The 55190-nt window shown below is 67.3% G+C and carries 58 protein-coding genes, 1 tRNA gene and 2 pseudogenes (1 of these 61 running past the window's edge); 9 read left to right on the top strand and 52 right to left on the bottom strand.

Annotated elements, in window-relative coordinates; genetic code table 11:
- Together LDO11_RS03470 and LDO11_RS03465 are read right to left on the bottom strand one after the other, a co-directional pair.
- Positions 1-495, bottom strand: the 5' portion of a protein-coding gene (locus LDO11_RS03470) for a hypothetical protein (protein ID WP_232140364.1). It extends 6 nt beyond the left edge of the window; only the first 495 of its 501 coding nucleotides appear in the window; its start codon is at positions 493-495; its stop codon lies off the left edge, out of view.
- Between the two features lie 221 nt (positions 496-716).
- A complete protein-coding gene (locus LDO11_RS03465) occupies positions 717-1874 on the bottom strand; it encodes an OmpA family protein (RefSeq protein ID WP_232140363.1) in 1158 nt (385 codons plus the stop codon).
- Positions 1875-2221: 347 nt separating this feature from the next.
- Here LDO11_RS03465 and LDO11_RS03460 point away from each other — a divergent pair.
- The 4 genes and pseudogenes from LDO11_RS03460 (at position 2222) to LDO11_RS03445 (ending at position 7111) form a co-directional block, all read left to right on the top strand.
- A pseudogene (locus tag LDO11_RS03460) lies at positions 2222-3135 on the top strand (PhzF family phenazine biosynthesis protein).
- Complete coding sequence (locus LDO11_RS03455; RefSeq protein ID WP_232140361.1) at positions 3132-4148, top strand: zinc-binding alcohol dehydrogenase family protein; 1017 nt, start codon at positions 3132-3134, stop codon at positions 4146-4148. The pseudogene LDO11_RS03460 and the gene LDO11_RS03455 overlap by 4 nt, the downstream one beginning before the upstream one ends.
- 82 nt (positions 4149-4230) lie before the next feature.
- The gene (locus LDO11_RS03450) at positions 4231-6276 is read left to right on the top strand and encodes an NADPH-dependent 2,4-dienoyl-CoA reductase (RefSeq protein ID WP_232140360.1); all 2046 of its coding nucleotides are present in this window, start codon (positions 4231-4233) and stop codon (positions 6274-6276) included.
- A 340-nt stretch (positions 6277-6616) separates the two neighbouring features.
- Positions 6617-7111 carry a cell wall hydrolase gene (locus LDO11_RS03445; RefSeq protein ID WP_232140359.1) on the top strand — a complete coding sequence of 165 codons (495 nt, stop codon included), beginning with the start codon at positions 6617-6619 and terminating at the stop codon, positions 7109-7111.
- A gap of 121 nt (positions 7112-7232) precedes the next feature.
- Here the strand turns inward: LDO11_RS03445 and prpC are convergent, their stop codons facing one another.
- Positions 7233-8387, bottom strand: a complete 1155-nt coding sequence (gene prpC, locus LDO11_RS03440) for a bifunctional 2-methylcitrate synthase/citrate synthase (RefSeq protein ID WP_232140358.1) — start codon at positions 8385-8387, stop codon at positions 7233-7235.
- 112 nt (positions 8388-8499) lie between these two features.
- The gene (gene prpB / locus LDO11_RS03435; RefSeq protein ID WP_129136500.1) at positions 8500-9402 is read right to left on the bottom strand and encodes a methylisocitrate lyase; all 903 of its coding nucleotides are present in this window, start codon (positions 9400-9402) and stop codon (positions 8500-8502) included.
- Between prpB and LDO11_RS15675 the strand changes: the two genes are divergently transcribed.
- Both LDO11_RS15675 and LDO11_RS03430 read left to right on the top strand, forming a co-directional pair.
- Positions 9401-9535, top strand: coding sequence for a hypothetical protein (locus LDO11_RS15675; RefSeq protein ID WP_255683215.1), 135 nt, complete (start codon positions 9401-9403; stop codon positions 9533-9535). The two genes, prpB and LDO11_RS15675, sit on opposite strands and share 2 nt — an antisense overlap.
- Positions 9525-10793 carry a citrate synthase family protein gene (locus LDO11_RS03430; RefSeq protein WP_232140357.1) on the top strand — a complete coding sequence of 423 codons (1269 nt, stop codon included), beginning with the start codon at positions 9525-9527 and terminating at the stop codon, positions 10791-10793. The genes LDO11_RS15675 and LDO11_RS03430 overlap by 11 nt, the downstream gene beginning before the upstream one ends.
- A 9-nt stretch (positions 10794-10802) precedes the next feature.
- On the opposite strand, the gene prpE is transcribed toward LDO11_RS03430, so the two are convergent.
- From prpE to LDO11_RS03410, 4 genes are all read right to left on the bottom strand, one after another.
- Entirely contained in the window at positions 10803-12689 is a 1887-nt protein-coding gene (gene prpE, locus LDO11_RS03425; protein ID WP_232140356.1) for a propionate--CoA ligase, read from the bottom strand.
- Between the two features lie 427 nt (positions 12690-13116).
- On the bottom strand, positions 13117-14103 hold the full coding sequence (locus LDO11_RS03420) for a malate dehydrogenase (protein WP_232140355.1): 987 nt from the start codon (positions 14101-14103) through the stop codon (positions 13117-13119).
- 40 nt (positions 14104-14143) lie between these two features.
- Positions 14144-14500, bottom strand: a complete 357-nt coding sequence (locus tag LDO11_RS03415) for a glutaredoxin family protein (RefSeq protein ID WP_129136504.1) — start codon at positions 14498-14500, stop codon at positions 14144-14146.
- Between the two features lie 189 nt (positions 14501-14689).
- Entirely contained in the window at positions 14690-15184 is a 495-nt protein-coding gene (locus LDO11_RS03410; protein WP_232140354.1) for a peptidylprolyl isomerase, read from the bottom strand.
- A 172-nt stretch (positions 15185-15356) separates the two neighbouring features.
- Between LDO11_RS03410 and typA the strand changes: the two genes are divergently transcribed.
- From typA to LDO11_RS03395, 3 genes are read left to right on the top strand one after another with little or no spacing between them, the layout of a single operon-like run.
- Complete coding sequence (typA, locus tag LDO11_RS03405) at positions 15357-17204, top strand: translational GTPase TypA (RefSeq protein ID WP_129136506.1); 1848 nt, start codon at positions 15357-15359, stop codon at positions 17202-17204.
- Positions 17205-17218: 14 nt separating this feature from the next.
- Positions 17219-17794, top strand: coding sequence for a 2'-5' RNA ligase family protein (locus tag LDO11_RS03400; protein WP_232140353.1), 576 nt, complete (start codon positions 17219-17221; stop codon positions 17792-17794).
- Positions 17791-18297: a DUF2127 domain-containing protein gene (locus LDO11_RS03395; RefSeq protein WP_232140352.1), complete on the top strand. Its 507-nt coding sequence runs from the start codon at positions 17791-17793 to the stop codon at positions 18295-18297. The genes LDO11_RS03400 and LDO11_RS03395 overlap by 4 nt, the downstream gene beginning before the upstream one ends.
- Here the strand turns inward: LDO11_RS03395 and LDO11_RS03390 are convergent.
- From LDO11_RS03390 to tuf (LDO11_RS03175), 44 genes and pseudogenes are all read right to left on the bottom strand, one after another.
- Positions 18294-19223: pseudogene (locus tag LDO11_RS03390) on the bottom strand (mechanosensitive ion channel family protein); the annotation flags it as partial. The gene LDO11_RS03395 and the pseudogene LDO11_RS03390 sit on opposite strands and share 4 nt — an antisense overlap.
- Positions 19224-19282: 59 nt before the next feature.
- Positions 19283-20677 (bottom strand): class II 3-deoxy-7-phosphoheptulonate synthase, encoded by a 1395-nt coding sequence (locus tag LDO11_RS03385; protein ID WP_164972187.1) that lies wholly within the window; start codon positions 20675-20677, stop codon positions 19283-19285.
- Between the two features lie 49 nt (positions 20678-20726).
- Positions 20727-21242, bottom strand: coding sequence for a disulfide bond formation protein B (locus LDO11_RS03380; protein WP_232140351.1), 516 nt, complete (start codon positions 21240-21242; stop codon positions 20727-20729).
- A gap of 123 nt (positions 21243-21365) precedes the next feature.
- Positions 21366-21752, bottom strand: coding sequence for a 50S ribosomal protein L17 (rplQ, locus tag LDO11_RS03375; RefSeq protein WP_100322030.1), 387 nt, complete (start codon positions 21750-21752; stop codon positions 21366-21368).
- 265 nt (positions 21753-22017) lie between these two features.
- Complete coding sequence (locus LDO11_RS03370; RefSeq protein ID WP_232140350.1) at positions 22018-23016, bottom strand: DNA-directed RNA polymerase subunit alpha; 999 nt, start codon at positions 23014-23016, stop codon at positions 22018-22020.
- A gap of 158 nt (positions 23017-23174) precedes the next feature.
- Positions 23175-23804 carry a 30S ribosomal protein S4 gene (gene rpsD / locus LDO11_RS03365; RefSeq protein WP_129136513.1) on the bottom strand — a complete coding sequence of 210 codons (630 nt, stop codon included), beginning with the start codon at positions 23802-23804 and terminating at the stop codon, positions 23175-23177.
- Between the two features lie 15 nt (positions 23805-23819).
- The gene (gene rpsK, locus LDO11_RS03360; protein ID WP_024891209.1) at positions 23820-24212 is read right to left on the bottom strand and encodes a 30S ribosomal protein S11; all 393 of its coding nucleotides are present in this window, start codon (positions 24210-24212) and stop codon (positions 23820-23822) included.
- 9 nt (positions 24213-24221) lie between these two features.
- On the bottom strand, positions 24222-24578 hold the full coding sequence (gene rpsM / locus LDO11_RS03355) for a 30S ribosomal protein S13 (RefSeq protein ID WP_100322026.1): 357 nt from the start codon (positions 24576-24578) through the stop codon (positions 24222-24224).
- A 324-nt stretch (positions 24579-24902) separates the two neighbouring features.
- Positions 24903-26267: a preprotein translocase subunit SecY gene (gene secY / locus LDO11_RS03350; RefSeq protein ID WP_435574591.1), complete on the bottom strand. Its 1365-nt coding sequence runs from the start codon at positions 26265-26267 to the stop codon at positions 24903-24905.
- 120 nt (positions 26268-26387) lie between these two features.
- Positions 26388-26831, bottom strand: coding sequence for a 50S ribosomal protein L15 (rplO, locus tag LDO11_RS03345; protein WP_255683213.1), 444 nt, complete (start codon positions 26829-26831; stop codon positions 26388-26390).
- Between the two features lie 5 nt (positions 26832-26836).
- Positions 26837-27034, bottom strand: a complete 198-nt coding sequence (rpmD, locus tag LDO11_RS03340; protein ID WP_100322023.1) for a 50S ribosomal protein L30 — start codon at positions 27032-27034, stop codon at positions 26837-26839.
- Positions 27027-27563 (bottom strand): 30S ribosomal protein S5, encoded by a 537-nt coding sequence (gene rpsE / locus LDO11_RS03335; RefSeq protein ID WP_129136516.1) that lies wholly within the window; start codon positions 27561-27563, stop codon positions 27027-27029. Before rpsE ends, rpmD begins: the two co-directional genes overlap by 8 nt.
- A gap of 154 nt (positions 27564-27717) precedes the next feature.
- Complete coding sequence (gene rplR / locus LDO11_RS03330) at positions 27718-28071, bottom strand: 50S ribosomal protein L18 (RefSeq protein WP_232140349.1); 354 nt, start codon at positions 28069-28071, stop codon at positions 27718-27720.
- 86 nt (positions 28072-28157) lie between these two features.
- Positions 28158-28688 carry a 50S ribosomal protein L6 gene (rplF, locus tag LDO11_RS03325; RefSeq protein WP_232140348.1) on the bottom strand — a complete coding sequence of 177 codons (531 nt, stop codon included), beginning with the start codon at positions 28686-28688 and terminating at the stop codon, positions 28158-28160.
- A gap of 13 nt (positions 28689-28701) precedes the next feature.
- On the bottom strand, positions 28702-29097 hold the full coding sequence (rpsH, locus tag LDO11_RS03320; RefSeq protein ID WP_232140347.1) for a 30S ribosomal protein S8: 396 nt from the start codon (positions 29095-29097) through the stop codon (positions 28702-28704).
- Positions 29098-29287: 190 nt separating this feature from the next.
- Positions 29288-29593, bottom strand: a complete 306-nt coding sequence (rpsN, locus tag LDO11_RS03315; RefSeq protein ID WP_129136520.1) for a 30S ribosomal protein S14 — start codon at positions 29591-29593, stop codon at positions 29288-29290.
- 10 nt (positions 29594-29603) lie between these two features.
- Complete coding sequence (gene rplE / locus LDO11_RS03310) at positions 29604-30146, bottom strand: 50S ribosomal protein L5 (RefSeq protein WP_232140346.1); 543 nt, start codon at positions 30144-30146, stop codon at positions 29604-29606.
- A gap of 11 nt (positions 30147-30157) precedes the next feature.
- Entirely contained in the window at positions 30158-30475 is a 318-nt protein-coding gene (rplX, locus tag LDO11_RS03305; protein ID WP_100322016.1) for a 50S ribosomal protein L24, read from the bottom strand.
- Positions 30476-30490: 15 nt separating this feature from the next.
- Complete coding sequence (rplN, locus tag LDO11_RS03300) at positions 30491-30859, bottom strand: 50S ribosomal protein L14 (protein ID WP_100322015.1); 369 nt, start codon at positions 30857-30859, stop codon at positions 30491-30493.
- Positions 30860-30874: 15 nt separating this feature from the next.
- The gene (gene rpsQ, locus LDO11_RS03295) at positions 30875-31141 is read right to left on the bottom strand and encodes a 30S ribosomal protein S17 (protein WP_100322014.1); all 267 of its coding nucleotides are present in this window, start codon (positions 31139-31141) and stop codon (positions 30875-30877) included.
- An 11-nt stretch (positions 31142-31152) separates the two neighbouring features.
- Entirely contained in the window at positions 31153-31356 is a 204-nt protein-coding gene (gene rpmC, locus LDO11_RS03290; RefSeq protein ID WP_100322013.1) for a 50S ribosomal protein L29, read from the bottom strand.
- Positions 31356-31769 carry a 50S ribosomal protein L16 gene (rplP, locus tag LDO11_RS03285; RefSeq protein WP_100322012.1) on the bottom strand — a complete coding sequence of 138 codons (414 nt, stop codon included), beginning with the start codon at positions 31767-31769 and terminating at the stop codon, positions 31356-31358. The genes rpmC and rplP overlap by 1 nt, the downstream gene beginning before the upstream one ends.
- 3 nt (positions 31770-31772) lie before the next feature.
- Positions 31773-32510 carry a 30S ribosomal protein S3 gene (gene rpsC / locus LDO11_RS03280; RefSeq protein WP_100322011.1) on the bottom strand — a complete coding sequence of 246 codons (738 nt, stop codon included), beginning with the start codon at positions 32508-32510 and terminating at the stop codon, positions 31773-31775.
- A gap of 1 nt (position 32511) precedes the next feature.
- On the bottom strand, positions 32512-32847 hold the full coding sequence (rplV, locus tag LDO11_RS03275) for a 50S ribosomal protein L22 (protein ID WP_100322010.1): 336 nt from the start codon (positions 32845-32847) through the stop codon (positions 32512-32514).
- 10 nt (positions 32848-32857) lie between these two features.
- A complete protein-coding gene (gene rpsS, locus LDO11_RS03270) occupies positions 32858-33127 on the bottom strand; it encodes a 30S ribosomal protein S19 (RefSeq protein WP_100322009.1) in 270 nt (89 codons plus the stop codon).
- 6 nt (positions 33128-33133) lie between these two features.
- Positions 33134-33961, bottom strand: a complete 828-nt coding sequence (gene rplB / locus LDO11_RS03265) for a 50S ribosomal protein L2 (RefSeq protein WP_100322008.1) — start codon at positions 33959-33961, stop codon at positions 33134-33136.
- Between the two features lie 44 nt (positions 33962-34005).
- Positions 34006-34305: a 50S ribosomal protein L23 gene (gene rplW / locus LDO11_RS03260; protein WP_100322007.1), complete on the bottom strand. Its 300-nt coding sequence runs from the start codon at positions 34303-34305 to the stop codon at positions 34006-34008.
- The gene (rplD, locus tag LDO11_RS03255; RefSeq protein WP_232140345.1) at positions 34302-34907 is read right to left on the bottom strand and encodes a 50S ribosomal protein L4; all 606 of its coding nucleotides are present in this window, start codon (positions 34905-34907) and stop codon (positions 34302-34304) included. Before rplD ends, rplW begins: the two co-directional genes overlap by 4 nt.
- 12 nt (positions 34908-34919) lie before the next feature.
- The gene (gene rplC, locus LDO11_RS03250) at positions 34920-35573 is read right to left on the bottom strand and encodes a 50S ribosomal protein L3 (RefSeq protein ID WP_129136523.1); all 654 of its coding nucleotides are present in this window, start codon (positions 35571-35573) and stop codon (positions 34920-34922) included.
- Positions 35574-35583: 10 nt separating this feature from the next.
- Complete coding sequence (rpsJ, locus tag LDO11_RS03245; protein WP_047137645.1) at positions 35584-35895, bottom strand: 30S ribosomal protein S10; 312 nt, start codon at positions 35893-35895, stop codon at positions 35584-35586.
- Positions 35896-36499: 604 nt separating this feature from the next.
- Positions 36500-37690: an elongation factor Tu gene (gene tuf / locus LDO11_RS03240; protein ID WP_232140344.1), complete on the bottom strand. Its 1191-nt coding sequence runs from the start codon at positions 37688-37690 to the stop codon at positions 36500-36502.
- A gap of 78 nt (positions 37691-37768) precedes the next feature.
- Complete coding sequence (gene fusA, locus LDO11_RS03235) at positions 37769-39865, bottom strand: elongation factor G (RefSeq protein ID WP_129136525.1); 2097 nt, start codon at positions 39863-39865, stop codon at positions 37769-37771.
- A 170-nt stretch (positions 39866-40035) separates the two neighbouring features.
- On the bottom strand, positions 40036-40503 hold the full coding sequence (gene rpsG / locus LDO11_RS03230; RefSeq protein ID WP_100324557.1) for a 30S ribosomal protein S7: 468 nt from the start codon (positions 40501-40503) through the stop codon (positions 40036-40038).
- An 11-nt stretch (positions 40504-40514) separates the two neighbouring features.
- Positions 40515-40889 carry a 30S ribosomal protein S12 gene (gene rpsL, locus LDO11_RS03225; RefSeq protein ID WP_129136526.1) on the bottom strand — a complete coding sequence of 125 codons (375 nt, stop codon included), beginning with the start codon at positions 40887-40889 and terminating at the stop codon, positions 40515-40517.
- 315 nt (positions 40890-41204) lie between these two features.
- Positions 41205-45452 carry a DNA-directed RNA polymerase subunit beta' gene (gene rpoC / locus LDO11_RS03220; protein WP_232140343.1) on the bottom strand — a complete coding sequence of 1416 codons (4248 nt, stop codon included), beginning with the start codon at positions 45450-45452 and terminating at the stop codon, positions 41205-41207.
- Between the two features lie 117 nt (positions 45453-45569).
- Positions 45570-49724, bottom strand: a complete 4155-nt coding sequence (gene rpoB / locus LDO11_RS03215) for a DNA-directed RNA polymerase subunit beta (RefSeq protein WP_232140342.1) — start codon at positions 49722-49724, stop codon at positions 45570-45572.
- Between the two features lie 344 nt (positions 49725-50068).
- Positions 50069-50446 carry a 50S ribosomal protein L7/L12 gene (gene rplL, locus LDO11_RS03210; RefSeq protein ID WP_232140341.1) on the bottom strand — a complete coding sequence of 126 codons (378 nt, stop codon included), beginning with the start codon at positions 50444-50446 and terminating at the stop codon, positions 50069-50071.
- A gap of 77 nt (positions 50447-50523) precedes the next feature.
- The gene (gene rplJ / locus LDO11_RS03205; RefSeq protein WP_100324552.1) at positions 50524-51048 is read right to left on the bottom strand and encodes a 50S ribosomal protein L10; all 525 of its coding nucleotides are present in this window, start codon (positions 51046-51048) and stop codon (positions 50524-50526) included.
- A gap of 373 nt (positions 51049-51421) precedes the next feature.
- Entirely contained in the window at positions 51422-52123 is a 702-nt protein-coding gene (gene rplA / locus LDO11_RS03200) for a 50S ribosomal protein L1 (protein WP_129136529.1), read from the bottom strand.
- 3 nt (positions 52124-52126) lie between these two features.
- Complete coding sequence (rplK, locus tag LDO11_RS03195; protein ID WP_100324550.1) at positions 52127-52555, bottom strand: 50S ribosomal protein L11; 429 nt, start codon at positions 52553-52555, stop codon at positions 52127-52129.
- A 214-nt stretch (positions 52556-52769) separates the two neighbouring features.
- A complete protein-coding gene (gene nusG, locus LDO11_RS03190; protein WP_232140340.1) occupies positions 52770-53342 on the bottom strand; it encodes a transcription termination/antitermination protein NusG in 573 nt (190 codons plus the stop codon).
- Positions 53343-53357: 15 nt separating this feature from the next.
- Positions 53358-53741, bottom strand: coding sequence for a preprotein translocase subunit SecE (secE, locus tag LDO11_RS15820; RefSeq protein WP_232140339.1), 384 nt, complete (start codon positions 53739-53741; stop codon positions 53358-53360).
- A 65-nt stretch (positions 53742-53806) separates the two neighbouring features.
- Positions 53807-53882, bottom strand: a tRNA-Trp gene (locus LDO11_RS03180).
- Between the two features lie 123 nt (positions 53883-54005).
- Positions 54006-55190, bottom strand: a 1185-nt coding sequence (tuf, locus tag LDO11_RS03175; protein WP_232140338.1) for an elongation factor Tu, incomplete at its 5' end; no start/stop codon positions are given.

The raw sequence follows: 55190 nt of genomic DNA, 5'->3' as shown, positions 1-55190 counted from the left end.
GCTCGACGTCGGCACCGGCGCGGCGGCTTCGGTCTCTGCCGGCACCGCATCCGCTGCCGGAGGCGGGGGCTGCACGCCGCGCGCAACGCGTACGCCACGTGCCTTCATCCATGCGTCGAACTCGTCGGCAGTCATCATCTTGCCTTCCTGCTGCATGTCGAAACGCCAGGGCGTGTTGTCGAACTCCGTCTTCGGCTGGTACACGGACGGGTCGTTCGGGTCGACCGTCGCCGCCGATGCGCTCAGCTGCGGACAGCCTTCGAGCTGGATGCGCAGCAGCACCTGTTCCAGCGACTGCGATTCATCCACATCAGGAGCAAGCACGCCGCCGCGTGCACCCGGACGGTACGCGGGCGCCACCAGCTCGGGGGACACCGCGCCCAGGACCGTCGCCGCGGTCGGCGAGGCTGCAACCGGACGCGGAAGCGAGCAATCGGACGCGAACGACAGAGCAGGTGCTGCAGCGAGCAGCAGCGTGGCGATGACCTTGTGCATGGTGGTTCCCCGGCGAAAGTGCGGTGGAGTGTAAACAGCTTGAAGTAGCAGCCGCAAGTCCTTGTTCTGGAACGACCTATTCAGCTGTCGCGGCGCTGGTGGTCGATCGTTCTGGCGCCGATGGGTGGCCGCGCGCCTGTCCACTATGCTCCTGCTCACGCCGAAAAGCAGAAAGCCCGGCCAGGGGCCGGGCTTTCTGGTTCAACTCGAGCGTGCGTCCGTTAGTTCTGGACGTTGAGCTCGGTGCGGCGGTTGCGCGCACGACCTTCCGGATTGTCCGAACCATCCGGGTTGGTGTTCGGCGCGATCGGGCGGCTCTCGCCGTAACCGGTCGGGCCCACCAGGCGGCTGGCAGCAATGCCGGCGCCGGTGATGTGGTCGTACACGGCGCGCGCGCGGCGCTCCGACAGGGCCTGGTTGTAGGCGTCGGTACCGACGGAGTCGGTGTGGCCGGCGACTTCAACGCGCAGGTCGGGGTAGCGACGCAGGATCTCGATCGCCTCGTTGAGGATGGCGACGGCGTCCGGACGCAGGGTCGAGCGGTCGAAGTCGAAGTTCACGCCACGCAGGTCGATGGTGACCGGAACCGGGCAGCCATCCGGGCCGACCGTGGTGCCTGCCGGGGTGTTCGGGCAGCGGTCGTCGCAGTCGTTGACGCCGTCACCGTCGCTGTCGCGGTCGGCGCAGTTGTCCACCGGGGCCGGCGGCGGCGGCGGGGCGACCGGAGCGACCGGCGGCGGGCCGAGCGGGATCACGACGCCGACCGAAGCCATCAGGTCGGTGAAGTAGCTCTCCGACTGGTTGTGCGGGTAGCCCGCCCAGTCCTGCGCGCCGTTGGCGGCGTAGCTGCTGTCGTCGAAATCGCCACGCAGCGCGACTTCCGCACGCACCGCAACGCGGTTCTCGAACGTGCCCTGCAGGCCGAGGCCGACCTTGGCGGCAAAGTTGCCGTCCTTGCGCTTACCCGGCGAATCCGGGCTCGGGAAGTTGTCGAACTCCTCTTCCGAACGCTGGTAGCCGACGCCGAACAGCGCATAGGGGTTCCAGGTGCGGCCTTCCTGCAGCCAGTGGTAGCGGAAGTCGAACGAGATGCCGTACTGGCTCCAGTTGAGGTTCGGGTTCGACCCATCCACCGAAGCGGCGCTGCGGAAGTTCGGGTTCTGGTAGTTGATCTCGCCGTCGACCGACCAGTTGGGGCTGATGAACTTGCCCAGGCCGATGCTGCCGAACGGGGCGTCGCTGGTGCGGCGGTCCTCGTCCTGGAAGTTGTAGCCGACGGAGCCAGTCAGGTACCAGCGATCGTCGAACTCCTGCGCACTGGCAGCGTGCGCCAGGCCCAGGCCGCCGAGCAGCGCGGCGCAGAGGAGTTTCTTTTTCATTCGTTCAGCTCCTTGATCAAGGGGGGGAAAGCATCTACATCGTTTGTTGTGATTGCGTCGAGATCGCGTCAGGCAATCATCGCCGGCGTAGCCTAGAGTCAGGCCTGTGAAGACGCCGTTAACGCTAGCATAACAGTTGCGGGGTGCCAATCTGGGGCAACTCCGGACCCGGCCTCCACAGTCAGGGACGGCGAACGGCAGCCAGCGCAGCGACGCCGCGTCCAAGCGTGCATACGATTCTGATCATCGGGCCCCGCGCAGATGTCCGCAGCAGCGGCTGGCACGGCCTGACCGCCGCGCACCTCGCGCTACTTGCCGGCATCACCGTGCACGTGCAGCCCCCATGGATGTCGCGCCGCCCCACAAGCCGAGACAACGACATGACCGCGATGCTCCACCGCTACGCCGCGTTCTCCCACGATCCGGCCGGCGGCAATCCTGCCGGCGTGTGGATCGGTGACATCCTGCCCGCAACGGCGGTGATGCAGCGGATCGCCGCGGAGGTCGGGTTCTCGGAAACAGTGTTCGTTGCGGGTACCGGCAACGTACGCAGCGCGCGCTATTTCAGCCCGAAGTGGAAGTGCCTTTCTGTGGCCACGCGACGATCGCCGCCGGCATCGTGCTGGGCGAGACCTGCGGCGATGGACGCTATCTGCTGGAGACCACGGCCGGCGAGGTGCCGGTGATGGTCACGCAGCGCGACGGCGTGCGCGAGGCCGCGTTGACGAGTGTCGTGCCACGCCACGCGGCCGCGGCGCCCGGGCTGGTCGATGCCGCACTGGCGGCGCTGGGACGGACGCACCTCGAACTCGACCACCGCATTCCTCCGGCGCGTGCCTACGCGGGCGCCTGGCACCTGGTGCTTGCCGTGCGCGATGCGGCGCGGCTGGCATCGCTTGCGTACGACTTCGAACGCCTGAAGGCGCTGATGCTCGAGGACGGGCTCACCACGCTGCAGCTGGTGTGGCGCGAGCGCGCGGACCTTTTCCATGCGCGCAACCCGTTCCCGGTGGGCGGCGTGGTCGAGGACCCCGCGACCGGCGCCGCCGCAGCCGCACTCGGTGGCTATCTGCGCGACGCCGGGATGATCGCGGCGCCGGCGCGCATCCGCATCCGCCAGGGCGACTGGATGGGCCGGCCCGGCCTGCTGGTCGTCGACATCCCGCGCTCCAGGGGCATCATCGTCTCCGGCACCGCGGTGCCGTGCGCGGCCTCCACCATGTCGCCGCCCTCCCCGACCTGTCAGGAGCCCACGCCATGAAAGCCATCGTGACCACCGGCCCACGCCCGGCCGAGGACCCTCGCGCGCTCGAGGAGCGTGACCTGCCGATGCCGACGCCGGGTGCCGGCGATCTCCGCGTGCGCATCGAAGCGGTCTCGGTGAACCCCGTGGACACCAAGCTCCGGCGTGCGCCGCTGCCTGCCGGTGCCGACCACCGGGTGCTGGGGTTCGACGCCGCCGGGACCGTCGATGCCGTGGGCGACGCGGTGCGCGGCTTCGCGCCGGGCGATCGTGTCTATTACGCCGGCGACGTGACCCGTGCCGGCAGCAACGCCGAGTACCAGCTGGTCGATGCACGGATCGTGGCGCGCGCGCCGGCGTCGATGGATGCCGCGCAGGCAGCGGCGTTGCCGCTGACCGCGCTCACCGCATGGGAGCTGATGTTCGAGCGCATGCCGTTCTCGATCGAGGGCGGTGGCACCGGCAGGACGTTGCTGGTGATCGGCGGCGCCGGCGGCGTCGGGTCGATGGCGATCCAGCTCGGGCGGCTCGCCGGCTTCCGGGCGATCGCCACCGCGTCGCGCGAGGAGACCCGCGCCTGGTGCAGCGGACTGGGCGCCCACCATGTCGTCGATCATCGCCAGCCACTGGCCCCTCAGCTGCAGGCTCTGTGTTTCGAGGCGGTGGATGTCGCCCTCAACCTTGCCGACACCGACCACTACTGGGACGCACTGGGCGAGCTGCTGACGCCGCAGGGGCATGTGGGGCTGATCGTGGAGCCCACGGGTGCGCTGCGCATCGGCGATCCGTACAAGGCCAAGTGCATCGGCATCCACTGGGAATTCATGTTCGCGCGTTCGCGCTTCGGCACCGCCGATATCGCCGAGCAGGGGCGCATTCTTGCGCGCGTGGCCGCGCTGGTCGATGCCGGGCGCCTGCGCGGCACGCTGACGGAGACACTGCAGCCGATCTCCGTCGACACCTTGCGCGAGGCGCATCGCCGGGTCGAAGGCGGCCGCAGCATCGGCAAGCTGGTCCTGGCCGGCTGGTAACGCCCGGCGGTGCCGTGCCGCGCGTTGCGTGATGCAACCGGACCCGGCATCCTCGCCGATCCATACGCAAGCGTATTTCGCGATGCCCGCCCGCCAGGACGCCGCTGCCGCGGCACCGCACTACCCGCACCTGTTCGCCCCGCTCGATCTCGGCTTCACCACGCTGCGCAACCGCGTGCTGATGGGCTCGATGCATACCGGGCTCGAGGATCGCGCACGCGATGCGCCGCGCCTTGCGGCGTACTTTGCCGAGCGCGCGGCGGGCGGCGTCGGGCTGATCGTCACCGGCGGCTACGCGCCGAACCTCGAAGGCTGGCTGAAACCGTTCGCCGGCAGCCTGGTGTGGCGCGGGCAGCTGCGCCGGCATCGCCTGGTCACCGACGCGGTGCATGCGCACGGCGCGAAGATCTGCCTGCAGCTGCTGCACGCCGGCCGCTATGCCTACCACCCGTTGCAGGTCGCGCCATCGAAAGTGAAGGCGCCGATCAACCCGTTCACCCCGCGTGCGCTCGGTGCCCGGGGCGTGGAGCGCACCATCCGCGCCTATGTGCGCGCCGCGCGGCTGGCGCGCGATGCCGGCTACGACGGCGTGGAGGTGATGGGTTCTGAAGGCTATCTGATCAATACCTTTGCCAGCGCGCGCACCAACCGCCGCGACGATGCATGGGGCGGCGACCTGCGCCGGCGCCTGCGCCTGGCCACCGAAGTGGTGGCGCGGATTCGCCAGGCCTGCGGACCGGACTTCATCCTGATCTACCGGCTGTCGATGCTGGAACTGGTGCCGGACGGTTCCGACTGGAACGAGATCGTCGAACAGGCCCGCGCGATCGAAGCGGCCGGCGCCACCATCCTCAATACCGGCATCGGCTGGCATGAAGCGCGGGTTCCGACGATCGCCACCTCGGTGCCGCGCGCGGCTTTTGCCGGCGTCACCGCCAGGCTGCGCCCACATGTGCGGCTGCCGGTGGTCGCCACCAACCGCATCAACATGCCGGACGTCGCCGAGGCCATCCTCGCGTCCGGCGCCGCCGACATGGTGTCGATGGCGCGCCCGCTGCTGGCCGATCCGCAGTGGGCGGCCAAGGCCCGCGGCGGCCGCACGCAGGCGATCAACACCTGCATCGCCTGCAACCAGGCCTGCCTGGACCATGTGTTCGTCAACCGCACGGCGAGCTGCCTGGTGAATCCGCGTGCCTGCGCGGAGACCGAACTGAACTGGTCGCCTGCGGAGACGCCGAAGCGCATCGCCGTGGTCGGCGCCGGGCCGGCGGGCCTCGCCTGCGCGACCGTGGCCGCTGAACGCGGTCATCACGTCACGCTGTTCGAAGCCGCGGACGCGATCGGTGGACAGTTCAACCTCGCCCGGCGGATTCCCGGCAAGGAGGAATTCGACGAGACGGTGCGCTGGTTCGGCCATCGCATCGAGGACACCGGCGTGGCGTTGCGCCTGTCCACCCCTGCCGATGCCGCCACCCTCGCCGGCTTCGACGAGGTGGTGCTGGCCACCGGCGTCCGCCCGCGTGCGGTGGATTTTCCCGGCCACGACCACCCCAAGGTGGTCGGCTATGCCGACGTGATCCGGGGCCGGGTGGTGCCCGGCGCGCGGGTGGCGATCGTCGGTGCCGGCGGCATCGGCTTCGACGTCGCCGAATTCCTCGCCCATGCCGGGCCGTCGTCCACGCTCGACCCGGAGCGCTGGATGCGCGAATGGGGCGTCGACCCGACCTTCGAGCGGCCGGGCGGCCTGCAGCCGGCGCAGCCACCGGCCCCGGCCCGCGCGCTGTGGCTGCTGCAGCGCAGCCCGGGCAGGCCCGGCGCGCGCCTGGGCAAGACCACCGGCTGGATCCACCGTGCCGCGCTGAAGGCACTGCAGGTGCGCATGCACGGCGGCGTCGAATATCTGCGGGTGGATGATGCCGGCTTCCATGTGCGCATCGACGGTGTCGACGAGGCGCTGCCGGTCGACCACGTGGTGGTCTGCGCCGGACAGGAACCGCATCGCCCGCTGCGCGATGCCCTCGTCGGTGGCAGCGCGCGCGTACATGTGATCGGGGGTGCCGATGTCGCCGCGGAACTCGATGCCAAGCGTGCGATCGCGCAGGGCACGCGCCTCGCCGCGACGCTGTAGCCGGTGCCATCGATCCGGAAAACAGCCGTCGCTGCCTACTCCGGATAAGCTGAACAGGGCAACCCCATCGGGGACCGCCCATTCAGGAACCGTTGCCATTGGCGCTTTTACCGTGCGCCCACCTTCCGGGGCCAACCTGCCCCGGAACCGGCCCGGGTCGCGTTCGGCGATTCCGGTGCCCGGGCAGAAGTGTGCCGCAGAGCCCGCTGCCCTTGTCGCGAATCCCTCGCGAGCGTCCCGGCTGATGCCGGACGTGCCTATCGCCATGCCGGAATCCGCTGCGACCGCCGTTCCCTACGGGACGACGCCGCCGGCCGGCGCAACGGAGCAAGGACCGAACATGCAACTGAGCTGGATCCTGTGGCTGGCATCGATTCTTCCCCAGCCCGCCGCCGATTCGTTATGCCTGAGCACGACCGTCTACCTGGAAGCCCGCAACCAGTCCGAGCGCGGCCAGAAAGCCGTCGCCGAAGTCGCCCTGAGGCGGCAGGACAGCGGCCTGTGGGGCGAGTCGATGTGCGAGGTGGTCACCGCGCGCAAGCAGTTCGCCCCGACCATCGTGTCCCCGCGCACGCGCCTCAACAATGTCGAGGCGTGGTCGCAGGCGGTCACGATCGCCCTGGAAGCGGAACGCAACTGGTCGCTGCCGCCGGGCGAGCGCACCGAGATCGTGCCCGGCGCGAGCCACTTCATGGCGCATGCGATCGCCAGCCCGGGCTGGCGCAATGCCTACCAGGTCGCACAGATCGGCGACCACACCTTCCTGCGCGTGCAACGGCTGACGCCGCGTGCGGCCGCCGGTGCCTCGGCGAGCGCCGCGGCGGCGAAGGGCTGATCGGCACGCGATGACCGCCGGCCGGCAATCCGCCGCTGCCGCCGGAAGCAATGCCCCCCCAGACAGCAAGGCCGCGCGATGCGCGGCCTTGCTGCGTTGACGTTGCCGGATCCCGCAGCGCTCAGCTGCGCTTTTCGATCGGCACGAACTCGAGGTTTTCGGGGCCCGTGTAGTTCGCGCTGGGGCGGATGATCTTGCCGTCGATGCGCTGCTCGATCACGTGCGCGCTCCAGCCGCTGGTGCGGGCGATCACGAACAGCGGGGTGAACATCGCCGTCGGCACGCCCATCATGTGGTAGCTCACCGCGCTGAACCAGTCGAGGTTGGGGAACATCTTCTTGATGTCCCACATCACCGTCTCCAGACGCTCGGCGATGTCGTACATCTTCATGCTGCCCTGCTCTTCCGACAGGTCCTTCGCCACCTTCTTGATGACCTCGTTGCGCGGATCACCGGTGGTGTAGACCGGGTGCCCGAAGCCGATCACCACTTCCTTGCGCTCCACGCGCGCCCTGATGTCGGCTTCCGCCTCGTCGGGCGAGTCGTAGCGCTTCTGCACCTCGAACGCGACCTCGTTGGCGCCGCCGTGCTTCGGCCCGCGCAGCGCGCCGATCGCACCCGCAATGCAGGAATACATGTCGCTGCCGGTGCCGGCGATCACGCGCGCGGTGAACGTCGATGCGTTGAATTCGTGCTCGGCGTAGAGGATCAGCGAGGTATGCATCGCGCGCACCCAGCTTTCCGGCGGCGGCTCGCCGTGCAGCAGGTGCAGGAAGTGCCCGCCGATGGAGTCGTCGTCGGTCTCGACGTCGATGACCCGGCCGTTGTGGGCCCAGTGGTACCAGTACAGCAGCATCGAGCCGAGCGAGGCCATCAGCCTGTCGGCGATGTCGCGCGCGCCGGGATGGTTGTGGTCGTCCTTTTCCGGGGTCACGCAGCCGAGCACCGAGACGCCTGTGCGCATCACGTCCATCGGGTGCGCCGAGGGCGGCAGCTCTTCCAGCGCGGCCTTGACCGCCGCCGGGATGCCGCGCAGCGACTTCAGCTTCGCCTTGTAGGCGCGCAGCTCCGCGGCGTTGGGCAGCCTGCCGTGCACCAGCAGGTGGGCGATCTCCTCGAACTCGCTGGTGGTGGCGAAGTCGAGGATGTCGTAGCCGCGGTAGTGCAGGTCGTTGCCACTGCGGCCGACGGTGCACAGCGCGGTGTTGCCGGCCGGGGTGCCGGACAGGGCCACGGACTTCTTCGGCTTGAACGCCGGGGCGGTGGTGTCGCTCATGTCGTTTCTCCGTTGGGGCGTGCCGCCCGCGGGTTGCCCGGATCGGCACGGATTGAAGGCTTCGGTCGTTCCTGCCCGGCCCGCGCCCATCCGCGCGGCGCCGTGGCGACGCTTATTTCTTTGCGGCGAACTGCGAATCCAGGCGCTCCTCGAACGCGTGGTAACCGATGCGCTCGTAGAGCTCCTCGCGGGTCTGCATGGCATCCACGACGGACTGCTGGTGGCCGTCGCGACGCACCGCGGTGTACACGGCTTCGGCTGCCTTGTTGGCGGCGCGGAAGGCCGACAGCGGAAACAGCTGGATCGCAACACCGGCGGACGCCAGCTCGTCGCGGGTGAACAGCGGCGTCCTGCCGAACTCGGTGATGTTGGCCAGCACCGGCACCTTCACCGCGTCGACGAACCGGCGGTAGGTGTCGAGGTCGTAGGCGGCCTCGGCGAAGATGCCGTCGGCACCGGCCTCGACGCAGGCCAGTGCGCGTTCGATCGCCGCGTCCACGCCTTCCACCGCGATCGCATCGGTGCGCGCGATCAGGAAGAACTCCGGATCGGTCTTCGCATCGGCTGCCGCCTTGACGCGGTCGGCCATCTCGCCCTGCGACACGATCTCCTTGCCGGGGCGATGCCCGCAACGCTTGGCGCCGACCTGGTCCTCGATATGGCAGGCGGCGGCGCCGGCCTTGATCAGCGACTTCACCGTGCGCTCGATGTTGAAGGCGCTGGCGCCGAAACCGGTGTCGATATCGACCAGCAACGGCAGGTCGCAGACGTCGGTGATGCGGCGGGTGTCGATCAGCACGTCCTCGAGCGTGTTGATGCCGAGGTCCGGCATCCCCAGCGAACCCGCGGCGACGCCGCCACCCGACAGGTAGATCGCACGGAAGCCGGCGCGCTGCGCCAGCAGGGCGTGGTTGGCGTTGATCGCGCCGATCACCTGCAGCGGCGACTCGGCGGCAAGGGCAGCGCGGAACCGTGCTCCCGGGGAAGCGGAAGCGCCAGTGGACGGATGACTCATGGAAGGCTCCAGTCAGGCCGGCACTGCCGGCGGGAGTGGCGGTCGTCCCGCCATGCCCGCCACTCTTGCAGTTCTGGACGGGTTGATCAATCTTGATCATGTCGATCAACATATCGCCCGCCATGCCGAATGATGCCACCGACCCGCCTCCCGACCTGCTCACCGCGCGCGACGCCTGCGCGCTGCTCGGCATCAGCCAGTCCACGCTGTATGCCTATGTCAGCCGCGGCCTGCTGCGTTCGCGCCCGGGGGCGGACCATCGCAGCCGCGTGTACCTGCGGCAGGACGTCGAGCGCCTTGCCGGCCGCAAGCGCAGTGGCCGGGGGGCGGCACAGGGCGCGGCGCAGAGCCTCGACCGTGGCCTGCCGGTGCTGGAAACACGGATTTCGCTGATCCGCGCCGACAGCCCCTACTACCGCGGTCGCTCGGCGGTGGCCGCGGTGCGGGCAGGCGCGGGGCTGGAAGACATCGCGCGGCTCCTGTGGGACTGCGGTGCCGACGACCCCTTCGCGCGGGTGGCCGTCGCCCCGTGGCCGGAAGACGCCGCGCCGCTCGCACGCGCTGCCGGCCTGCCGCCGCTGGAACGCACGATGGCGGCGCTGCCGCTGCTCGCGCTCGATACCGTGGGCGCCTTCAGCGCCGCACCCCGCGCGCGCCACGAGATCGCCGCCTGCCTGCTGCGCGATGTCTGCGCACTGCTGGTCGCCGCCGAGCGTACGCCGGGCCCGGTGCACCTGCAGCTCGCACGGGGGTGGCGAGCCGACGACGCCGCATTCGCGGAGCTGGTCCGCGCGGCTCTGGTGCTGTGCGCCGACCACGAACTCAACGTGTCCGCGTTCGCGGCGCGCGTGGTGGCCTCCACCGGCGCGCACCTGCATGCGACGGCCTGCGCCGGACTCGCGGCGCTCTCTGGGCCGCGCCACGGAGGTGCCACCGCGCGTGCCTGGGCGCTGATCGCCGAGGCGCGCGCGGGCGATCCGCTCGCGGTGATCGCCGCGCGCTGGCAGCGTGGCGACGATCTCCCCGGGTTCGGCCATGCGCTGTATCCGGAGGGCGACCCGCGCGCGGCCGAACTGTTGCGGCTGCTGCGCGCCGGGGCCGCCGACACCGCGGTGATGCAGGAGCTGGACGCGATCATCGCCGCCGCCGAGGAAGTCAGCGGCGAGCGCCCGAACATCGACCTGATGCTGGCGGCGATCTGCCATGTCCACGGGCTGCCGGCCACACCGGCGCTGGTGCTGTTCGCCGCCGGGCGCGTTACCGGCTGGCTGGCACATGCACTCGAGCAGCAGGCCGAAGGCCGCCTGATCCGTCCGCGTGCCCGCTACACCGGCGTGATGCCGGACGAGCGCGTGGACGGTACGCACCCGGGCGACGACGCAGGATCGTGAGCGGCTGCTTCAGTCCGCCGCCAGCGCGCGTCGCACTTCGTCCAGCGAACCGGGGTCGTCGAGGGTGGAGAGATCACCGGGATCCTGCCCTTGGGCCAATGCCTGCAGCGATCGCCGCAGCAGCTTGCCCGACCGCGTCTTCGGCAGGGCGTTGACGATATAGACCCGGGCCGGCCGCGCCACCGCCCCCAGCGAAGTGTCCACCGCGCGCTGCATGTCGCGTGCGGCCTGTTCGCGTGCGGCGTCGTCGGCACCGGCGTCGCGCAGGGTGGCGAACACCACCGGTACCTGCCCCTTGAGCGCGTCGGCCACGCCGATGACCGCCGCCTCCGCAACCGCCGGACACGACGACACCACCTCCTCGATCTCGCGCGTGCCGAGCCGGTGGCCGGCGACGTTGATCACGTCGTCGGTGCGGCCGAGGATGAAGGTGTAGCCCTCGTCGTCGCGGATCGCCCAGTCCAGCGAGCTGTAGACCAGTTCGTTGAAGTGGCTGAAATAGCTGTCGACGAAACGCCGGTCGTCGCGCCAGATCGTGCTCATGCAACCCGGTGGCAGTGGCGGCTCGATCACCAGCACGCCCTTGCGGTTCGGCCCGACCTCCTCGCCGGTCGCTTCGTCGACGACCTTCATCCGGTAACCGAGGTTGGGAAACCCGGGCGAGCCGAACTTCACCGGGCGCATGTCCAGGCCCGGCATCAGGGTGAGCGCCGGCCAGCCGGTTTCGGTCTGCCAGTAGTTGTCGATGACCGGCTTGCCGAGCGCCTCACTGATCCACGTCGCAGTGGGTTCGTCCAGCGGCTCGCCGGCAAGGAACAGGTACGCAAGCTTCGACAGGTCGTGGTCGCGGAGATGGCGGATGTCGTGCTTCTTCAGCACGCGGATCGCGGTGGGCGAGGAGAACATCGTGCGCACGCCGTATTTCTCGCACAGGGACCACCAGATGCCGGGGTCCGGATTCACCGGCAGCCCCTCGTAAAGCACCGAGGTGCAACCGCCGATCAGTGGCGCGTACACGTTGTACGAATGGCCGACCGCCCAGCCGACATCGGACGTGGAGAACATCACCTGGCCCGGGGCGCAGTCGAAGATGGTGCGCATCGACTGCGCCATCGCCACCGCGTAGCCGCCAACGTCGCGCTGCACGCCCTTGGGCTTCCCCGTGGTGCCGGAGGTGTAGAGCAGGTAGCTGGGCTCGTTGGATTCCAGCCATTCGACCGGCACCCCGGCGTCGCCGACGTCCGCACGCAGGGTCGCGTAGTCGACGTCGCGCCCTTCGACGCGCGGCTGCGCGGGATCGAGCCCGCGCGAGACGATCAGCACGTGCGGCGGCGGCGCCTTGGCGCGCGCGCAGGCCTCGTCGACCAGTCCCTTGTACGGGATCACCCGGCCGCCACGGCAGCCGGCATCCGCGGCGATCAGCAGTTTCGGCTCGGCATCGTCGATGCGCAGGGCGAGGTTGTGCGCGGCGAAGCCGCCGAACACCACCGAATGCACCGCGCCGATCCGCGCACACGCCAGCATCGCGAACACCGCCTCGGCCATGTTGGGCATATAGATGACGACGCGGTCGCCACGGCCCACATCGAGCCGCTGCAGCACGGCGGCAAACGTGTTCACTTCGCGATGCAGCTGGCGGTAGGTGACCTCGCGCGTCTCGCCGGTCTCGGTGGACACCGCCACCAGCGCAAGCTGCTCCCCGCGCTCGTCGAGATGGCGGTCGACGGCGTTGTAGCAGAGGTTGGTCTGCCCGCCGACGAACCAGCGCCGGAACGGCGGATTCGAGTATTCGAGGATCTGCCGCGGCGGCACATGCCAGTGGATGCGCTTCGCCTCCTCCGCCCAGAACGCTTCGGGCTCATCAATCGAGCGGCGGTAGACCTCTTCGTAGTCCATGGTGCGATCCCGCGAAAGCCGATCGCCCGAGAATAGTCCGCGACCACGCTGCCGGTAGTTCGACCTTCGTCTTACGCCCGGCCCATCCGGAGCTTGCGCGGGTCCGGACGCGGGGGACGTGTTCCAGTGCCCCGTTGTGATGCGCGCTGCCCGCCGCCGACGCAGGGGGATGGCCGGCGGCCGGATGTGGGAGGAGGACGCGGAGATATCCGGCTGGGCATCCCCCTGTGGCCGTGGCGGGCCGCCCGCGCACCGCCCAGCCGGTGCTCTGGCTTTGGCTGGCTTTTTGCCATGGGCGTCCGGGCGCGAAGCTCCGCGCTCGGTGAAAACCCCTCAATCGAGAGAAGAACCCAAAAAAAAGGACAGCGGCGTTCGCCGCTGTCCTCCAGGTTCATAGATCCGGCATCGAGAGCCGGCCAGACCCGCATCAACCCAGCAGATGGGCCACGCCGCTGCGCTCTTCCTCGAGCTCGGCCAGCGTCTTGTCGATGTAGGAGCGACTGAAGTCGTCGATCGGCAGGTCCTGCACGATCGTGTAGCGGCCGTTCTCGGTGGTGACCGGGAAGCCGAACATGACGCCCTCCGGGATGCCGTAGCTGCCGTCCGACGGCACGCCCATGGTCACCCACTTGCCGTTCGAGCCGAGCACCCAGTCGCGGATGTGGTCGATCGCGGCATTCGCGGCCGAAGCGGCCGACGACAGCCCGCGCGCCTCGATGATCGCCGCGCCGCGCTTGCCGACGGTCGGAATGAAGGTGTTCGCGTTCCATTCCTGGTCGTTGATCGCATCGCCGATCGACGCACCGTCGGCGGTGGCGAAGCGGTAGTCGGGGTACATGGTCGGGCTGTGGTTGCCCCAGACGACCAGCTTCTCGATGCCGCCGACCGGCTTGCCGAGCTTCGTCGCCAGCTGGCTCAGCGCGCGGTTGTGATCCAGGCGCAGCATCGCGGTGAAGTTTTCAGGCTTCAGGTCCGGCGCCGACTTCATGGCGATGTAGGCATTGGTGTTGGCCGGGTTGCCGACCACCAGCACCTTGACGTCGCGGCTGGCGACCTTGTTCAGCGCCGCGCCCTGGGCGGTGAAGATCTTGGCGTTCTCCAGCAGCAGGTCCTTGCGCTCCATGCCCGGGCCGCGCGGACGCGCGCCGACCAGCAGCGCCACGTCGGCGTCCTTGAAGGCCACTTCCGGGTCATCGGTGCCGACCATGCCCGCCAGCAGCGGGAACGCGCAGTCCTCGAGCTCCATCATCACGCCCTTGAGCGCGGCCTGGGCCTTTTCCATCGGCAGCTCGAGCATCTGCAGGATGACGGGCTGGTCACGGCCCAGCATCTCGCCGGAGGCGATGCGGAACAGCAGCGCGTAGCCGATCTGGCCTGCGGCACCGGTAACGGCGACTCGGACGGGGGTCTTCATTGCGTGGAATCCTCTGGTTGCAGTGGGAGCGGCAGACGCGTCAGTACACGCGATAGCCGAGTTTGCGCAGGCCCTGGTCGAGGGCGGCGGTGTCGTAGCCGCGCACGACCTGCTGGCCGATGATCGTGGTGGGGACGCCGCGCGCACCGATCGCCTGCATCGCGCGGTCGCCTTCGGGGGTGTCGACGTCGAGCACGCGGTAGCGCACGTTCGCGCGTTCGAAATCGCTCTGCTGCCTGCGGCAGTAGCCGCACCACTCCGCGGCCAGCATCACGATGCGGTCGTCGGCGGTGCCGATGCGCGGATCATCCGGATGCAACGCGGGTTCCGCATCGCGCTGGAAGTGGTGCCAGGCGCCGGCGGCGGCAAGCAACAGCAGCAGCACCGGCCAGCGCATCGATCAGCCCAGCAGCGGGCGCGGGGCCCGGGCGGCGGCGGCACGTGCGCAATGCGCAGGCGCGAAATCGGCGATCGATGGAATCGTCTGCGGCATCTGAAAGGTCGTAAGCCAGCCCGGCGCGGCGCGCGGCGGGCTGGCGATTTTACCACCCGTCGGGGCATGGCCGCCCCGACAGGCCGGCCGCACTCAGGCGGCGAGGATCTTGTTCCACTCGGCAACGCGCCCCGCGTTCGCCGCCAGCACCGCATCGGCGTCGCCTTCGATCTTCACCGACTTGATGGCGTCGCCCTGCTTGACCGCGTCGACCACGTCGAGGCCTTCCACGACCTTGCCGAACACGGTGTGCTTGCCGTCCAGCCAGTCGGTCTTGATGTGGGTGATGAAGAACTGGCTGCCATTGGTGTTCGGGCCGGCATTGGCCATCGACAGCACGCCGCGGTCATGCTTGACACCGTTGCCGGTCTCGTCCTCGAAGCGGTAGCCGGGGCCGCCGCGGCCGCTGCCCTCGGGGCAACCGCCCTGGATCATGAAATCGGCGATGACGCGATGGAACGAGAGGCCGTCGTAGAAGCCGCGGCGGGCGAGGTAGACGAAGTTGGCCACGGTCAGCGGGGCCTTTTCAGCGAACAGCTCGACCTTGATCTGGCCACGGTCGGTGTCGAACAGGGCGTGCAGGGACATGGGGGAATCCTTGTGAAGGGGCAGCCGCCTTCGGCGCCTGCGTGAACGGTGAATGCGGGGATCGGGACCGCCTGCAGCATCGACGGCACCTGCCGGTATATGATACCCGGCTTCCTTCCCACGAGCCTCGCGCCCTGCCCCGCAACGGCGCCCGCTCCACTGTGCCCGCCATATGTCCATCGAACGCTTGCGCAACATCGCCATCGTCGCCCACGTCGACCACGGCAAGACCACCCTCGTCGACCAGCTGCTGAAGACGTCCGGAACCCTGGACGAGCGCGCGGTCGTCCCCGACCGGGTGATGGACAGTGGCGACATCGAGAAGGAGCGTGGCATCACCATCCTCTCGAAGAACACCGCCATCCGCTGGACCCATCCGCAGACCGGGGAGGTGTGGCGCATCAACATCGTCGACACCCCGGGCCACGCCGATTTCGGCGGCGAGGTCGAGCGCGTGCTGTCGATGGTCGACTCGGTGCTGATCCTGGTCGACGCGATGGACGGGCCGATGCCGCAGACCCGCTTCGTGACCCAGAAGGCCTTCGCGATGGGCTTCAAGCCGATCGTGGTGGTCAACAAGGTCGACCGCCCCGGTGCGCGCCCGAGCTGGGTGCTGGACCAGACCTTCGACCTGTTCGACCGTCTCGGCGCCAACGACGACCAGCTCGACTTCCAGGTGGTGTATGCATCCGGCCTGCAGGGCTATGCGGGGCTCACCGATGATGTCCGCAGCGGCGACATGACCCCGCTGTTCGATGCCATCTGCCAGCACGTGCCGGCGCCGCCGGTCGATCCGGACGGCCCGTTCCAGATGCGCGTGACCTCGCTGGACTACAACAACTACGTCGGCGTGATCGGCATCGGCCGCATCCAGCGCGGCAAGGTGAAGACCAACCAGCAGGTGACCGTGGTGGCCGCCGACGGCAGCCGCCGCAACGCCAAGGTGCTCCAGGTGCTGGGCTTCATGGGTCTCGAGCGCGTCGAGGTCCCGGAAGCACAGGCCGGCGACATCATCGCGTTCTCGGGCATCGAGGGGCTGGGCATTTCCGACACCCTGTGCGACCCGTCCGCGGTCGAGCAGCTGCCGGTGCTCAAGGTCGACGAGCCGACGATCTCGATGACCTTCCAGGTCAACGATTCGCCGTTCGCAGGCGTCAAGGACCGCTCCGGCGGCAAGTTCCTCACCAGCCGTCAGCTGCGCGACCGCCTCACCCGCGAGACCGCGCACAACGTGGCGCTCAAGGTCGAGGACACCGCCGACGCCGACAAGTTCAAGGTCTCCGGCCGCGGCGAGCTGCACCTGTCGATCCTGATCGAGAACATGCGCCGCGAGGGTTACGAACTTGCGGTGTCGCGCCCGGAAGTGATCATCCGCGAGGTCGATGGCAAGGTCGAGGAGCCGTACGAGGCGCTGGTCGTCGACATGGACGAGCAGTACCAGGGCGGCGTCATGGGCCGGCTGGGCGAGCGCAAGGCGCTGCTGCAGAACATGGAGCCCGACGGCAAGGGCCGCGTGCGCCTGGACTACATCATCCCGGCGCGCGGCCTGATCGGCTTCCAGACCGAATTCAAGACGCTGACCGCCGGCACCGGCCTGCTGTTCCACGTGTTCGACCACTACGGCCCGAAGGCTGATGGCGACATCGGCCAGCGCAACAACGGCGTGCTGATCTCCAACGGCACCGGCCCGTCGCCTGCGTACGCGCAGATGGCGATGCAGGAACGCGGCCGGCTCTTCATCGAGCCGGGCGAAGAGATCTACGAAGGCCAGATCGTCGGCATCAACGCCAAGGACAACGACCTCACCGTCAATGCGCTGCGCGGCAAGCAGCTGACCAACTTCCGCGCCTCCGGCAAGGATGACGACGAAGGCCTGATCCCGGCGATCAAGTTCTCGCTGGAGCAGGCGCTGGAGTTCATCGACGACGACGAGCTGGTCGAGGTCACGCCGAAGGCGATCCGCCTGCGCAAGAAGCACCGCTCCGAAGTGGACCGCAAGCGCGCCAGCCGCGCCGCCTGATCCCGGCCACGGCCATGAGCGACTTCATCGCCTGGCTGCCGGATGCCGACACGCTCGATGCGCTGGAGGCACTGTGTGCGGCATTGCCCGGGGCGTTCCCGGCGATGCCGCCACTGCAGTTGCGCCGGCGCGCGCAACTGCACATGACGCTGCGTTACCTGGCGGAAGGATTGCCCGACGACCCGGCGCCGCTGTACGCGGCACTGGCCGACCTCGCTGCGCGCACGCCACGCCTGCCTGTGCAGCTGGGACGGCTGGAAAGCTGGCCGGGTGCCGACGTGCTGGTCGCGCGCCCTGCGCCATCGGATGCGCTCGACGAGCTGTTCGCCGCGCTGGATGCGGTGGCAGTGGCCTGCGGCCATGCGCCGGAACCACGGCGGCCGCGCCCGCACATCACCCTCGCCTATCTGCCCAGGGGGCAGTCCGCGGCCGGCCTGGCGACGCCTGCACCGGGCGTGCTGCCGCTGCCGATCGATGCCTGCCTTGGCAGCCTGTCGCTCGCACGCACCGCGCCCGGCCGCTACGACAGCCTGCAATGGTGGCCTCTGGCCGAGCCACCCTGCATGTCGTCCGACGCGCACCCACGATGAGCACCGGGACCGCCACCGGCGGACCCGCCGACACGGCGCCGCCATCACCCGCCGCCCCGTTGCGTGCGGTGGCGGTGTTCGAGGCCGGCAAGGGCGTGGCCGCCCTGCTGGCGGCGGGCGCGCTCGGCTGGCTGGGCGCGCCGCAACTGCAGCGGTTGGCCGAATCACTCGCCGCGCGTGTCGGCGCACCGCTCGACCGCGATCGGGTGGCCTGGCTGGAGCGCGTGTTCGATGCCGGCACCCTCGACCTCGTGCTGGTGGTGCTGCTGCTCTACGCAGCGGTGCGCTTCGTCGAGGCCTGGGGCCTGTGGCGTGCACGTGGCTGGGCGTCCTGGCTGGGCTGCATCGGTGCCGCGATGTACCTGCCGATCGAACTGCGCGAACTCTGGCGCCATCCCGGCTGGCTTCCTGCCACCGTGCTGGCGATCAACCTCGCCGTGGTCTGGGTGCTGGGGCGCGACTGCCTGCGGCGCATGCGCGTGCAGGCAGCGCGCGCCGGCTAGGGCGGCGGCGAGGCCTGCGGCGAGCCGGTGTTCGCGGAATCGGCGACCTCGTCGTGATCCGCCGACCCGCCGGCACCGTGCCTGGCCATGGCGAGCGTGCCACCCAGTTCGGTGCGCCGGCGCGCCAGCGACCGCGGATGCTCGCGACGCAGGAAGTCCATCATCCGCTCGCGCACCGCGGCACGCAGGTCGTAGTCGTCGCCGGAATTGCGCGCACTGACCAGCAGGCGCACCTTCATCGCATCCGGCTGCAGGTCGTCGACATGCACCACGCAGACGCGTCCGTCCCAGCGCGGGTCGGACTGGCAGATCCGCTGCAGCTCGTCGCGCACGGCCTGCAGCGGCGTGCCGTGGTCGAGCCACACGTACACCGGGCCGAGAATCTCCGCGCTGCTGCGGGTCCAGTTCTGGAACGGGTTCTCGATGAACCACTGCAGCGGCACCACCAGCCGACGCTGGTCCCAGATCCGCACCACCACGTAGGCGCTGGTGATCTCCTCGATGCGACCCCACTCGCCCTCGACAATCACCACGTCGTCGAGGCGGATCGGCTGGGTGATGGCGATCTGCAGGCCGGCGATCAGGTTGCCGAACACGGGCTTCGCCGCGAAACCCGCGACCACGCCCACCAGGCCCGCGGACGCCAGCAGCGCGGCGCCCACCTGGCGGATGGTCGGGAAGGTCATCAGGATCACCGCCAGCCCGACCAGCATGATGCCGATCTGCACCGCGCGGCCGATCACCCGGGTCTGTGTCTGGATGCGTCGTGCATGCAGGTTGTCGACGACGTCGACGGGGTTGCGCGCGATGATGCGCTGCTCGATCGCGCCCACGCCGCGCACCAGCGCCCAGGTCACGCAGGCGAGCCCGCCGACACCCAGCAGATGCTGGATCCGGTCGATCCACACATCGGGGAGCGGCGTGGCCGCCACCCTGCATCGCGCACGCCGCAGGCCGTCGCCGACCTGGGGTCGAGCGTGCGCTGTCAGCGCACCAGCGGCTGTGCCAGCGAACCCTGCTTGCGCACGATCGCGATCGCGATCTCCAGCGCCTGCTCGTAGTTCAGGCGCGGATCCACGGCGGAACGGTAGGCCCGGCCGAGGTCGACCTCGGTGAGGTCACGCGCGCCACCGGTGCACTCGGTGACGTCCTCGCCGGTCAGCTCGAGATGCACACCGCCCAGTCGCGTGCCGGCGGCCGCGTGCAGGTCGAAGGCCTGGTCGAGCTCGTTGCGGATGCGTTCGAAGCGCCGCGTCTTGTAGCCGTTGCTGGTCGACTCGGTATTGCCGTGCATCGCATCGCAGATCCACAGCACGCGCCGCCCTTCGCGCTTCACCACGTCGAGCAGCGGCGGCAGCTTCTGTGCGATCTCGCGGTCGCCCATGCGATGGATCAGGCCCAGCCGGCCCGGCTCGTCGTGCGGGTTGAGCACGTCGATCAGTCGCATCAGCTGATCAGGCGTCACCGTCGGGCCGACCTTGACCGCGATCGGATTGCGGATGCCACGGAAGTACTCGACATGCGCGCCATCCAGCGCCGCCGTGCGCATGCCGATCCACGGGAAATGGGTGCTGAGGTTGAACCAGCCCCACTGCCGGGGCACCTGGCGGGTGAACGCCTCCTCGTAGGGCAGCAGCAGCGCTTCGTGCGAGGTGTAGAAGTCGACGCGGTTGAGGTTGTGCACCTCGCTGCCCGACAGTGTCTCCATGAAGCGCACCGCGTCGCCGATGCTCGCGACCATGTGCTGGTATTCGGCCGCCAGCGGCGAATGCCCCATCCAGCCCAGGTTCCAGTACTCCGGGTGGTGGAGATCGGCAAAACCGCCATCGATCAGCGACCGGGTGAAGTTCATCGTCAGGGCCGAACGCGCGTGCGCCTTGACCATGCGCCGCGGGTCCGGCGCGCGGTCCTGCGCGGTGAAGGCCGGGCCGTTGATCATGTCGCCGCGATAGCTCGGCAGGGTCACGCCGTCGCGGGCTTCCGTATCGGTCGAACGCGGTTTGGCGTACTGCCCGGCGAAGCGGCCCACGCGAACCACCGGCAGGCGCAGGCCATGCACGAGCACCAGGCTCATCTGCAGCAGCACCTTGAGGCGGTTGGAGATGACCTCGGAGGTGCAGTCGGCGAAGTTCTCCGCGCACTCGCCGCCCTGCAGCAGGAAGCGGCGGCCCTCCTGCGCATCGGCGATCTGCTGCTTGAGGGCGAGGATCTCCCATGACGTGACCAGCGGCGGCAACGCGCGCAGTTCTTCCTGCACCACCGCCAGCGTCTCGGCATCGGCATAGTGCGGCATCTGCAATGCCGGGCGGTCGCGCCAGCTGCCGGGCTGCCAGTCATCGGCCAGCTGCACCGGCATCAGGTTGCGTTCGGGGGAGACCATCGGATGTCCTGTTGCGTGGGCACTCATGATGCCAGAGCGACGCATCGGGTCAATTTCGCCGCGACCGGCGACGGAACGCGGCATACAGCGCCCAGACGGCCAGCAGCACGAACCACAGCAGGCTCCACGCCGGCATCGACAGCCCCAGGAACGTCCAGTCGACATTGCCGCAGTCACCGGTGCCGGTCATGACCCGGCGGATCAGGCTGGTGGTCGACAGGGTGTCGCGCAGGAACTCGAACGGCGGCCCGCAGGCGGGAACCTCCGGCGGGTTGAGCTGCAGCCAGGTATGGCGGCCGGCAATCGCCGCGCCCACGGCCGCCGCCAGCAGCGCGAGCATGCCCCACCCCCGTCGCCAGCCCGCGCCACGCGGTGCGGCGAGCCCGCCCACCAGCAGCACGATGCCGAGCGCGATGAAGGCGACGCGCTGGAAGATGCACAGCGGACAGGGCTCCAGGCCCCATTGCAGCTGCGAGAAGATCGCGAATCCCACCAGCGCGAAGCAGATGGCGGACGCGGTGAGGAACTGTGCCCGGAACGACCAGGCGAAGGGGTTGCTACCCATGATGGCCCTGTTGGCTGAGGCGCCGCGGTCACGGGCAGGCCACGACCGGTGAAGCGCGGAACCATAACAAAAAACCCCGGTCTGGACCGGGGTTTCTCGGGAATCGCCAGGCGGATGCCTGTCTTACGCCTCGTCGGCGCCGGCAGCCGCCTGCGGGCGGTCGACCAGCTCGACATAGGCCATCGGCGCGTTGTCGCCGGCACGGAAACCGCACTTGAGGATGCGCAGGTAGCCGCCCGGGCGCGCCTGGTAGCGCGGGCCCAGCTCGACGAACAGCTTGCCCACCGCTTCCTTGTCGCGCAGACGCGCGAACGCGAGGCGGCGGTTGGCGACGCCATCGACCTTGGCCATGGTGATCAGCGGCTCGGCAATGCGGCGCAGTTCCTTGGCCTTGGGCAGGGTGGTCTTGATCAGCTCGTTCTTGAACAGCGATGCCGCCATGTTCTTGAACATCGCCTCGCGGTGGGCGCTGGTGCGGTTGAACTTGCGACCGGCTTTCTGGTGGCGCATGGGTAGGATCCTTCAGGTCTGAATACTGGGTCTGTGGGTTGCACTGTCGCCGTCATGGCGTTGGAACCTGGACTGCGGATGGTCCGTGCCGGAACTCCGTTCCCGGCGTCGTCGCGTGCCTTTGGGCCGTCGACATGTGGTGCTTCTGCATCCTGCGGCATCCATGGACGCCGCCGTTTCCTGCTTCGATCAACCGCGGTGTCGGTGCCGGCACGGGCACCGAATGTCCGGCCGGTGCCCGTCAGGCACCGGCTGGACGCACCGGTCAGCCGAGCATGCCGTGGCTGGCAACGCCGGCCGGCGGCCAGTTCTCCAGCTTCATGCCCAGCGACAGGCCACGCTGTGCGAGGACTTCCTTGATCTCGGTCAGCGACTTCTTGCCGAGGTTCGGGGTCTTCAGCAGCTCGACTTCGGTCTTCTGGATCAGGTCGCCGATGTAGTAGATGCTCTCGGCCTTGAGGCAGTTGGCCGAACGCACCGTCAGCTCCAGATCGTCGATCGGGCGCAGCAGCAGCGGATCGACACCGGCGGTCTGCTGCTTCGCCGCACCGCGGTCGCGGTTGGTGAAGTCGCCGAACACCGACAGCTGGTCGGTGAGGATGTCGGCGGCGGTGCGCACGGCTTCCTCGGCGTCGATCGTGCCGTTGGTCTCGATGTCGAGGACCAGCTTGTCGAGGTCGGTGCGCTGCTCGACGCGCGCGGCCTCGACTTCGTACGCCACGCGGCGCACGGGCGAGAACGAGGCGTCCAGCATCAGCCGGCCGATGGTGCGGGTCTCTTCATCCGGACGACGACGCGCAGCCGCCGGCTGGTAGCCGAAACCGCGCTCGATCTTCAGGCGCATGTTGATCGCCGCATCCTTGGTCAGGTTGCAGATCACGTGCTCGCCGTTGATGATCTCGACGTTGTGGTCGGTCTTGATGTCAGCGGCGGTGACGACACCGGCGCCCGACTTCGACAGCGACAGCGTCGCGCTCTCGCCGGTTCCCATGCGGATGGCGACGTCCTTGAGGTTCAACAGCACCTCGAGGATGTCTTCCTGCAGGCCTTCGATCGCGCTGTACTCGTGGAGCACGCCGTCGATCTCGACCTCGGTGATGGCGAAGCCGGGAATCGACGACAGCAGCACGCGGCGCAGGGCATTGCCGAGCGTATGGCCGTAGCCACGCTCGAGCGGTTCGATCACGACCTTGGCACGATTGCCGGCGAGACGCTCGATTTGCGGAGCGCGCGGGCGCAGGACCTGGTTGGCAGTAACCGTCATTAGATAGCTTCTCCTGCGGTGCCCGCGTCATTGCGACACGGACGAGGCTCTTGGAGCCCCCTTTCGACAAGGGGGCGGCCGGCGCGAGGCGCCGGCCGGGGTGGGGTTGCTTCGCGCCGGGGGCAACGGCCACCGGCGCCGGTGGCGATTCGCCCCGCTTACTTCGAGTACAGCTCGACGATCAGCGCTTCGTTGATGTCGGCAGGCAGGTCGCCACGGGCCGGAACGGCCTTGAACACGCCGGCGAACTTGCCGGAGTCGACCTCGACCCACGACGGCGACAGATCCATCTGCGAGGACACCTCGAGGGCTTCCTTGACGCGGAGCTGCTTCTGGGCCTTCTCCGACAGCGCGATCGCGTCGCCCGCCTTGACCTGGTACGACGGCAGGTTGACCGGCTTGCCGTTCACCGTGACGCCGCGATGCGACACCAGCTGGCGCGCGGCCGGGCGGGTCACCGCGAAGCCCATGCGGTAGACGACGTTGTCCAGGCGGGTCTCGAGGAGCTGCAGCAGGTTCTCACCCGTGTTGCCCTTCTTGGTGGTCGCCTTCTTGTAGTAGTTGCGGAACTGGCGCTCCAGCAGGCCGTAGATACGCTTGACCTTCTGCTTCTCGCGAAGCTGGGTGGCGTAGTCGGACAGCTTGCCCTTGCGGGCGGTGGCGCCGTGCTGGCCGGGCTTCTGCTCCAGCTTGCACTTCGAGTCCAGCGCGCGGGCCGGGCTCTTGAGCGACAGGTCGGCGCCTTCGCGGCGCGCGAGCTTGCAGGTAGGACCGATATAACGAGCCATTTCTTATCGCTCCCTTTAGACGCGACGCTTCTTCGGCGGACGGCACCCGTTGTGCGGGATGGGCGTCACGTCGATGATGTTGGTGATCTTGTAGCCGACGTTGTTGAGCGAACGCACGGCGGACTCGCGACCCGGGCCGGGGCCCTTGATGCGCACTTCCAGCGACTTCACGCCGTAGTCGAGCGCAGCGCGGCCGGCCTTCTCGGCGGCAACCTGGGCAGCGAACGGGGTCGACTTGCGGGAACCGCGGAAGCCCGCGCCGCCCGAGGTCGCCCACGACAGTGCATTGCCCTGGCGATCGGTGATGGTGACGATGGTGTTGTTGAAAGAAGCGTGGACGTGGGCGACGCCATCGGTGATGACGCGCTTGATCTTCTTCTTGGTCTTGGTAGCAGCCGGCTTTGCCATGTCTGTTCCTTACTTCCTGATGGCCTTGCGCGGGCCCTTGCGGGTCCGGGCGTTGGTCCGGGTGCGCTGGCCGCGCAGCGGCAGGCCGCGACGGTGGCGCAGGCCACGATAGCTACCCAGGTCCATCAGGCGCTTGATCGCCATGCCGGTCTCGCGGCGCAGGTCACCCTCCACCACGTACTTGCCGATCTCCGAGCGCAGGCGCTCGACTTCCGGCTCGGTCAGGTCGACGATCCGGGTCGTCTGGTCGACACCCGCGGCGTCACAGACCTTCTTCGAACGGGTACGGCCGATGCCGTAGATACTCTGAAGCCCGACCCAGACATGCTTCTGGGCAGGCAGGTTGACGCCCGCAATACGCGCCATGACGCGATCTCCAACTGGTTAGGCGGCCGGACCCATGCGGGCGCGCGGCGCAGTGAACAAGAAATTGTATCAAAGTCCCGGGTTGTCAGGAAGCCCCGGCCAAAAGCGGCCAGGACTCCGGCATGGGGAGTGTGCCCATGCTCCGGCGAAGGCCCAGGACTGGTCGCCGGCGCAAGCGCCTGCGGCCCTCCCTGCCACTCAAGCAGGGAACCGGCCCTGGACCACCCGTGCGCGGGACTGCCGCCCGGGTCGCCCATCCGGACCGGGACGAGGCCCCGGTCCATGCAGGCCGCCTGAGCGGCCCGCGTGCGATCTGTGTTGTCGTCAGCGGGCGCTCAGCCCACCGCCGCGACCACCCTTCAGGTTGGCCTTCTTCAGCAGGCTCTCGTACTGGTGCGACATCAGGTGGGCCTGCAGCTGGGCGATGAAGTCCATCACCACGACCACCACGATGAGCAGCGAGGTGCCGCCGAAGTAGAACGAAGTCCCCAGCTCGGCCCGCAGGAACTCGGGCAGCAGGCAGACGATGACCAGGTAGGTCGCGCCGGCAGCGGTCAGCCGCGTCAGCACGCCATCGATGTAATCGGCGGTGGCCTTGCCGGGACGGATGCCCGGGATCAGCGCGCCCGACTTCTTCAGGTTGTCGGCGGTTTCCTGGCTGTTGAACACCAGCGCCGTGTAGAAGAACGCGAAGCCCGCGATCAGCCCGGCATACAGCAGGATGTAGAGCGGCTCGCCTGGCGACAGTGCCTGCGCCGCGCGCTGCAACCAGTTGGCCGAGCCGGCCTGGCCGAACCAGGTCGACACCGTGGCCGGGAACATGATGATCGACGAGGCGAAGATCGCCGGGATCACGCCCGCCATGTTGAGCTTGAGCGGCAGGAAGGAGCTCTGGTTCATGTACGCATTGCGACCGCCCTGGCGGCGCGCGTAGTTGACCGTGATCCGGCGCTGGCCGCGCTCGACGAACACCACGAAGTACACGAACACCAGCACGATAGCGGCGATCAGGATCACCGCGATCGGGCTGATGTCGCCGTTGCGGGCCTGCTCGAAGGTGCTGATGACCGCGCCCGGAATGCCGGCCACGATGCCCGCGAAGATGATCAGCGACACGCCGTTGCCGATGCCGCGCTCGGTCACCTGCTCGCCCAGCCAGACCAGGAACATGGTGCCGGCGGTCAGCGCGACGATGGCGGTGAGCACGAAGCCCATGCCCGGCTGGTAGACCACCTGGATGCCGCTGCCGGCGCCCTGCGACTGCAGCGCCATCGCGATGCCGGCCGACTGGAAGATCGCCAGCGGAATCGCACCGATGCGCGACCACTGCGTGATCCGGCGGCGACCGGACTCGCCTTCCTTCTGGATCGCCTTGAGGCTGGGCACGATCTGCACCATCAGCTGCATGACGATCGACGCCGAGATGTACGGGATCACGTTCAGCGCGAACAGGCTGAAACGCTCCAGCGCACCGCCGGAGAACATGTTGAACATGTCGACGATGGTGCCCTGCTGCTGCTGTTCCATCAGGCGCAGCATGGCGTCCGGGTTGACGCCCGGAACCGGGATGTAGCAGCCGATGCGGTAGACCAGCAGCGCACCGAGGACGAACAGCAGGCGCTGGCGCAGCTCGGTGAACTTGCCCATGCCCGCGCCGAGATTGCCCATTGCGCTAGCGCTGCGTGACATCGAATGCTCCGTTGTGCCGATCTGACCGCATGTGACTGTGACCCGAAACCTGGCCGCCTTCCGCGACGACGACGGCCGCCCTCAACGGGCGGCCGCATTGCTGCAGTTGGCGCTGCCGGCTCAGGCCGGCTGATCCTCGACCGTGCCGCCGGCGGCTTCGATCGCCGCACGCGCACCGGCCGTGGCAAGCACGCCCTTGAGCACGAGCTTCTTCGACAGCTCGCCCTTCTTCACGATCTTGGCGCGCTTGGCGGTCGACGGCACCAGCTTCGCGGCGCGCAGCGCGGCGAAGTCGATATCGCCCTCGAGACGCTCGAGCATGTACAGCATCACTTCGGCGGTGTCGCCCTTGGTGCGCGAGCGGAAGCCGACCTTCGGCAGACGCATGTGCATGGGCATCTGGCCGCCCTCGAAACCGGCCTTGATCTTGCCCTTGCCAGAGCGCGCGAACGAACCCTTGTGGCCGCGACCGGCAGTCTTGCCGAGGCCGGAGCCGATACCGCGACCGACGCGCTTGCGATCGGCGCGGGCGCCTTCAGCAGGCTTGAGTGTGTTGAGCTTCATCTGGATTACTCCTCGACCCGGACCAGGTAGTGGACCTTGTTGATCAGGCCACGGACCTGCGGGCTGTCCTTGAGTTCGCGGACATCATTGAGCTTGTTCAGGCCGAGAGCCCGAACCGAGAGGCGGTGCTTGGCCTGCGAGCCGCGAAGGCCCTTGACCAGGCGCACCTTGACGGTGCCGTTGCCGGCTTCGTTCTTAGCCATGGAGGATCTCCTCGACCTTCTTGCCGCGCTTGGCCGCGATCTTGGACGGCGACTGCATCGACTCCAGCCCGCGGACCGTGGCACGCACGAGGTTGATCGGATTGCGCGAACCGACGGCCTTGGCCAGCACGTCCTTGACGCCGACGGCTTCCAGGACGGCGCGCATCGCACCGCCGGCGATCACGCCGGTACCCTCGGACGCCGGCTGCATGAACACGCGGGCGGCGCCGTGGCCGGCCTTCACCGTGTGGAACAGCGTGCCGCCGTTGAGGTCGATATTGCTCATGTTCTTGCGGGCGTATTCCATCGACTTCTGGATCGCGACCGGCACTTCGCGCGCCTTGCCGTAACCGAAGCCGACGCGGCCGTTGCCGTCACCCACCACCGTCAGCGCGGTGAAGGTGAACTGGCGACCGCCCTTGACCGTCTTGCTGACGCGGTTGACCGCGATCAGCTTCTCGATCATGCCGTCATCCTGCTCCTCGCGGTCGCGGCGGTCGCGGCCCCGGGATTCTCTTTCGTTTGCCATGTTGTGTCGTCCTGATGTGGGAAATGTACGGCTCGCGGCCGCTTATGGTTGTTGGGCTGGTGCGGTGCAGCGCCTGACCGTGCAGAAGACGGAGGGCGCCCGGCGTATGGCCACGCCGGCGGCGGTGACCCGGGACAGGCCCGGGCCGGGTGGATCAGAACTGCAGGCCACCCTCGCGGGCGGCATCGGCGAGCGCCTTGATGCGACCGTGGTAACGGTAGCCGGAACGATCGAATGCGATCTTCTCGACGCCGGCGGCACGCGCCTTCTCGGCGATCGCACGACCGACCCTGGCGGCGGCTTCGATGTTCTTGGCGCTGGTCAGGCCGTCGCGCACGTCGGCCTGGGTGGTGTTGGCCGCGGCCAGCACCTTCGAACCGTCGGCGCTGAACAGCTGCGCGTACACGTGCTGGCCGGTGCGCAGCACCGACAGGCGCGGCATACCGAGTTCGCGGATGCGCGAGCGCGTGCTCTTGGCACGGCGCAGGCGGGCGTTCTTCTTGTCCATGGTGGTTTCTCTCTAGGAAGCGGATCGACGCGGCTTGACCGTTGCACGCCCGGCCCTGGCGGGTCGGGCAGTGCGCAGGGACCGGCTTATGCCTTCTTGGCTTCCTTGCGGATGACGGTCTCGTCGGAGTACTTCACGCCCTTGCCCTTGTAGGGCTCCGGCGGACGGAACCCGCGGATCTTGGCGGCAGCCTGACCCACGGCCTGCTTGTCGGCACCGGTGATCAGGATTTCGGTCTGGGTCGGGGTGCTGATGGACACGCCTTCCGGGGCCTGGAACACCACCGGATGCGAGAAGCCCAGCGCCAGGCTCAGGTCCTTGCCCTGCATGGTGGCGCGGTAGCCGACGCCGACCAGCTCGAGCTTGCGCTCGAAGCCCTGCGACACGCCCTGCACCATGTTGGCGATGATGGCGCGCAGCGTGCCGGTGATGGCCATGTGCGACGACGGATCCACCGGCGAGAGCACGGCATGACCGTCCTCGACCTTGATCTCCACGCCTTCCGGCCTGGCGGTGGACAGGGTGCCCTTGGGGCCCTTCACGCCGACGGTGTCGGCCTGGATGTTGAGTTCGACGCCCTGCGGGAGGGCAACCGGCTTCTTGGCGACGCGAGACATGTGCTGTTCTCCCTTATGCCACGAAGCACAGGACTTCGCCGCCGACGCCCTGCTGGCGCGCCTGCGAGTCGGTCATGATGCCCTTCGAGGTGGAAATGATGGCGATGCCCATGCCGTTGAGGACCTTGGGCAGCTCGTCCTTGCCGCGGTACTGCCGCAGGCCGGAGCGCGAGAAACGCTGCATGCGCTCGATCACCGGACGGCCGGCGTAGTACTTCAGTTCGATCTGGAGTTCGGCCTTGGCGCCGTTCTCGGTCACGCGGTAGTCGGCGATGTAGCCTTCGTCCTTGAGGACGTTGGCGATCGCCGTCTTGATCTTCGACGACGGCATCTTCACCGTCGGCTTGCCGACCGCGGCCGCATTCTTCATGCGGACCAGCATGTCGGCGATGGGATCAGTCATGCTCATGAGTATTCACCTTTGAGTAGCACCGATATCCGCTTTCGCGAAATCTTGGGTTGTGCCCGCCACGCGGAACGCAGGCGGGATCTCCCCCTGCAGACGGCGGGGAGCCGGGCATTGTAGCAGCATGCAACCGGCTGTGCACCGGCACACGCGATGACCACAGTGCCGTCCGTTACCGGACGGCGCCTGGCGGTTACCAGCTGGCCTTGCGCAGGCCGGGCACGTCACCGTTCATGGTCGCCTTGCGCAGCATGTTGCGGCCGAGGCCGAACTTGCTGTAGACGGCGCGCGGACGGCCGGTCAGGGCGCAGCGCGTGGTCTGGCGGGCCGGCGACGAATCGCGCGGCAGCTTCTGCAGGCGGGTGACCGCGTCCATCTTCTCTTCGTAGCTCGCCGTGTCGCTGGCGATGATCTTCTTGAGCTCATCGCGCTTGGCGGCGTACTTCTTCACCAGCTTGGCCCGCTTGACTTCGCGGTTGACCATGGAGGTCTTTGCCATAAGTGTTTCCTCAGTTCCGGAACGGGAAGCGGAAGGCCTCGAGCAGGGCCTTGGCCTCCGCATCGGTCTTCGCCGTGGTGGTGATGGCGATATCCATGCCGCGGATCGCGTCGACCTGGTCGAAGTCGATTTCCGGGAAGATGATCTGCTCCTTCACGCCCATGTTGTAGTTGCCACGGCCATCGAACGAGCGGCCCGACACGCCACGGAAGTCGCGCACGCGCGGCAGCGAGACGTTGACCAGGCGGTCCAGGAACTCGTACATGTGGTTGCGGCGCAGGGTGACCTTGCAGCCGATCGGCCAGCCGTCGCGGATCTTGAACGATGCCACCGAGACGCGCGACTTGGTGACCAGCGGCTTCTGACCGGAGATCTTCGCCATGTCGGCAGTCGCGTTCTCGAGCACCTTCTTGTTCGCGGCAGCCTCGCCCACGCCCATGTTGAGCGTGATCTTCACCAGCTTGGGGACTTCCATGATGTTGGCGTAGCCGAACTGCTCCATGAGCTTCGGCACCACCTCATCCTTGTAGAACTTTTCCAGACGCGTCGTCATTTCAACATTCCTCAGGCGTCAACCGCCTCACCGCTGGAGCGGAACACGCGAATGCGGCGTCCATCCTCCAGCACCTTGGTCCCGATGCGCTCGCCCTTGCCGGAGGCAGGGTTGAAAGGCATCACGTTGGATACATGGATCGGCGCTTCGCGCTCGATCACGCCGCCTGGCTGGTTGGCCTGCGGGTTGGGCTTGGTATGGCGCTTGATGATGTTGACGTTGGACACGACGACCGTGTCGCCGATCACGCGCACCACGTCGCCCTTCTTGCCCTTGTCCTTGCCGGCGGTCACGATGACGTGGTCGCCCTTCTTGATACGGTTAGCCATTGTCTTGTCCTCCGCTCACAGCACTTCGGGTGCGAGCGAGACGATCTTCATGAACTTCTCGGAGCGCAGCTCGCGCGTGACCGGCCCGAAGATGCGGGTGCCGATCGGCTCGTGCTTGTTGTTGAGCAGCACGGCGGCGTTGCCATCGAAGCGGATCAGCGAGCCGTCCGGACGGCGCACGCCCTTGCGGGTGCGGACGACGACGGCGTTGTACACCTCGCCCTTCTTCACCTTGCCGCGCGGGATGGCGTCCTTGATGGACACCTTGATGATGTCGCCGATGCCGGCGTAACGGCGCTTGGAGCCACCGAGCACCTTGATGCACATCACTTCCTTGGCGCCGGAGTTGTCGGCCACATCGAGGTGGCTTTGCATCTGGATCATGGTCAGCGCTCCTCGTTATTCCGCTGCGCGCGTGATGATTTCGACCACGCGCCAGTTCTTGGTCTTGGACATCGGCGCGATCTCCACCACGCGGACGGTGTCGCCCTCGTTGCAGGAATTGTCGGCGTCGTGGGCATGCAGCTTGGTCGAACGGCGGATGTACTTGCCGTACAGCGCGTGCTTGACCTGCCGCTCGACCAGGACCGTCACGGTCTTGTCCATCTTGTTGCTGACGACGCGGCCTTCGACCGTGCGCAGCTTCTTTTCGTTGTTGTCGGTCATCTCGGCCGTCCTCAGTTCTTCGCGCCAGCGTCGAGCTGGCCGATCACGGTGTGCACGCGGGCGATCTCGCGACGCACGCGACGGGCCTCGTGGCTCTTTGCAAGCTGGCCGGTGGCCTTCTGCATCCGCAGCGAGAACTGCTCCTTGTGCAGCTCGAGCAGGTGGGCCTTGAGGTCGTCGACCGACTTCTCACGCAGTTCCTTGATCGTAGCCATCAGCGCACCGTCCGGGTCACGAATTGGGTGGTGACCGAAAGCTTGGCGGCGGCCAGGCGGAACGCTTCACGCGCGGTCGCCTCGTCGATGCCCTCGATCTCGAAGATCATCCGGCCGGGCTGGATCTGGGCCACCCAGAACTCCACGCTGCCCTTGCCCGAGCCCATGCGCACTTCGATGGGCTTCTTGGTGATCGGCTTGTCGGGATAGACGCGGATCCACATCTTGCCGCCACGCTTGACGTGACGGCTGATGGTGCGGCGGCCGGCTTCGATCTGGCGCGCGGTCAGCTGGCCGGTCTGCGTGGCACGCAGGCCGTATTCGCCGAAGCTCACGGCGTTGCCGTTCCAGGCCAGGCCGTCGTTGCGGCCCTTGTGCATCTTGCGGTATTTGGTTCGCTTGGGTTGCAACATGACTTAGTCCCTCGCCTCGCGGTCGCGGCGCGGGCCACGGCGGTCGCGGTCACCGCGATCACCACGCTCGCCACGCGGCGTGTCGTCCTGCTTTTCCTGGCCCACCTGGCTGAAATCGAAGATTTCGCCCTTGTAGATCCAGACCTTGATCCCGATGACGCCGTAGGTGGTGTGCGCCTCGGCGAAACCGTAGTCGACGTCGGCGCGCAGCGTGTGCAGCGGCACGCGACCTTCGCGGTACCACTCCGAACGCGCGATCTCGGCACCGTTGAGGCGGCCGGCCACGTTGACCTTGATGCCCAGTGCGCCCAGGCGCATCGCGTTGCCGACGGCGCGCTTCATCGCGCGGCGGAACATGATGCGGCGCTCGAGCTGCTGCGCGATCGACTCGGCCACCAGCTGGGCGTCGAGCTCGGGCTTGCGGACTTCGGTGACGTTGATGTGCGCCGGGACGCCCATCATGTCGCTGACTTCCTTGCGCAGCTTCTCGATGTCCTCACCGCGCTTGCCGATCACCACGCCCGGGCGGGCGGTGTGGATCGTCACGCGCGCGGTCTTGGCCGGACGCTCGATCAGGATCTTGCTGATGCCGGCCTGGGCGAGCTTCTTGCGCAGCATCTCGCGGACCTTGAGGTCGGCGGCCAGGTAGTCGGCGTATTCCTTCTTGCCGGCGTACCACTTCGAGTTCCAGTCCTTGGAGATGCCGAGGCGGATACCGGTGGGATGAACTTTATGACCCATGTTACTTGCCCTCTCCCACGACGACGGTGATGTGGCTGGTCCGCTTCAGGATGCGGGTGCCGCGACCCTTCGCACGCGCCATGAAGCGCTTCAGCGTGGGACCCTCGTCGACCATGATGGTCTTGACCTTCAGCTCGTCGACATCGGCGCCCTGGTTGTTCTCGGCATTGGCGATCGCCGACTCCACCACCTTCTTGATCAGGTGGGCAGCCTTCTTGTCCGAGAACTTCAGCAGGTTGACGGCGCGCTCGGCCGGCAGGCCACGCACCTGGTCGGCGACCAGGCGTGCCTTCTGGGCGGAGATGCGCGCACTGCGCAGGATTGCTTTCGCTTCCATTGTCATCTCCTTAACGCGACTTCTTGTCGCCGCCATGACCCTTGAAGGTCCTGGTCAGGGCGAACTCGCCGAGCTTGTGGCCAACCATGTTCTCGTTGACGAGCACCGGAATGTGGTTCTTGCCGTTATGCACGGCGATGGTGAAACCCACCATCTCCGGCAGGATCATCGAACGACGCGACCAGGTCTTGATCGGCTTCTTCGTGTTGCTGCCCGCGGCTTCCACCTTCTTGACGAGGTGGTGGTCGACGAACGGGCCCTTCTTGAGTGAACGTGCCATGGCCGATTAGCTCCTGCGATCGCGCACGATGAACTGCTGCGTGCGCTTGTTCTTGCGGGTCTTGTAACCCTTGGTCGGAACGCCCCACGGGGTGACCGGGTGCGGGTTGCCCTGGCCGGCGCGGGCCTCACCACCGCCGTGCGGATGGTCGACCGGGTTCATCGCCGCACCGCGGACGGTCGGCTTGACACCGCGCCAGCGCTTGGCGCCGGCCTTGCCCAGCTTCTCCAGGTTGTGCTCGACGTTGCCGACCTCACCGATGGTGGCGCGGCACTCGGCCGGCACCTTGCGCATCTCGCCCGAACGCAGGCGCAGCGTGGCGTAGCCCTGCTCGCGTGCGACCAGCTGCACGCCGGCACCGGCGGCACGCGCGATCTGCGCGCCCTTGCCCGGCTTCATCTCGATGCAGTGCACGGTGGAGCCGACCGGGATGTTGCGCAGCGGCAGCGTGTTGCCGACCTTGATCGGCGCATCGCTGCCCGCGAGCACCTGGTCGCCGGCCTTCAGGCCCTTGGGGGCGATGATGTAGCGGCGCTCACCGTCGACGTAGCACAGCAGCGCGATGTGCGCGGTGCGGTTCGGGTCGTACTCGATCCGCTCCACGCGCGCCGGAATGCCTTCCTTGTTGCGCTTGAAGTCGATGATGCGGTAGTGCTGCTTGTGGCCACCGCCGATGTGGCGGGTGGTGATGCGGCCATGGTGGTTGCGGCCACCGGACTTGCTCTGCTTCTCGACCAGCGCGGCGTGCGGAGCACCCTTGTGCAGGTCGGGCGTCACCACCCGGACCGCGGCGCGGCGGCCGGCAGAGGTGGGCTTGAATTTCATCAATGGCATGGGACTGGATCCTGTTTAGAGAAGTGCCGACGTATCGGACTTCGTCAGACCTTGGCCGTCATCACGTCGATCGACTGGCCCTCGGCCAGCGTCACGTACGCCTTGCGCCAGTCGCCGCGGCGGCCGGTGCGAAAGCGGAAGGACTTGTTCTTGCCCTTCACGTTGACCACGTTGACCGCCTCGACCTTCACGTCGAAGAGCTTCTCGACTGCCGCCTTGATGTCGGCCTTGGTCGCGTCGACCGCGACCTCGAAGGCGTACTGGTTGGACACTTCCTGCAGGCGCGCGGTCTTTTCGGACACGCGCGGCGCACGGATCACCTCATAGAGCTTGGCGTCGTTCATGCCAGCCATTCCTCGATCTTCTTGACCGCATCGGTCGTGATCAGCACCGTGTCCGCGCCGACGAGCGCGACCGGGTCCAGGCCCTGCACGTCGCGGACCTGCACATACGGCAGGTTGCGCGCGGACAGGTACAGGTGCTCCGACGCTTCCTCGGTGACGATCAGCGGGCGCTTGCCCAGGTCGAAATCCTTGAGCTTGGTCACCAGCGCGCTGGTCCTGGTCTGGTCGACGTCGAACGCGTCGACGACCTTCAGGCGACCCTGGCGGTTGAGCTCGGACAGGATCGCCGACATCGCCGCGCGGTACATCTTGCGGTTGACCTTCTGCGCGAAGCTGCGCGGCTTGGCCGCGAAGGTCACGCCGCCGCCGACGAAGATCGGGGCCGTCAGGGCGCCATGACGCGCGCCGCCGCCCTTCTGCTTCTTCGACTTCTTGGTGGTGCCGTTGACCTCGGAACGGGTCTTCTGCGCCTTGGTGCCGGAACGACCTGCGTTGCGGTAGGCGACCACGACCTGGTGGACCAGGTCCTGGCTGAAGTCGCGTCCGAACACGTCGTCGGAAACCGACAGCTTCTCGTTGCTATTGGTGATGGTGAGTTCCATCGTCGTGACTCCTTAACCCTTGCTCGCAGGACGCACGATCACGTCACCGCCAGGTGCACCCGGAACCGCACCCTTGATCGCGATCAGGCCGCGCTCGGCGTCGACCTTGATCACTTCGAGGTTCTGCGTGCTCTGCACGTCGGCGCCCATGTGGCCGGACATCTTCTTGCCCGGGAACACGCGACCCGGGGTCTGGCGCTGGCCCAGCGAACCGGGCGAACGGTGCGACAGCGAGTTACCGTGCGTCGCGTCGCCCATGCTGAAGTTCCAGCGCTTGATCGTGCCCTGGAAGCCCTTGCCCTTGGTGACGCCCTGGACGTCGACCAGCTGGCCGACCTCGAAGATGTCGGCCTTGATCTCGCCGCCGATGGTGAAGTCGGCGATGCGGTCGTCCTCGACGCGCAGCTCCCACAGGCCACGGCCGGCTTCGACCTTGGCCTTCGCCAGGTGACCCGCTTCGGGCTTGTTGATCAGCGACGCGCGCTTGTGGCCCACGGTCACCTGCACGGCGCTGTACCCGTCGGTGTCGGGGGTCTTGATCTGGGTGATCCGGTTCGGGGTGGCCTCGATCAGCGTCACCGGCACGGAGTTGCCGTCCTCGGTGAACACGCGGCTCATGCCGGCCTTGCGACCGACGATACCCAGCGAATACTTCTTCGCAGTCATCTCAGTGGCCTCAGGTCAGCTTGATCTGGACGTCGACGCCGGCCGCGAGCTCGAGCTTCATCAGCGCGTCAACGGTCTTGTCGTTCGGGTCGACGATGTCCAGCACGCGCTTGTGCGTGCGGGTCTCGTACTGGTCGCGCGCGTCCTTGTCGACGTGCGGCGAGGTGAGGATGGTGTAGCGCTCGATCTTGGTCGGCAGCGGGATCGGGCCGCGCACCTGGGCGCCGGTCCGCTTGGCTGTTTCAACGATCTCGCTGGCGGAGCGATCGATCAGGCGATGATCGAACGCCTTGAGCCGGATCCGGATCTTCTGGTCCGTCATGACGGATTTCCTCTGTTGGAAAGCCCGCACCGGAGGCGCGGACCTTTGCGAGGGGACTCGCAGATTTAAAGAGCGACAGGCTCCGCGGCTGGGTGCGCGGGACCCCATGTAATCGATGCCCTGCCGGACCAAATTCACCCGCGACCCGGCAGTACCCCTGAACAAACAAGGCAGGCCGGTTACCCGGCCCGCCCAGACGAGAAACGCAGACGCGACAACTCGCTCTTCCCTGTATGCTCCGGACACTTCCGGAACGGGTAGAGCACTGCCTCGCGACATGTCCCTGTCTGGCGAAGACGAGGCGCGTCCTGCACCTCATTTCGCTGTTTCCGGCCTGCGTTACAGCATGCCGCCGGAAGTGGTCGAACATTCTAGCGGCATCCGGGCCCGACTTGCAAGCGCGGATGCTGACTGGCTGCGAACCCGACTGGGCCTGCAACCGACGTGCGCCCGAAGGCGCACGTGGCAATCGTCAAGTCACTGCATCACCGACTGGAGCGCTTCGGGGATGGCGCATCGCAAAGGCACTGGATCCCCGACAAGAGCGCTCGGGGATGATGCATTGGCAAAGGCGGCTACGCTTGCTCGTAGCCGCGCCAATGCGTCACTTGATGATCTTGGCAACCACGCCGGCGCCGACGGTGCGGCCGCCTTCGCGGATGGCGAAGCGCAGGCCCTCGTCCATCGCGATCGGGTTGATCAGCTCGACGGCCATCTTCACGTTGTCGCCCGGCATCACCATCTCCACGCCTTCCGGCAGCGTCACCGCACCGGTGATGTCCGTGGTGCGGAAGTAGAACTGCGGACGGTAGCCCTTGAAGAACGGCGTGTGGCGGCCGCCCTCGTCCTTCGACAGCACGTACACCTCGGCCTCGAAGTCGGTGTGCGGCTGGATCGTGCCCGGCTTCGCCAGCACCTGGCCACGCTCCACCTCGTCGCGCTTGGTGCCGCGCAGCAGCAGGCCCGCGTTGTCGCCCGCCTGGCCCTGGTCCAGCAGCTTGCGGAACATCTCCACGCCGGTGACCGTCGTCTTGGTCGTCGGACGGATGCCCACGATCTCGATTTCGTCACCCACCTTGATGATCCCGCGCTCGATGCGCCCGGTCACCACGGTGCCGCGGCCCGAGATCGAGAACACGTCTTCCACCGGCATCAGGAAGGTCTTGTCGACGTCGCGCTCCGGCTCCGGAATGTAGCTGTCCAGCGCTTCCACCAGCTGGATGATCGCCGGCACGCCGATCTCCGACTGGTCGCCTTCCAGCGCCTTCAGCGCCGAACCCTTGATGATCGGGGTGTCGTCGCCCGGGAAGTCGTACTTCGACAGCAGTTCGCGCACTTCCATCTCGACGAGCTCCAGGAGCTCGGCGTCGTCGACCATGTCGGCCTTGTTCAGGAACACCACGATGTACGGCACGCCGACCTGGCGGGCCAGCAGGATGTGCTCGCGGGTCTGCGGCATCGGACCGTCGGCCGCCGAGCACACCAGGATCGCGCCGTCCATCTGCGCCGCACCGGTGATCATGTTCTTGACGTAGTCGGCGTGGCCCGGGCAGTCGACGTGCGCGTAGTGGCGCGTCGGGCTTTCGTATTCCACGTGCGAGGTCGAGATCGTGATGCCGCGGGCCTTTTCCTCAGGCGCCTTGTCGATCGCGTCGTAGGCGTGGAACTCGCCGCCGAAACGCTCCGCGCCCACCTTCGTCAGCGCCGCCGTCAGCGTCGTCTTGCCGTGGTCGACGTGACCGATCGTGCCCACGTTCACGTGGGGCTTGGTGCGCTCGAACTTGCCCTTTGCCATGTGTCTAGCTCCGAAATTTGGGGTTGGGGACGGACCACGGACCCGGGGCGCCGCCCCGGGTCCGCTGCAGACCGTCTCTTAGTTCTTCTTGACCACTGCTTCGGCGATGTTGGTCGGCGCCTCGGCGTAGTGGTCGAATTCCATCGTGTAGGTCGCGCGGCCCTGGCTCATCGAACGCAGGGTGGTCGCGTAGCCGAACATCTCGCCCAGCGGCACCATCGCGTTGATGACCTTGCCCGACAGCGTGTCGTCCTGGCCCTGCAGGATGCCGCGGCGGCGGCTCACGTCGCCCATCACGTCACCGAGGTAATCCTCGGGGGTGACGATCTCGACCTTCATGATCGGCTCGAGCAGCACCGGGCTGGCGCGGTTGAAGCCTTCCTTGAAGCCCATCGAACCGGCGATCTTGAACGCCATTTCCGAGGAGTCGACTTCGTGGTACGAGCCGTCGACCAGGCGGACCTTGACGTCGACGATCGGATAGCCGGCCATGATGCCGTTGGCCAGCACTTCCTGGATGCCCTTGTCGACCGCGGGGATGTATTCCTTCGGCACGACACCGCCGACGATGGCATTCTCGAACTCGTAACCGGTGCCCGGCTCCTGCGGCGAGATCTCCAGCCACACGTGGCCGAACTGGCCCTTGCCACCGGACTGGCGCACGAACTTGCCTTCCGACTTCACCGACTTGCGGATGGTCTCGCGGTAGGCGACCTGCGGCTTGCCGACGTTCGCTTCGACGTTGAACTCGCGCTTCATGCGGTCGACGATGATGTCGAGGTGCAGCTCACCCATGCCGGAGATGATGGTCTGGCCGGATTCCTCGTCGGTACGCACGCGGAAGGACGGATCCTCCTGCGCCAGGCGGCCGAGGGCGAGGCCCATCTTCTCCTGGTCGGACTTGGTCTTGGGCTCCACCGCCATCGAGATGACGGGCTCCGGGAAGGTCATGCGCTCGAGCACGATCGGCGCATCCTGGGCGCAGAGGGTGTCACCGGTGGTGACGTCCTTCAGGCCGACGGCGGCAGCGATATCGCCCGCGAGCACTTCCTTGATCTCGTCGCGGTTGTTGGAGTGCATCTGCAGCAACCGGCCGATGCGCTCCTTCTTGCCCTTGACCGAGTTCAGCACCTGGTCGCCGGCGTTGAGCTTGCCGGAGTAGACGCGGAAGAAGGTCAGCGAGCCCACGAACGGGTCGGTCATGATCTTGAACGCCAGCGCCGAGAACGGCGCGGCGTCGCTCGAGTCGCGCGACAGTTCCTTCTCCTCGTCGTCGACGTCGGTGCCGGTCACGGCCGGCACGTCGACCGGCGACGGCAGCAGCTTGACGACGCCGTCGAGCATCGCCTGCACGCCCTTGTTCTTGAACGCCGAGCCGCAGAACATCGGCACGATCTCGGTCTTGAGGGTGCGCTCGCGAAGGCCGTTGACGATCTCTTCCTCGGTGAGCTCGCCGCCCTCGAGGTACTTGTCCATCAGCGCTTCGCTGGCTTCCGCCGCGGACTCGACCATGAAGGCGCGCGCCTCTTCGGCGATCTTCTGCAGGTCGCCCGGGATGTCGCGGTATTCGAAGTTCAGGCCCTGGGACGCGGTATCCCAGTGGATCGCCTTCATCTTCAGCAGGTCGATCACGCCCTCGAAGCCGTCTTCGGCACCGACCGGCACCTGCATCGGCACCGGGTATGCACCCAGGCGCGCCTTGAGCTGGTCACGGACCTTGAAGAAGTTGGCGCCGGTGCGGTCCATCTTGTTGACGAACGCGATGCGCGGCACCTTGTACTTGTTGGCCTGGCGCCAGACGGTCTCCGACTGCGGCTGCACGCCACCGACGGCGCACAGCACGAACACCGCGCCGTCGAGCACGCGCAGGGACCGCTCGACCTCGATGGTGAAGTCGACGTGGCCGGGGGTATCGATGATGTTGAAGCGGTGTTCCGGCAGGGACTTGTCCATGCCCTTCCAGAACGCGGTGGTGGCAGCCGACTGGATCGTGATGCCACGCTCCTGCTCCTGCTCCATCCAGTCCATGGTGGCGGCACCGTCATGCACCTCGCCGAGCTTGTGGCTCTTGCCGGTGTAGAACAGGATGCGCTCGGACGTGGTGGTCTTGCCGGCATCGATGTGGGCCATGATGCCGAAGTTGCGATAGCGTTCGATGGGAGTGGTACGAGCCACGGTCGTCTCTCGTTTCTGGGCCCGACGCGTGTGCCGGGCTGAAATGGCCGGACGCCGCCTTGCGGCGGCCTCCGGGTGCAGGATGCGGCCGCCGGGGGCAGCCGCGCCGGCGCCGACCCCGAAGGGTCAGGCTGTGCCGGAATGGGCGCCCCGCGGGACGCCCGGAGGAATCACCAGCGGTAGTGCGCGAACGCCTTGTTCGCTTCCGCCATGCGGTGGGTTTCCTCACGCTTCTTGATTGCGCCGCCGCGGTTCTCGGAGGCATCCATCAGCTCGCCTGCCAGCTTGCGCGGCATGGAGTTCTCGCCGCGCTTGCGCGCCGACTCGATCAGCCAGCGCATCGCCAGCGCACTGCGGCGCGACGCGCGCACTTCCACCGGCACCTGGTAGGTGGCGCCGCCGACGCGGCGGGACTTCACCTCGACCGACGGGGACACGTTGCCCAGCGCCTTCTCGACCAGCTCGAGCGGGTTGGGGTTCTTTTCGCCGATGACGTCCATGGCGCCGTACACGATCTTCTCGGCAATCGACTTCTTGCCGCTCTTCATGACCATGTTGATGAAACGCGCGATGGTGTCGCTGCCGTGCTTCGGATCAGGCAGCACCGAACGCTGCGGAGTATTTCCCTTGCGTGACATGTCTAGTCTCCTCAGCCCTTCGGACGCTTGGCGCCGTACTTCGAACGCGCCTGCTTGCGCTTGGCGACACCGGCGGCGTCGAGCGAGCCGCGCACGGTGTGGTAGCGAACGCCCGGCAGGTCCTTGACACGACCGCCGCGGATCAGCACCACGCTGTGCTCCTGCAGGTTGTGGCCTTCGCCGCCGATGTACGAGATGACCTCGTAGCCGTTGGTCAGGCGCACCTTGGCCACCTTGCGAAGTGCCGAGTTCGGCTTCTTCGGGGTGGTGGTGTACACGCGGGTGCACACGCCGCGGCGCTGCGGGCAGTTCTCGAGCGCAGGCGACGTGCTCTTGTATGTTTCCGGGCTGCGCGGCTTCCGCACCAGCTGGTTGATCGTTGCCATCGTGTCTTTGGTTTCTTTGGTTGGGGCTGGCGCCCGTGCGTGAAAACAAGGGCAGGCCGCATGCGGCCCACCCAGACGGAAAAGTATAGCCCGCGCCGACGCAAAGCGTCAACGCGCACTATCCACCCAGCGACCGCGCACAGGCACGCCGCCGGAACTTCTGCGATCCCGCCCTTCCTGGGCCGAACACGAGGCGCGTCCATGGCGCCTCTTTTCGTGATCTGGGACGGCCCTGGGGCCGTCGAACTGCGAATTGTAACCCAACGGCGGACCGGGAGGGGGCCGGCTGGCCGCCCCGTCCCTGTCCGCGGGCGATCACTCGCCCTGGCTTGCCTCCGGAGCGGCGGATTCCGCCACGTCCTCGCTGACCTGGCCCGCGGCCATCTCGACGTCGGCGGCCACGCTGCCCGACAGCGCTTCCATCTCCGACTCGGTGAGGCCCGAGGCGTCGCGACGGCGCTGGGTGTGGTACGCCAGGCCGGTGCCCGCCGGAATCAGGCGGCCGACGATGACGTTCTCCTTCAGGCCGCGCAGGCTGTCGCGGGTGCCGCGCACGGCCGCCTCGGTCAGCACGCGGGTGGTCTCCTGGAAGGAGGCCGCGGAGATGAACGACTCGGTCGCCAGCGAGGCCTTGGTGATGCCCAGCAGGACCGGCTCGTACTTCGCCGGGAGCTCGTTGCGCTTGATGAGCTTGGCGTTGTCCTCGATAGCGCGCTGCTTCTCCACCTGCTCGCCCGCCAGATAATGGCTGTCGCCGGCGTCGGTGATCTCGACCTTGCGCAGCATCTGGCGAACGATCACCTCGATGTGCTTGTCGTTGATCTTCACGCCCTGCAGGCGATACACGTCCTGGATTTCCTTGGTCAGATAGGACGCCAGTTCCTCGACGCCCTTCAGGCGCAGGATGTCCTGCGGGCTCGGCTCGCCGTCCACCACGGTCTCGCCCTTCTCGACGTGCTCGCCTTCGAACACGATGATCTGGCGGTACTTCGGGATCAGCTCCTCGTGCTCCTCGCCGTCCGGACCCTTGAGGATCAGGCGCTGCTTGCCCTTGGTGTCCTTGCCGAAGCTGACGATGCCCGAACGCTCGGCCAGCACCGCCGGGTCCTTCGGCTTGCGCGCCTCGAACAGGTCGGCCACGCGCGGCAGACCACCGGTGATGTCGCGGGTCTTGGACGCTTCCTGCGGGATCTTGGCGACCACGTCACCCACGCCGACCGGTGCACCATCCTGGAGGTTGACGATCGAGCGCGGCGGCAACAGGTACTGCGCCGGCAGGTCGGTACCCGGGATGTTGAGGTCGTTGCCCTTGCCGTCGACGATGCGCACGATCGGGCGCAGGTCCTTGGCCGCCGAACCACGACGCTTGGGATCGGTGATCTCGCGCGAGGCCAGGCCGGTCAGCTCGTCGGTCTTCTCGATGACGGTGACGCCGTCGACGAAGTCGATGAAGCGGATGAAGCCGGCGACTTCCGACACGATCGGGTGGTTATGCGGATCCCAGTTGGCCACGGTCTGGCCGGCCTTGATCTCCGCGCCATCCTCGACGCTGATGGTGGCACCGTACGGCAGCTTGTAACGCTCGCGCTCACGGCCGTGCGGATCGAGCACCGACAGCTCGCCCGAACGCGACACCGCCACGAAGTGGCCGCCGGCATGACGGACGTGCTTGAGGTTGTTGAACTTGATCGAGCCGGTGGTCTTGACCGTCACGTTGTCGATGGCCGCCGCACGCGACGCCGCACCACCGATGTGGAACGTACGCATGGTGAGCTGGGTACCCGGCTCGCCGATGGACTGCGCGGCGACCACGCCGACCGCCTCGCCGTGGTTGACCAGGTGGCCGCGGCCGAGGTCACGGCCGTAGCACATGGCGCACACGCCGAACGGGCTTTCGCAGGTGATGGTCGAGCGGACCTTGATCGTCTGCACGCCACCATCCTCGAGGCGGCTCACCCACTGCTCGTCGAGCAGCGTATTGCGGGTGACGATCGGATCCTCGTCGTTGCCCGGCAGGAACACGTCCTCCGCCACGACACGGCCGAGCACGCGGTCGCGCAGCGGCTCGACGACGTCGCCGCCTTCCACGATCGGGGTCATGGTCAGGCCGGCCTCCGTACCGCAGTCGGTCTCGGTGATCACCACGTCCTGCGCCACGTCGACCAGGCGACGGGTCAGGTAACCGGAGTTCGCGGTCTTCAGCGCGGTATCCGCGAGGCCCTTACGGGCACCGTGGGTCGAGATGAAGTACTGCAGGACGTTCAGGCCCTCGCGGAAGTTCGCGGTGATCGGGGTCTCGATGATCGAGCCGTCCGGCTTGGCCATCAGGCCACGCATGCCCGCCAGCTGGCGGATCTGCGCCTGCGAACCACGCGCACCGGAGTCGGCCATGATGTAGATCGAGTTCATCGACTTCTGCTCGATGGCGACGCCTTCGGCATTGGTGACGGTCTCGGTACCGATCGTGTCCATCATCGCCTTGGCCACGCGCTCGTTGGTGCGCGACCAGATGTCGACCACCTTGTTGTAGCGCTCGCCGGCGGTGACCAGGCCCGACTGGTACTGCTGCTGGATCTCCAGCACCTCGGCTTCCGCCTCGGCGAGGATGTCCTTCTTCTCGGCCGGGATGGTCATGTCGTCGATGCCGATCGACACGCCGGCGCGGGTCGCGAACGCGAAGCCGGTGTACATCAGCTTGTCGGCGAACACGACCGTGTCCTTCAGGCCGAGCTGGCGGTAGCAGGAGTTGATCAGGCGCGAGATGTTCTTCTTGGTCAGCTCGGTGTTGGCCAGCGCGAACGGCAGGCCGTCCGGCAGGATCTCGGCCAGCAGCGCGCGCCCGATCGTGGTGTCCACGATCGAGGTCTTCTTCTCGCGGTTGCCTTCCTCGTCGATCACGGTCTCGGTGATGCGGACCTTGACCTTGGCGTGCAGCTCGGCGACGCGATTGTCGTATGCGCGCTTGACCTCGGCGACGTTGGCGAACGCCATGCCCTCGCCCGCCTTGTTCTCGAGCGCGCGGGTCATGTAGTACAGGCCGAGCACGACGTCCTGCGACGGCACGATGATCGGCTCGCCGTTGGCCGGCGACAGGATGTTGTTGGTCGACATCATCAGCGCACGCGCTTCCAGCTGGGCTTCCAGCGAAAGCGGCACGTGCACGGCCATCTGGTCACCGTCGAAGTCGGCGTTGAACGCGGTGCAGACCAGCGGGTGCAGCTGGATGGCCTTGCCCTCGATCAGCACCGGCTCGAACGCCTGGATGCCCAGGCGGTGCAGCGTCGGCGCACGGTTGAGCAGCACCGGGTGCTCGCGGATGACTTCTTCCAGGATGTCCCAGACTTCCGCCTCTTCGCGCTCGACCAGCTTCTTGGCGGCCTTGATCGTCGTGGCCAGGCCACGGCGCTGCAGCTTGGAGAAGATGAAGGGCTTGAACAGCTCGAGCGCCATCTTCTTCGGCAGGCCGCACTCGTGCAGGCGCAGGGTCGGGCCGACCACGATGACCGAACGGCCCGAGTAGTCGACGCGCTTGCCGAGCAGGTTCTGGCGGAAGCGGCCCTGCTTGCCCTTGATCATGTCGGCGAGCGACTTCAAAGGCCTCTTGTTGGTACCGGTGATGGCGCGGCCGCGGCGGCCATTGTCCATCAGCGCGTCAACCGACTCCTGCAGCATGCGCTTTTCGTTGCGCACGATGATGTCCGGCGCGTTGAGCTCGAGCAGGCGGCGCAGGCGGTTGTTGCGGTTGATGACCCGGCGGTACAGGTCGTTGAGGTCGGAGGTCGCAAAGCGGCCACCGTCCAGCGGCACCAGCGGACGCAGGTCCGGCGGCAGCACCGGCAGCACCGTCATGATCATCCACTCGGGGCGGTTGCCGGACTCGACGAACGCCTCGACCAGCTTGATGCGCTTGGTGAGGCGCTTGAGCTTGGTTTCCGAACCGGTGCTGGCGATGTCTTCCTTGAGCTTCACCATCTCGGCCTGCAGGTCGATCGTGCGCAGCAGGTCGTAGACGGCCTCGGCGCCCATCGCGGCGTCGAAGTCGTCGCCGTGCTCCTGGCGCATCTGCAGGAACTGCTCCTCGTTGAGCAGCTGGCCGCGCTCGAGCGGAGTCAGGCCCGGCTCGGTGACCACGAACGCCTCGAAGTAGAGGATGCGCTCGATGTCACGCAGGGTCATGTCCAGCATCAGGCCGATGCGCGACGGCAGCGACTTGAGGAACCAGATGTGTGCGGTCGGGCTGGCGAGGTCGATATGGCCCATGCGCTCGCGGCGCACCTTGGCCAACGTCACTTCCGTGCCGCACTTCTCGCAGACCACGCCGCGGTGCTTCATGCGCTTGTATTTGCCGCACAGGCACTCGTAGTCCTTCACCGGCCCGAAGATGGACGCGCAGAACAGGCCGTCGCGCTCGGGCTTGAAGGTGCGGTAGTTGATGGTCTCGGGCTTCTTCACTTCGCCGTAGGACCACGAACGGATCATGTCCGGCGATGCCAGCGCGATCTTGATCGCGTCGAAATCGAGCGCCGGGCGCTGCTGGTTGAAGAGATTGAGCAGGTCTTTCATGAGTGTCTCCGGGATTCGGGATACGAGATTCGGGATGCGTCAGAGCGGGAATCGGGGGGTGGGCGTCGCAGCGATTGCCTGCGCGACGCCCGGCCCCCCGGGGCCCGGTCCCGGGTCTCAGTGCTCCTCGAGCTCCATGTTGATGGCCAGCGAGCGGATTTCCTTGACCAGCACGTTGAAGGACTCGGGCATGCCCGCGACCATCTCGTGTTCGCCGTCGACGATGTTCTTGTACATCTGGTTGCGGCCCTGCACGTCGTCGGACTTCACCGTCAGCATTTCCTGCAGGGTGTAGGCCGCGCCGTAGGCTTCCAGCGCCCAGACTTCCATTTCGCCGAAGCGCTGGCCGCCGAACTGCGCCTTGCCGCCCAGCGGCTGCTGGGTGACGAGCGAGTACGGGCCGGTCGAACGCGCGTGCATCTTGTCGTCGACCAGATGGTTGAGCTTGAGCATGTGCATGTAGCCCACGGTCACCTTGCGCTCGAAGCCCTCGCCGGTACGCCCGTCGTACAGCTGCGTCTGACCACTGACCGGCAGGTCGGCGAGCTCGAGCATCTTCTTGATCTCGGTCTCGGCCGCACCGTCGAACACCGGCGTCGCCATCGGCACGCCGTCGGTGAGGTTCTTGGCCAGCGCCAGCAGCTCGTCGTCGCTGAACTGCGACAGGTCGACGCGCCCGCCGGTCACTTCGTTGTCGTGGTTGTAGATCTGGTCGAGGAAGGCACGCAGGTCCTTCACCGCCGTCTGCGCGTCGAGCATGCGCTGGATCTTCTCGCCCAGGCCCTTGGCCGCCCACCCGAGGTGGACTTCCAGGATCTGGCCGATGTTCATGCGCGACGGCACGCCCAGCGGGTTGAGCACGATGTCGACGGTCTGGCCATCGGCCATGTACGGCATGTCCTGCACCGGCACGATGTTGGACACCACGCCCTTGTTGCCGTGGCGGCCGGCCATCTTGTCGCCCGGCTGGATGCGGCGCTTCACCGCCAGGAACACCTTGACCATCTTCAGCACGCCCGGTGCGAGGTCGTCGCCCTGGGTGATCTTGCCGCGCTTGTCCTCGAAGCGACGGTCGAACTCCTTGCGGTGCGCGTCGATCTGCATCTGCGCACGCTCGATCGCCTCGACCGCTTCGGCGTCCTTCATCCGCAGCGCGAACCAGTCGGTCCGCTTCAGGCCGTCGAGCACCGCCTCGGTGACGGTGTCGCCCTTCTTCAGGCCGGCGCCGCCGTTGGCGACCTTGCCGACGAGCTGCGACTTCAGGCGCGCGTAGATCGCACCCTCGAGGATGCGGAACTGGTCGTCGAAGTCCTTCTTGACGCGCTTGATCTCGGATTCCTCGATCTGGCGCGCACGTTTGTCCTTCTCGATGCCGTCGCGGGTGAAGACCTGCACGTCGATGACGGTGCCGTCCATGCCCGGCGGCACGCGCAGCGAGCTGTCCTTCACGTCCGAGGCCTTCTCGCCGAAGATCGCGCGCAGCAGCTTCTCTTCCGGGGTCAGCTGGCTCTCGCCCTTCGGCGTGACCTTGCCCACCAGGATGTCGCCGGCGCGCACTTCCGCACCGATGTACACCACGCCGGACTCGTCGAGGCGGTTCAGTGCCTGCTCGGAGACGTTGGGGATGTCGGCGGAGATCTCTTCCGGCCCGAGCTTGGTGTCGCGTGCGACCGCGGTCAGTTCCTCGATGTGGATCGTGGTGTAGCGGTCTTCCTTGACGACGCGCTCGGACAGCAGGATCGAGTCCTCGAAGTTGTAGCCGTTCCACGGCATGAACGCGACCAGCATGTTCTGGCCCAGGGCCAGCTCGCCGATGTCGGTCGACGGGCCGTCGGCCAGCACGTCGCCGCGCGCGATCACGTCACCCACGACCACCAGCGGACGCTGGTTGATGCAGGTGTTCTGGTTGGAACGCGTGTACTTGATCAGGTTGTAGATGTCGACGCCGGCATCGGTCTCGCCCGAGATCTCCTCCTCGTGCGCCTTGACCACGATGCGGCCCGCGTCCACCTGCTCGACCACGCCGCCACGGCGCGCGTTGACGGTCACGCCCGAGTCGCGCGCAACCGCGCGCTCGATGCCGGTACCCACCAGCGGCTTCTGCGCACGCAGCGTCGGCACCGCCTGGCGCTGCATGTTGGCGCCCATGAGCGCGCGGTTGGCGTCGTCGTGCTCGAGGAACGGCACCAGCGCGGCCGCCACCGACACGGTCTGCATCGGCGACACGTCCATGAAGTGCACTTCCGCCGGCGGCTTGAGCAGCGACTCGCCCTGGTAGCGCACGTCGACGAACTGCTCGCTCAGGCGGCCGTCGTCGTCCTGCGGCGCGTTGGCCTGGGCGATGACGTACTCGTTCTCCTCGATCGCCGACAGGAACTCGATCTCGTCGGTGACCTTGCCTTCGACCACGCGGCGATACGGCGTCTCGAGGAAGCCGTAGCGGTTGGTGCGGGCGAACACCGCCAGCGAGTTGATCAGGCCGATGTTCGGGCCTTCCGGCGTTTCGATGGTGCACACGCGACCGTAGTGCGTGGGATGCACGTCGCGCACTTCGAAGCCGGCGCGCTCGCGGGTCAGGCCGCCCGGCCCAAGGGCCGAGACACGGCGCTTGTGGGTGACTTCCGACAGCGGGTTGTTCTGGTCCATGAACTGCGACAGCTGCGACGACCCGAAGAACTCCTTCACCGCCGCTGCGACCGGCTTGGCGTTGATCAGCTCCTGCGGGGTCAGGCCATCGGCCTCGGCCATCGTCAGGCGCTCGCGCACGGCGCGCTCGACGCGGACCAGGCCCACGCGGAACACGTTCTCGGCCATTTCACCGACCGACCTGACGCGACGGTTGCCCAGGTGGTCGATGTCGTCGACGCCACCACGGCCGTTGCGGATCTCGGTCAGCACGCGGATCACGTCGAGGATGTCGGAGCTGTCGCCGTTGGCCTCGCGCAGGCGCGCGGAATCCTCGTCCTTGCGGTCGGCGAAGTACTTGGCGTCGTACAGCACCGACGCGCCTTCGGTTTCCTTGCGGCCGAGGCGACGGTTGAACTTCATCCGGCCCACGCCCGAGAGGTCGTAGCGCTCGAAGGTGAAGAACAGGTTGTGGAACAGGTTCTGCGCCGCGTCCTTGGTCGGCGGCTCGCCGGGACGCATCATGCGGTAGATCTCGACCAGCGCCTCGAGCTGGGTCTTGGTCGGGTCGATGCGCAGGGTATTGGACAGGTACGGACCGCGGTCGAGGTCGTTGACCCACAGCGTGCCGATGGCGTCGATGCCGGCCTTGCGGAACGCGGCCAGCTGCTCTTCGCTGATCTCGTCGTTGGCGGTGGCCAGCAGTTCGCCGCTGGCGGCATCGACGATGTCATGCGAGAGGATGCGGCCGAGCAGGTACTCGTCGGGCACCGCGAGCGCGGAAATGCCCGAGGCCTCGAGCTGGCGCACGTGGCGTGCGGTGATGCGGCGGCCGGCCTCGACGATGACGGTGTCGCCATCGGCCAGGTCGAAGTCCAGGGTCTCGCCACGCAGGCGCTCGGGCACGAGCTCGAGCTGCACGCCTTCGGGCAGGATGTGGAAGGTGTTGATCTCGAAGAACTCGTTGAGCATCTCCTCGTTGGAGTAGCCCAGCGCGCGCAGCAGGATCGACACCGGCAGCTTGCGGCGACGGTCGATACGGGTGAACAGCGCGTCCTTCGGGTCGAACTCGAAGTCCAGCCACGAGCCGCGGTAGGGAATGATGCGCGCCGAGTACAGCAGCTTGCCCGAGCTGTGGGTCTTGCCACGGTCGTGGTCGAAGAACACGCCCGGCGAGCGGTGCAGCTGGGAGACGATGACGCGCTCGGTGCCGTTGACGATGAAGGTGCCGTTGCCGGTCATGAGCGGGATCTCGCCCATGTAGACCTCCTGCTCCTTCACGTACTTGATGGCCTTGGCCGACGACTCGCGGTCGTAGATCACCAGGCGCACGGTCACGCGCAGCGGGGCGCCGTAGCTGAGGCCGCGGTTGCGGCACTCGCGCTCGTCGAACACCGGCTCGCCGAGCTTGTAGCCGACGTACTCCAGCGCGGCGTAGCCGTTGTAGCTGACGATCGGGAACACCGACTTCAGCGCGGCGTGCAGGCCGCGGTCCTCACGCTTGGCGGGATCGATGTCGGCCTGCAGGAACTCGCGGTACGAGTCGACCTGGATCGCGAGCAGGAAGGGCACCTCGAGGATGCTCCGGCGCTTGCCGAAGTCCTTGCGGATGCGCTTCTTCTCGGTAAAGGAATACGTAGTCGTCATGAGCAATGACCGCCTTTGGCATCTGGGGCTGCGCGTCCGCAACCCTGGGGACAGACCATCTGTGTCGATGGTCCCGGGGGAAACCGCCAGTCGGAAGTTGCTGGTATTGCCGGCACCAGCACGCCTTCTCCCGCTACTTCCGAATGGCGACTCTTGGATGGAACATTCCTGGATCGAACAGGAACTGCTGATTCGCGACTGGTGGCCGCACGCCCGGATACCGGGGCGCCCGCATCACGGCGGCGAATCAGCAGTTGCCGCACCTGCAGCAACGGCCAAAGGCCGGGGGCTTTCGCCCCCGGCCTCGGTGGTCGCCTGAACGGGTCGGGCGACGCAAGGACCGCTTACTTCAGCTCGACGGCAGCGCCGGCGGCCTCGAGGTCCTTCTTCAGCTTCTCGGCTTCGTCCTTCGAGACGCCTTCCTTCACGTCCTTCGGGGCGCCTTCGACGAGGTCCTTGGCTTCCTTCAGGCCCAGGCCGGTGATGGCGCGCACGACCTTGATGACCTCGACCTTCTTCTCGCCGGCGGCCTTCAGGACGACGGTGAACTCGGTCTGCTCTTCAGCAGCCGGGGCAGCAGCAGCGGCCGGGCCGGCAGCCATGGCGACCGGAGCGGCGGCGGACACGCCGAACTTCTCTTCGAACGCCTTGACCAGCTCCATCACCTCGACGAGGGACTTGTTGCCGATGGCTTCCAGGATTTCTTCGTTGGAAAGGGACATTGTAGTTACCTTGATTGACTGGTTTCGAAACGGCTAGATGATTGGATGCGTACCGAATGCGGCATCCATCAGTGACTTCAGGCGGCCTTGGCCTGGCCGACCGCGTTGATCACGCGGGCGGTCGAGGCGGCGGGCTCGGCAAGAACGCGGGCAAGCATGGTGGCCGGCTGGGCCATCATGCCGACCAGCATGGCCAGTGCCTGTTCGCGGGTCGGCAGCGAAGCCAGGACATCCACATGGGTGCCCGGGTACTTCTGTCCACCAACCGCGACCAGGCGCGGCTTCAGCTTGTCAGCGGTCTTGGCGAAGTCCTTGATGAGGCGGCCGGCGGCACCCGGATCTTCCTTCGAGAAGGCATACAGCAGCGGACCGGTCAGGTCGTCGGCGATGACGGCGTAATCGGTGTCGGCAACTGCACGCGACACGAGGGTGTTCTTGACTACCTTGAGGTAGACCCCGTTGTCGCGCGCCTTCTTGCGCAGGTCGGTCAGCTGAGCGACCGTAAGACCCAGATACTCGGCGGCGACCAGCGAGTGCGCCGATGCGGCGACCTCGGCCAGTTCGGCAACGACTTCCTTCTTCTGGTTCAGATTGAGAGCCATTGCACTCCTCCGTACTTCAACTCCGCCCGCGGCTCCTGCCGCCGGCGGTCCAAGAGCGGCACCGGTCCATCGGTGCCGGGAAGGCCGAATGGCCTTCCGGGCGGCAGCCTTCTTCCGGATTCGAAACCAGCATGAATCTCAGAGGGTCGGCGACCATCTACGCAGGCCCGCGATGCTTGCGCATGCACAGGATTAAGCGCTCAGCGCTGCAGCGGCGGCGACTCCCTTGCCATTCGAGCGTCCCTGCCCGTCGCCGTTGCATCGTCGACCGCGCCTGCGGTCTTTGACGGCGCCGCGCCGGGACCTTCGGTCCGTTTGCGAAGCCCTCAAAATTTGTGGAGCAGGTGGCGCCCGGAGGCGCCACCGTCGGACATCACTTCAGCGACAGCGAACCCTGGTCCACGGCGACGCCGGGGCCCATCGTCGAGCTGACGGAAATCTTCTGCAGGTACTGGCCCTTCGAGGTCGCCGGCTTGGCCTTGACCAGGTCGGCCAGCAGCGCCTGCAGGTTGGTCTTCAGGCGCTCGGCGTCGAAGTCGGCCTTGCCGATCGTGCAGTGGATGATGCCGGCCTTGTCGGTGCGGTAACGCACCTGGCCACCCTTGGCATTCTTCACCGCCTCGCCCGGGTTCGGGGACACGGTGCCGACCTTCGGGTTCGGCATCAGGCCGCGCGGGCCGAGCAGCGTGCCCAGCTTGCCGACGACGCGCATCGCGTCCGGCGTGGCGATCACCACGTCGTAGTTGAGGTCGCCGCCCTGCATCTTCTCGGCGAGGTCATCCATGCCCACCGCGTCGGCACCCGCGGCCAGGGCCTCGTCGGCCTTGGCGCCGGCCGGGGCGAACACCGCCACGCGCACGGTCTTGCCGGTGCCTTCCGGCAGCACGGTCGAACCACGGACCTGCTGGTCGGACTTGCGCGCGTCGACGCCGAGGCGCACCGCCACGTCGACCGCTTCGTTGAACTTCGCCGTGCTGAGATCCTTGACGATCTTCAGCGCGTCGTCGATGGCGTAGGTCTTGCCGGGCTGGACCGCGGCGGCGACTGCCTTCTGGCGCTTGGTCTGCTTTGCCATGTCTTAGCCCTCCACCGTCAGGCCCATGCTGCGGGCCGAGCCCGCGATCGTGCGCACCGCCGCTTCCAGTTCGGCCGCCGTCAGGTCGGCTTCCTTGGTCTTGGCGATCTCTTCGAGCTGCTTGCGGGTGACCTTGCCCACCTTCTCGGTGTTCGGGCGCTTGGAGCCCGAGGTCACGCCGGCGGCCTTCTTGAGCAGCACGGCAGCAGGGGTGCTCTTGGTGATGAAGGTGAAGGTACGGTCCGAGTAGGCCGTGATGATCACCGGGACCGGCAGGCCCGGCTCCATCTTCTGCGTGGCGGCATTGAAGGCCTTGCAGAATTCCATGATGTTCAGGCCGCGCTGACCCAGCGCAGGACCGACCGGCGGCGAGGGGTTGGCCTGACCGGCCTTCACCTGCAGCTTGATGTAACCGACGACTTTCTTTGCCATCTGCGTGTTCTCTCCGGGTGCAAGCGCCTGGGAAGGCTCCCCATCGGGCCGGGATCAATGTCGATCAGGAGCGGCACGCGTCCCGGCGTCGCCTTGCCACTCACACGAAGGGCCACCTGCGGGGTGGCCAATACGGATGCCCGGCTCGACCGGACAGGGAGCCGCGCAGTATAGCAGGTTGGAAAGCCACCGCCAGTGCAGGCGGTGGCGCGGTTCAGGCCTTCTCGACCTGCCCGAATTCGAGTTCCACCGGGGTCGAGCGGCCGAAGATCAGCACCGCCACGCGCAGGCGGCTCTTCTCGTAGTTGACTTCCTCGACCACGCCGTTGAAATCGTTGAACGGACCGTCGACGACGCGGACCATCTGCCCGGCCTCGAACAGCACCTTCGGACGCGGCTTCTCGACGCCGTCCTGCACGCGCTGCAGGATCGCATCGGCCTCCTCGTCGCGGATCGGCAGCGGCTGCGCCGCGGTCCCGCCGATGAACCCCATCACCTTCGGGGTTTCCTTGACCAGGTGCCAGCTCTCGCTGTCGATGCGCGGGATGCCGCCCTCGTCGTGGGTGGCGATCTGCACCAGCACATAGCCCGGGAAGAACTTGCGCTCGGAGCGGCGCTTCTGGCCGGAGCGCATCTCGATGATCTCTTCGGTCGGCACCAGCACGTCGCCGAACTTGTCCTGCATCTCGGCACGGACGATGCGGTCACGCAGCGCCTGCGCCACCGACTTCTCGAAGCCGGAATAGGCATGCACCACGTACCAACGCTTGTCGGCTTGGGTTTCCATCAGCTCGTCAACTCCTCAGTGCCCCAGAAACAGCCGCAGCAGCCACTGGATGACGGTATCGAAGCCCGCGAGCACCAGCGCGATGATGATCACTGCGATGATCACCACCCAGGTCATGCGCATGGCTTCCTGGCGCGTCGGCCAGACCACCTTGCGCAGCTCGAAGCGGGTCTCGGCAAAGAACTCGCGGGTCTGCGCGCCCTTGGCCGTGGACATCATGAACACCGCGGTGCCGGCAGCGACGCCGGCAACCACGGCGAGGATCCGCGCAAAGCCCGGCCACTGCCCGGAGAACCAGTAGAACGCGAACAGGCCGGCGACCACCAGCAGGATCGACACCGCGTACTTGACGATGTCGGCGGCGGACGCGGTCTTGGATTGTTCGACTCGGCTGTTCACTCGGGCTTCGCTGCTGTGGTCGTGCCGACCGGAAGGTCGGTCATGTGCGGGCGGATCCGCCTGTCTGGCACGCCAGGAGGGACTCGAACCCCCAACCTGCGGTTTTGGAGACCGCTGCTCTGCCAATTGAGCTACTGGCGTGTATGGATGAAACGGTGTCGCAACAGCCTGTCCTCAGACGACGAAGGCGGACCGGGGTTCCGGCCCGCCTCGCTGGTTGCGGCGAAGCGGTGGAATCGCCGGGGACGATCCCACCTCTCCAGCTTACTTGATGATCTTGGCAACCACGCCGGCGCCGACGGTGCGGCCGCCTTCGCGGATGGCGAAGCGCAGGCCCTCGTCCATCGCGATCGGGTTGATCAGCTCGACGGCCATCTTCACGTTGTCGCCCGGCATCACCATCTCCACGCCTTCCGGCAGCGTCACCGCACCGGTGATGTCCGTGGTGCGGAAGTAGAACTGCGGACGGTAGCCCTTGAAGAACGGCGTGTGGCGGCCGCCCTCGTCCTTCGACAGCACGTACACCTCGGCCTCGAAGTCGGTGTGCGGCTGGATCGTGCCCGGCTTCGCCAGCACCTGGCCACGCTCCACCTCGTCGCGCTTGGTGCCGCGCAGCAGCAGGCCCGCGTTGTCGCCCGCCTGGCCCTGGTCCAGCAGCTTGCGGAACATCTCCACGCCGGTGACCGTCGTCTTGGTCGTCGGACGGATGCCCACGATCTCGATTTCGTCACCCACCTTGATGATCCCGCGCTCGATGCGCCCGGTCACCACGGTGCCGCGGCCCGAGATCGAGAACACGTCTTCCACCGGCATCAGGAAGGTCTTGTCGACGTCGCGCTCCGGCTCCGGAATGTAGCTGTCCAGCGCTTCCACCAGCTGGATGATCGCCGGCACGCCGATCTCCGACTGGTCGCCTTCCAGCGCCTTCAGCGCCGAACCCTTGATGATCGGGGTGTCGTCGCCCGGGAAGTCGTACTTCGACAGCAGTTCGCGCACTTCCATCTCGACGAGCTCCAGGAGCTCGGCGTCGTCGACCATGTCGGCCTTGTTCAGGAACACCACGATGTACGGCACGCCGACCTGGCGGGCCAGCAGGATGTGCTCGCGGGTCTGCGGCATCGGACCGTCGGCCGCCGAGCACACCAGGATCGCGCCGTCCATCTGCGCCGCACCGGTGATCATGTTCTTGACGTAGTCGGCGTGGCCCGGGCAGTCGACGTGCGCGTAGTGGCGCGTCGGGCTTTCGTATTCCACGTGCGAGGTCGAGATCGTGATGCCGCGGGCCTTTTCCTCAGGCGCCTTGTCGATCGCGTCGTAGGCGTGGAACTCGCCGCCGAAACGCTCCGCGCCCACCTTCGTCAGCGCCGCCGTCAGCGTCGTCTTGCCGTGGTCGACGTGACCGATCGTGCCCACGTTCACGTGGGGCTTGGTGCGCTCGAACTTGCCCTT

This window comes from Alterluteimonas muca, from assembly GCF_021191595.1.
Lineage (GTDB): Bacteria > Pseudomonadota > Gammaproteobacteria > Xanthomonadales > Xanthomonadaceae > Luteimonas > Luteimonas muca.
Note: the sequence above shows the minus strand (reverse complement) of the source record. Positions and strands in the feature narration are given on the sequence as shown.

Coding starts and splice junctions, on each gene's coding strand:
- rplK (WP_100324550.1), bottom strand. CDS start 52,555: ATGGCAAAGAAAGTCGTCGGTTACATCAAGCTGCAGGTGAAGGCCGGT.
- typA (WP_129136506.1), top strand. CDS start 15,357: ATGTCCATCGAACGCTTGCGCAACATCGCCATCGTCGCCCACGTCGAC.
- nusG (WP_232140340.1), bottom strand. CDS start 53,342: ATGGAAACCCAAGCCGACAAGCGTTGGTACGTGGTGCATGCCTATTCC.
- LDO11_RS03415 (WP_129136504.1), bottom strand. CDS start 14,500: ATGCGCTGGCCGGTGCTGCTGCTGTTGCTTGCCGCCGCCGGCGCCTGG.
- rplB (WP_100322008.1), bottom strand. CDS start 33,961: ATGCCATTGATGAAATTCAAGCCCACCTCTGCCGGCCGCCGCGCCGCG.
- rpsS (WP_100322009.1), bottom strand. CDS start 33,127: ATGGCACGTTCACTCAAGAAGGGCCCGTTCGTCGACCACCACCTCGTC.
- rplC (WP_129136523.1), bottom strand. CDS start 35,573: ATGACTGCGAAGAAGTATTCGCTGGGTATCGTCGGTCGCAAGGCCGGC.
- rpsH (WP_232140347.1), bottom strand. CDS start 29,097: ATGAGCATGACTGATCCCATCGCCGACATGCTGGTCCGCATGAAGAAT.
- rplL (WP_232140341.1), bottom strand. CDS start 50,446: ATGTCCCTTTCCAACGAAGAAATCCTGGAAGCCATCGGCAACAAGTCC.
- LDO11_RS03370 (WP_232140350.1), bottom strand. CDS start 23,016: ATGACGGTTACTGCCAACCAGGTCCTGCGCCCGCGCGCTCCGCAAATC.
- rpsE (WP_129136516.1), bottom strand. CDS start 27,563: ATGGCAAACGAAAGAGAATCCCGGGGCCGCGACCGCCGCGACCGCGAG.
- rplP (WP_100322012.1), bottom strand. CDS start 31,769: ATGTTGCAACCCAAGCGAACCAAATACCGCAAGATGCACAAGGGCCGC.
- rplF (WP_232140348.1), bottom strand. CDS start 28,688: ATGTCTCGCGTCGCCAAGAAGCCGGTTGCCCTCCCGCAGGGCGTCGAA.
- LDO11_RS03430 (WP_232140357.1), top strand. CDS start 9,525: ATGCCGAATGATGCCACCGACCCGCCTCCCGACCTGCTCACCGCGCGC.
- LDO11_RS03380 (WP_232140351.1), bottom strand. CDS start 21,242: ATGGGTAGCAACCCCTTCGCCTGGTCGTTCCGGGCACAGTTCCTCACC.
- LDO11_RS03445 (WP_232140359.1), top strand. CDS start 6,617: ATGCAACTGAGCTGGATCCTGTGGCTGGCATCGATTCTTCCCCAGCCC.
- prpC (WP_232140358.1), bottom strand. CDS start 8,387: ATGAGCGACACCACCGCCCCGGCGTTCAAGCCGAAGAAGTCCGTGGCC.
- LDO11_RS03450 (WP_232140360.1), top strand. CDS start 4,231: ATGCCCGCCCGCCAGGACGCCGCTGCCGCGGCACCGCACTACCCGCAC.
- rplV (WP_100322010.1), bottom strand. CDS start 32,847: ATGGAAGCGAAAGCAATCCTGCGCAGTGCGCGCATCTCCGCCCAGAAG.
- rpsD (WP_129136513.1), bottom strand. CDS start 23,804: ATGGCTCGTTATATCGGTCCTACCTGCAAGCTCGCGCGCCGCGAAGGC.
- rpmD (WP_100322023.1), bottom strand. CDS start 27,034: ATGGCTAAGAACGAAGCCGGCAACGGCACCGTCAAGGTGCGCCTGGTC.
- rplA (WP_129136529.1), bottom strand. CDS start 52,123: ATGGCAAAGCAGACCAAGCGCCAGAAGGCAGTCGCCGCCGCGGTCCAG.
- rplX (WP_100322016.1), bottom strand. CDS start 30,475: ATGGCTAACCGTATCAAGAAGGGCGACCACGTCATCGTGACCGCCGGC.
- LDO11_RS03420 (WP_232140355.1), bottom strand. CDS start 14,103: ATGAAGACCCCCGTCCGAGTCGCCGTTACCGGTGCCGCAGGCCAGATC.
- secY (WP_435574591.1), bottom strand. CDS start 26,267: ATGTCACGCAGCGCTAGCGCAATGGGCAATCTCGGCGCGGGCATGGGC.
- rplW (WP_100322007.1), bottom strand. CDS start 34,305: ATGAACGACGCCAAGCTCTATGAGGTGATCCGTGCGCCGCGCGTGTCC.
- rpsJ (WP_047137645.1), bottom strand. CDS start 35,895: ATGACGGACCAGAAGATCCGGATCCGGCTCAAGGCGTTCGATCATCGC.
- LDO11_RS03465 (WP_232140363.1), bottom strand. CDS start 1,874: ATGAAAAAGAAACTCCTCTGCGCCGCGCTGCTCGGCGGCCTGGGCCTG.
- rplN (WP_100322015.1), bottom strand. CDS start 30,859: ATGATCCAGATGCAAAGCCACCTCGATGTGGCCGACAACTCCGGCGCC.
- rplJ (WP_100324552.1), bottom strand. CDS start 51,048: ATGGCTCTCAATCTGAACCAGAAGAAGGAAGTCGTTGCCGAACTGGCC.
- rpmC (WP_100322013.1), bottom strand. CDS start 31,356: ATGGCTACGATCAAGGAACTGCGTGAGAAGTCGGTCGACGACCTCAAG.
- LDO11_RS03410 (WP_232140354.1), bottom strand. CDS start 15,184: ATGTCCCTGCACGCCCTGTTCGACACCGACCGTGGCCAGATCAAGGTC.
- rpsM (WP_100322026.1), bottom strand. CDS start 24,578: ATGGCGCGTATTGCGGGCGTCAACCTGCCTGCCCAGAAGCATGTCTGG.
- LDO11_RS03400 (WP_232140353.1), top strand. CDS start 17,219: ATGAGCGACTTCATCGCCTGGCTGCCGGATGCCGACACGCTCGATGCG.
- prpE (WP_232140356.1), bottom strand. CDS start 12,689: ATGGACTACGAAGAGGTCTACCGCCGCTCGATTGATGAGCCCGAAGCG.
- rpsC (WP_100322011.1), bottom strand. CDS start 32,510: ATGGGTCATAAAGTTCATCCCACCGGTATCCGCCTCGGCATCTCCAAG.
- rpsL (WP_129136526.1), bottom strand. CDS start 40,889: ATGGCAACGATCAACCAGCTGGTGCGGAAGCCGCGCAGCCCGGAAACA.
- rplQ (WP_100322030.1), bottom strand. CDS start 21,752: ATGCGCCACCAGAAAGCCGGTCGCAAGTTCAACCGCACCAGCGCCCAC.
- LDO11_RS03455 (WP_232140361.1), top strand. CDS start 3,132: ATGAAAGCCATCGTGACCACCGGCCCACGCCCGGCCGAGGACCCTCGC.
- LDO11_RS03385 (WP_164972187.1), bottom strand. CDS start 20,677: ATGGTCTCCCCCGAACGCAACCTGATGCCGGTGCAGCTGGCCGATGAC.
- rpsQ (WP_100322014.1), bottom strand. CDS start 31,141: ATGACCGACAACAACGAAAAGAAGCTGCGCACGGTCGAAGGCCGCGTC.
- rpsK (WP_024891209.1), bottom strand. CDS start 24,212: ATGGCAAAGCCGGCTGCTACCAAGACCAAGAAGAAGATCAAGCGCGTC.
- LDO11_RS15675 (WP_255683215.1), top strand. CDS start 9,401: ATGGAAGGCTCCAGTCAGGCCGGCACTGCCGGCGGGAGTGGCGGTCGT.
- rplR (WP_232140349.1), bottom strand. CDS start 28,071: ATGGACAAGAAGAACGCCCGCCTGCGCCGTGCCAAGAGCACGCGCTCG.
- rplE (WP_232140346.1), bottom strand. CDS start 30,146: ATGACGACGCGTCTGGAAAAGTTCTACAAGGATGAGGTGGTGCCGAAG.
- rpoB (WP_232140342.1), bottom strand. CDS start 49,724: ATGACGACTACGTATTCCTTTACCGAGAAGAAGCGCATCCGCAAGGAC.
- rpoC (WP_232140343.1), bottom strand. CDS start 45,452: ATGAAAGACCTGCTCAATCTCTTCAACCAGCAGCGCCCGGCGCTCGAT.
- LDO11_RS03395 (WP_232140352.1), top strand. CDS start 17,791: ATGAGCACCGGGACCGCCACCGGCGGACCCGCCGACACGGCGCCGCCA.
- rpsG (WP_100324557.1), bottom strand. CDS start 40,503: ATGTCACGCAAGGGAAATACTCCGCAGCGTTCGGTGCTGCCTGATCCG.
- tuf (WP_232140344.1), bottom strand. CDS start 37,690: ATGGCAAAGGGCAAGTTCGAGCGCACCAAGCCCCACGTGAACGTGGGC.
- rpsN (WP_129136520.1), bottom strand. CDS start 29,593: ATGGCAAAGACCTCCATGGTCAACCGCGAAGTCAAGCGGGCCAAGCTG.
- prpB (WP_129136500.1), bottom strand. CDS start 9,402: ATGAGTCATCCGTCCACTGGCGCTTCCGCTTCCCCGGGAGCACGGTTC.
- rplD (WP_232140345.1), bottom strand. CDS start 34,907: ATGGAACTCACCATCACCAATAGCAACGAGAAGCTGTCGGTTTCCGAC.
- rplO (WP_255683213.1), bottom strand. CDS start 26,831: ATGAAGCTCAACACACTCAAGCCTGCTGAAGGCGCCCGCGCCGATCGC.